Origin of the sequence: Xanthomonas campestris pv. badrii, from assembly GCF_012848175.1 — a bacterium.
Taxonomy (GTDB): Bacteria; Pseudomonadota; Gammaproteobacteria; order Xanthomonadales; family Xanthomonadaceae; genus Xanthomonas; species Xanthomonas campestris_C.
Map to the genome: position 1 here is coordinate 4,635,858 of NZ_CP051651.1, position 57,671 is coordinate 4,693,528.

A 57,671-nucleotide genomic window follows, 5' to 3' on the forward strand; every position below is an offset into this window, starting at 1 on the left:
GCTGCATTGGCCGCCGCCCCGTTGTTGGCGCAGACCGCTGCGCCCGGCAGCGTGATGCCCACGCGCGGCAAGACCGCCGCGTCCGCGTTGCCGACCAATCCAGTCGCCAAGGGCGCGCGCTATCGCCCTGCGAGCCGTCTTGGTTTTGGTGGCGTGGCGATCGGCAATGGGTTCGCGCCCACCAGCGATGCGCAAAGCGAAGCGACCCTGGCCGCAGTGTGGGAGTCCGGCGTGCGTCATTTCGATACGTCGCCGTGGTACGGGCTGGGTCTGTCGGAACGGCGCATGGGGCACCATCTGCACACCCACCGTGCCGAGGACTATGTGCTCTCCACCAAGGTCGGTCGGTTGCTGACCGCCACCAGCAAGCCGCCCAAGACGATGTGGGTACAGCCCTCGCCTTTCGACTACCGCTACGACTACAGTGCCGCCGGCGTGCGGCGTTCGATCGAAGACAGCCTGCAGCGCCTGGGCGTGTCGCAGATCGATATCGTCTACATCCACGACCTGTCCCCGGATAACGAAAAAGACCTGGGCATGCCGTGGGAGCAACGCTTCGCCGAAGCGGCCAAGGGTGCGATGCCGGAGCTGACCAGGATGCGCAAGGAGGGCCTGATCAAGGCCTGGGGCTTTGGCGTCAATCGCCCCGAGCCTGCGTTGCGCGCGATCGAGGAGGCCGACCCGGATATCTTCCTGCTGGCCTGCCAATACTCGCTGCTCGACCACGCGCAGGCCTTGCACGACACCTTTCCGAAGATCGCCAGGCATGGCGCCTCGGTGGTGGTGGGCGCGCCACTGCTGGCCGGCTACCTGGCCGGGCGCGAGCGCTATCTCTACGACGGCACCGTGCCGGAATGGGCGCCGGCCACGCGACAGAAGGCGATGGCGATCTGCGAGCGGCACGGCGTGGATCTGCGCACCGTGGCGCTGCAGTTCGCCGCTGCCCCGAACGTGGTGTCGGCGGTGATCCCGGGTGCCCGCACGCCCGCGCAGGCCAGCGCCAATGCAGCATCGATGCGCGTGGCGATTCCGGCGGCGCTGTGGGAAGAGCTCAAGCGCGAGAAGGTGATCGAGGCGGATGCACCGGTGCCTGCGTCGGGTTGATGGGTGGTGTGCGGTGAGGATGCGGGCGCACACGTAAGCACTTGCACGACAGGACGCGAGACGACTGCGCGCGGCGCGGGGCAGGGGACGCGCAACAGTGCTGGATGACACGAGGCTGCGCCCGTACCCTCATCCGGCGCTACGCGCCACCTTCTCCCGATGGGAGAAGGGAGCAAGGCCTCGCTCCGGTTGGGGCGAAGAGGCACTGCCTGCGCGCCACTGGCGCTGGCAATCGCCGCACCGCGCCGCCGGCAGTCGATCGTGAAGGCGCCCGTGGCTCATGGAACCAACAGCGGCCGTATTCCTGGCAACTGCTGCGCCAGTTCGTCGGCGACGATGGCGGCGAACACGTCCGCGCCTTCGGGCCCCAGGTGGGTGTAGTCGAAGGCGCGCTTGGCCTGCCCCATCGGCTCGGTGCTGGCATTGTCCTGTGCCGCCGGGCGTGCCGCGGTTGCCCTTGCTCCCGTTGCTGCAGGCATCGGGGCGGGTGTCGCCTGCGCCAACGTCGTGCCGATGGTGGTGCCCGATTGCGCCGCGATGACCTGCTGCGGATCTGCCGGGCGCTGCGCCAGGCGCATTGCCAGCACCGGGCCCATGCCCTGCACCAGCGCGCGGCTGCGCGCGTGCAGATCGATCAGCGGCACCTGCAGTTCGCGCGCCACCGCACGCGTGGACGCTGCCCAGGGGCCCAGGTCATCCAGCAACTGGCCGCGTTCGAACTGCCGGCGCGTCAACGGCGTCACCAGCACCGGCACGGCGCCGGCAGCACGCGCCTCGGCAACGTAGCGGCGCAGGTTGGCGGGAAACTCGGTCGCCAGGTCGGTCGAGCGCCCCGGCTTGCCGGGCTGGTCGTTGTGGCCGAACTGGATCAGCACCACTACCTGCTGGTAACCGCCGCTGCGCAACTCCTTGAGTGCAATCTCCCACGAGCCTTCGGCGCGGTAGTTGGAGGTGCTGCGGCCGCCACGTGCCAGGTTCACGCAACTCAGGAACGAGGTCACATGCTGCGCGCAGAAACTCGGCCCCCAACCGCCCTGCACGGCGGTGGTGGAATCGCCCACCAGCACGATCTTGCTGGCGGCGAAGGTGGCTGTTGCGGCGGGTGCGTTGTTGTTTGAGGTATCGGTGGTGGCTGCCGCGGATGCGCGCGGCGTGTCGACCAGTGCGGCCGCGGCGGCATCAGCGAATGGAAGGCCTGCCGCTGCCAGCGCAGTCAGCAGCAGCGATGAAACAACGGAATCACGACGCATGGATCACCTCAAGATCGAATCACTACTGCGGCAAGATCGAATAAACCCGGCTGTGCAGCGCAGTCGGGGCGCGGCCGGTGCTGAACCGTCATGTATCAGGGGCTCTTTAGCGCTTCAGCGCACAACGCCCTCGTGCGAGTGGCGACCATCCGGCACGCCTGTTGGCTTTCCCAAACCAGGACGTGGTCAGAACGTCCCGCGTTGAATGAAGGGGGCCTGTTGGTAGAGCCGTCGTTCGCCGCCGCGCGGGTCGTTGGCCAGCCGGCTCGGCACATCGAACAACAGCGTTTCGCGGCGCTCCAGCGAATACCGCTTCCAGCGCGGCAGGCCGCGTTGATTGGGGTCGCCGTGGCGCGCGAACGCCAGCAAGGCACTACTCATCTGGTCGGCCATCTGCTGCGCCGCGGGGCTATCGCCGGTGCGCGAGCCGGGCTGGGCAATCGTGTCGAACACCAGCGGAATATCCAGCGTGTGGAAGGCGCCGAACTTGCCGCCATCCAGCGGCGATCCCCAATCCAGCTGGTACACCCAGGTCGGTGCGCCCTGGCGTGCGCGCGCTTCGGCCTCTTCGACCGCGCCTCGCCACGAGCGCCCGGCCGTGGTCGCGGCAAAGAATACCTCCGACGGCGAATAGTGCGGATACAGCCGGCGGTATTGGGCAATCACCACCTGCGGCAACAGGTCCACGTACTGTTGGGCTTCCAGCTTGGCCGGCAACTCGTCCCAGCGCAGTGCGAAGTTTTTCGCATCGTTGCCGAAAAACGCGCGCGTTTCATCGTGGGTGTTGCCGATCACCATCGGAATGGCGGCCGACTGCAGCGGTGCGGTGGGCCAGAATGGATGTACCGGCAGGTTGCGCGCATCCAGCACCGGGCCGAAATACAGCGCGCTGTTTTCCACCCGCGAGGGGTCGCGCACTTGCGCAGCAGCAGCCAGCAGCTGCGCCGCCGGCAGCGTGCGCAGGCGCGGCAGATCGGCTGGCGTCATCTTCAGCGCGTCCAGCAGCAGCTGCGCGCGCTGGGTGGCTGCGCGCGGCCCTGCCGCGGTGACCTGCTGCCCGCTCATGGTCCAGGCGCGATGGAACAGCCCACGTGCGGCCGGCATCGCCATCAGCGTGGCGATCTTGGCGCCGCCGCCGGACTGGCCGAACACGGTGACATTGCCGGCATCGCCACCGAATTCGGCGGCGTGCTGGCGCACCCAGTGCAGCGCCTGGATCAGGTCCAGCTGGCCGGCATTGCCCGAATCGGCAAGGCTGGCGTCGCCCAGTTGCGCCAGCGACAGGTAACCGAACAGGTTGAGCCGGTGATTGACGGTGATCACCACCACGTCGCCGCGTTTGCACAGGCGCACGCCGTCGTAGAGCGGGTCGCTGCCGGAGCCGGTGGTGTAGCCGCCACCGTGGATATAGAACAGGATCGGCCGCCTGCCGCCATCGCGCAGGGCCGGGGTCCACACGTTGAGGAACAGGCAGTCTTCGCTGGTCGGTTCGCTGGCCCTGGATTGCGGGGCGGCGGCGCCGAATCCACTGGCATCGCGCACGCCTTGCCAGGGCGCTTCCGGTAGCGGGGCCTGGAAGCGTCGCGCGCCGGTGTCGCTGCCGTACGGGATGCCCTTGAACACGCAGACGCCTGCATCGCGCAGGCCGCGCACGGTGCCGCTGCGCAGGTGTGCCAGCGGTGCGCTGTCGTCGCGTGGCGGCGCTGGTGTTGGCGCCGCGGCGGCTGCGGCAACGCCGGGCAAGGCGGCCACGGCGGTCGCAAGCAGGCCACCGCGCAGCAGCGTGCGGCGGCGCGGGTCGGGCGCGTGGGGTGCGCTCATCGCCCGGCATCCTTCTTCGCCGATGCCGCCGCTGCCGGTGGCGTGGTGAGGTGGGCAATCCAGGCCTGCGCCAGCTGCGGCCAGGCGGCCAGGGTCAGCCCGGCGATGCGGTCGGTGCCGAAGCCATGGCCGCCTTGCGGAAATACATGCAGCTCGCTGGGTACTCCGGCACGCAGCAGTGCGTCGTGCATCAGCAGGCTGTTGCGTACCGGCACCACGCTGTCGTCCTGGGCGTGCAGCAGGAAGGTCGGCGGCGTGCGCGCGTCCACGTGCAGCTGCGGCGAGTAGGCACGCACCTGCGCGTCGCTGGGCGCGCTGCCGAGCAGGCGCTGCCGCGAGCCCGGATGCGCGTTGGCGCTGTCCATGTCGATCACCGGATAGATCAGCAACGCGAAGTCCGGCCGCGCGCTCAGGGCATCGGCGGCATCCTGCGCCGGGTACACCTGCGCGGCATGGCGCGTGGCCAGGCTGGCGGCGACATGGCCACCGGCCGAAAACCCCATCACCCCGACCCGGTGCGCATCGATGCCATAACGCGCCGCATTGGCGCGGATCAGCCGCAGCGCGCGCTGGGCGTCGGCCAGCGGCACGTCGGCGCCGTTCGGATGACCTTCGCCCGGCAGCCGGTAGCGCAGCACGAACAGGGTGAACCCGGCCTGGTCGACGAAGCCCGGCACCAGGGCGCTGCCCTCGTTGTCCAGCACGATGCGCTGGTAGCCGCCGCCCGGAGTGACCAGCAGCGCAGTGCCGTTGGGCTGTTTGGGCCGGTACACCACCAGATAGGGCTGGCTGATGGACTGGATATAGCGGTCGGGGTGGGCGGCATCGCTGCTGCGGTCCACGATGCGCTGCGGCTGCGCCAGTGCGGCGTCTCCCGGTGCCATCCCGGCGGGCCACAGCGCGATCCGGCTGGCCTGCTCGGCGGCGGTGTCGGCGCTGGCCACCTCGGCCGCCCAGGCGGGTGTGCCCAGCAGCACCAGGGCGCCCAGGGTCAGCGCAAGGCGCTGCCGCAACCGGCGCAAAGGCCTGCGGCCACTGCATTGATGGATTGTCTGTCGCATCACCCCTCCCGGGTCGCTTCGCATTGACGGTCACAATGCCGCACTGCACATTGCCAATGACACCGGTTTACCATATACAGCACACCGTGCCGCTGTCGATTGGCAGTGCAACAAAACACCTATCAGGGAGACACCCTTGAGCAACGACGCCGCCACCCCGCCAACGTCCACATCCGCGCTGTCCGACATCGCCCAGCGCTTTGTGGAGGCACGCCGTGCCGGGGCTTCGCTACCCGACTTTCCCGGGCAAATCCCCGCCGATCTGGCGACCGCCTACCAGGTGCAGGACATCGCGATCAGCCAGTGGCACGACCAGGTGGTCGGCTGGAAGGTGGGTTATATCGCCGCCGAGCGCCGCGATGCCTCTGGCGACGAGCGTCTGCTGGGCCCGATCTTCTCTCGGAAGCTCTGGAATGCTACCGGTGGAACAACCGAGTTCCCGATCTATGTCGGTGGCTTCGGCGCGGTGGAAGCCGAATACGTGCTGCGCCTGGAGGCCGACGCCCCCAGTGGCAAGATCCACTACACCCCGGACGAGGCCGCTGCGCTGCCGGCCAGGCTGTTCATTGGCGTTGAGATCGCCAGCAGCCCACTGGCCACGATCAACAAGCTGGGGCCACGAGTGGTGATTTCGGATTTCGGCAACAACAACGGGCTGATCCTGGGGCCGGAGGTCACCGATTGGCTGGGCCGCGACGAAACCGCGCTGACCGCCGAAACGCTGATCGACGACCAGGTGGTGGGCACCGGTGGCGCCACCACGCTGCCGGGCGGATTGCGTGCGGCCTACGCATTTGCACTCAGCCGTTCGGCTCAGCGCGGGCGTCCGCTCAAGCGCGGTGATCTCATTGCCACCGGCAATGCCACCGGTATCCATGACATCGAAGTGGGACAGCATGCCCTGATTCGCTTCGCCGGCATCGGCGACATTTCCTGTACGGCCGTGTCCGCCAGCTAGGCGCGGACCCCGTGACCAGACGCTTGGGAGGGCGCCAATGATCACACGCAGACATTTCCTCGGTGCCGGGCTCGGCGCCGCCGCCGCCGGCCCCTGGCTGGGTGCCGGCGCCACCACGCCGATCCCCGGCGGCCAGCTGCTCACCGCCACCGACGTGCACGTGGGCGACTACCCCACGGTGCAAGCGGTGCGGTGGTTCGGCAAGCAACTCGAAGAGCGCAGCAATGGCCGGCTCAAACTGCGCCAGTACCATTCCGGCCAGCTGGGCCGCGAGTCGGAGGCGATCGACATGGCGCGCTTCGGCGCCATCGACATCACCCGGGTGTATTCGGGTGCGTTGAACAACACCTTTCCGCTGACCCAGGCACTGTGCCTGCCGTACGTGTTCGACTCGGTGCCGCATCTGCGCCGCGTCATCGACGGGCATGTGGGCGACAGCGTGCTGCGCAGCTTCGAGCAGCGCGGCCTGGTCGGCCTGGCGATCTACGATTCGGGCGCGCGTTGCTTCTACAACACCAAGCACCCGCTGCATCGCCCGGAAGATCTCAAGGGCCTGAAACTGCGCGTGGCCTCCTCGGACATCTTCCTCAAGCTGATGCGCATGCTGGGCGCCAATCCCACGCCGATGTCGCTGGGCGAGACGTTCTCGGCGATGGAAACGCACATGATCGACGGTGCGGAAAACAATATGCGCAGCTTCCAGTCCAGCCGCCACTTCGAGGCCGCGCATTACTGGTCGCAGAGCGAGCATTCCTACGCGCCGGACATCCTGGTGATGTCTCGGCAGAGTTTTCAATCGCTGAGCGCGGCCGATCGCGACCTGGTGGTGGAACTGGCGCGCGCGTCGGTGCCGGTGATGCGCAACCTGTGGGATGCCTCCGAGACGGTGGCACGCCAGCAGGTGATCGATTACGGCGTCAAGCTCAACCAGGTCGACATGCCGGCGTTCCGCGCCGCTGCCGCGCCGCTGCTGGCCGACTACCGCAAGCAGCCGGAGATCGAAGCGCTGTACCGCCGCATCCGCGATTTTGCATAGAGGTGTCCCGATGACCGAACCCGAGACTGTTGCCGTCCCGGTCGCGCCGTTGCAGCGCGCGCTGGACCGCGTTTCCGACCTTGCCATTGGCGTGGCCTCGCTGGCGTTGCTGGGCCTGGTGGTCGTGCAGGGCTGGCAGGTATTCACCCGCTACGTGCTCAACGACTCGCCCAGCTGGACCGAGCCGGTGACGCTGTTGCTGCTGAGTACCGCGTTGAGCCTGGGAGCTGCCGCAGGCGTGCACACCAATCGCCACTTCGGCTTCTATCTGCTGGGCGAACACGTGCCGCCGCTGGTACGCCGGATCTTCGAAGTGATTCGCCCGCTGATGATCCTCGCCATCGGTGCGGTGCTGGCGTGGTGGAGCGCGGCGCTGCTGGTCGATGGCCTGGACATCAAGATGGCCGGCGCGCAGATGCCGCAGAGCATCAACTACCTGCCGTTGTCGATCGGCGGTGCGCTGATGGTGCTGTTTGCCTTGTACAAGGTGTGGCGTGTGCTGCGCCCGATCCAGGCCGGAGGAGTGCGCTGATGGGCATCGCCATGTTGTTGGGAACCTTCGTGGTGCTGCTGCTGATCGGCGTGCCGGTGGCCTACGCCCTGGGCGCGGCGGCACTGGCCACGCTGCTGTATCTGGACCTGCCCACGGTGGTGCTGGTGCAGCAGATTTCCGCCGGCAGCGGCTCGGCGTCGCTGATTGCGATTCCGCTGTTCATCTTCGCCGGCGAGTTGATGTTGCGTGGCGGCATTTCCGAACGCTTGATCGCGTTGGCGTCATCCCTGGTGGGTCGCGTGCGCGGTGGCCTGGGTCAGGTCAGCGTGCTGTCGTCGCTGTTCTTCGGCGGCGTGTCCGGCTCGGCGATTGCCGATGTGTCGGCGGTCGGCGGCACCATGATTCCGCAGATGATCAAGCGCGGCTACGACCGCGATTACGCGGTGAACGTGAGCATGACCGCGGCGCTGGTGGCCTTGCTGGTGCCGCCCTCGCATAACCTGATCCTGTTCTCCGCGGCGGCCGGTGGCGGCCTGTCGATTGCCGATCTGTTCGCGGCCGGCATCGTTCCCGCGCTGTTGATGACCGCGGCAATGATGGCCACCGGCTATGCGGTGGCGCGTCATCGCGGCTACGGCACCGAAGCCTTTCCTGGGTGGCGTGCGGTGGCGCTGCGGCTGATCGGTGCGCTGCCCGGCCTGGGGTTGGTGGGGTTGATCTTCATCGGGATTCGCGCCGGCATCTTCACCGCGGTGGAGAGCGCGGCGATCGCCGTGGTGTACGCCTTGATCGTCACCGCACTGCTGTATCGCCAGCTGCGCTGGGCCGAGTTCTTCGCCGCGGTCACGCATGCGGCGCGCACCACCGGCGTGATCCTGTTCGTGATCGCCACGGCGGCCGTGTTCGGCTGGTTGCTGGCGTATCTGCAGGTGCCGGCCGCGGCGGTGAAGTTCCTGCAGGCCATCGCCGACAGCAAGAACACCGTGCTGCTGATGATCGTGGTGATGCTGCTGTTGCTGGGCATGTTCATGGACCTGGCGCCGAAGATCCTGATCTGCACGCCGATCTTCCTGCCGGTGGTCAAGGCCTATGGCATCGACCCGATCCACTTCGGCCTGGTGATGGTGCTGGCCGGCGGTATCGGCCTGATCACCCCGCCGATCGGCTCGGTGCTGTTCATCGGCACCTCGATCGGGCAGATCACCGTTGCCCAGAGCATGCGCACCATCTGGCCGTTCTGGCTGGCGGCGCTGTGCGTGCTGTTGATCGTGGCGTTTTTCCCGGAGCTGTCGTTGTGGCTGCCACACGCACTGCGTGCGTGAGGGCATGACGCACTGAGCGATTGGGTGCCTGGTGGACGGGTGTGATCGATGCGGCAGGCGCTGCCGCATCGATCCCCCACCTGCCGGGCGCGTGCGACGCCTTGCCGACTGTGCAGGACGTTGCTGCTGGCGGGAGGGTTCCGCCTCATCCGGTCAACCGGTGGCATTGCCTGCCGGTGACCGCATCGCCCCGCACCGCGGGGACCAGGAGAAAGCATGCGTATGCGTATCACCTCACCCCGTCTGCGTTGGCTGCTGGCCGGCGGACTGTTGCTGTACACCGGTCTAAGTGCCGCGGCCGACTGGAAGCGCGGCATCGAACATCAGCGCATTGCCGATCAGGGCAATGGCACCTTCCTCAACCCGGTGCTTGCCGGCGACCATCCCGACCCGTCGGTGCTCAAGGACGGCGACGACTACTACCTCACGCTGTCCTCGTTCGACGCCTACCCGGGCCTGCCGATCTGGCATTCGCGCGATCTGGTCAACTGGCAGCCGCTGGGCCACGCCATCACCCGGAACGTCGGCGCGATCTGGGCGCCGGACCTGATCAAGCACGGCAAGCGCTACTACATCTACTTTCCGGCCCGCCGCGGCGACCAGGGCGAGCGCAGCAACTTCGTGGTGTGGGCCGATGACATCACCGGCCCGTGGAGCACGCCGATCGATATCGGTCTTGGCAAGTACATCGACCCCGGCCATGCGGTGGGCGAAGACGGCAAGCGCTACCTGTTCCTGAGTGGCGGCGATTACGTGCAGCTGTCCGACGATGGCCTGAAGGTGGTCGGCACGCCAAAGCACGTCTACGACGGCTGGAAGTACCCGGAAAGCTGGGACGTGGAAGGCTACGCCCAGGAAGGCCCCAAGATCACCCGCCACAACGGCTGGTACTACATGACCACCGCGGTGGGCGGCACCGCCGGCCCGCCGACCGGGCACATGGTGATCACCGCGCGCTCGCGCTCCATCCATGGTCCCTGGCAGAACGCCCCCAACAACCCGATCACCCGCACCAGGAGCGCCGACGAGCCATGGTGGTCGCGCGGCCATGCCACCCTGGTGGAGGGCACCGACCAGCGCTGGTGGATGCTCTACCACGGCTACGAACACGGCTTCTGGACGCTGGGCCGGCAGGCGCTGCTGGACCCGATCGAATGGACACCCGATGGCTGGTTCGTCGCCAAGGGTGGGGACCTGGGCACACCGCTGAAAAAGCCCAGCGGCCAGGCCCTGCAACACGGGCTGGCGTTGTCGGACGACTTCCGTGCCAGCACGCTGGGCCCGCAGTGGGCGTTCTTCAACCCGGCCGCCGACGAGGCCAAGCGCCTGCAGGTGGGGGATGGCGTGCTGCGGCTGCAGGGCAAGGGCAGCGCGCCGCGCGATGCCTCGCCACTGACGGTGATCGCCACCGACCCGGCCTACCAGTTCGAGGTGCAGATGACCGTGGCACCGGGCGGGCAGGGCGGGGCGCTGCTGTTCTATAGCGACAAGCTCTACGCCGGGGTGGGCAGCAATGGCGAAAATTTCGTCATGCACCGCTACGGCGAGGAGCGCCCGGGCAAGCTGGCGCCCAGCCGCCACGGCGGCACGCTGTGGCTGCGGGTCACCAACAACCGCCACATCGTCACCATCCACAGCAGTACCGATGGCAAGGCCTGGACCAAGTACCCGGTGCAGATGGAAGTGTCCGGCTACCACCACAACGTGGCCGGCAAGTTCCTGGCCCTGAAGCCGGCGCTGTATGCCGCAGGTCCCGGCCAGGTGGAGTTCCGCAACTTCCGCTACCGCGCCCTGGACTGACCGTTCTGCATCGTCGGGCATGCCGCCGCGCCGCCTGCTGCGGCCGGCCCGGCCTGGCAGCTGCGGTGCAGTGGCAGGCGTCGCTCAGGTCTGCCGGCCCCAGGGCCGGTAGAATCCAATCAACTTCACTGGTTGACCGCTATGCCCGCCCGCAAGATGCCTGAAGAAGGAATGCCCGGCCTGCCGAAGGGCAAGGTCGCCACGATCAACGACATCGCACGGATGTCGGGCGTGTCGAAAAAGACCGTGTCGCGGATCATCAACAATTCGCCGCTGGTGCGGCAGGACACCCGCGAGAAGGTCGAAGCGCTGATGCGCGAGGTCGGCTATGCGCCGGATCCGCTCGCCCGCGGGCTGGCGTTCCGGCGCTCGTTCCTGATCGGCATGGTCTACGACAACCCCACCGCGCAGTACATCGTGGACATGCAGTACGGCGCGCTGGACGCGCTGCGCGGCTCCAGCTTCGAGCTGGTGGTGCACCCCTGCGACAGCCGCAGCCCCGGCTACATCGAAGGCGTACGCCGCTTCGCCCAGGCGCAGAAGCTGCACGGGGTGATCCTGGTGCCGCGCGCCTCCGAAGACCAGGCGCTGGCCGACATGCTGGCCGAGATCGGCTGCCGCTACACCCGCATCGCCTCGATCGCGCTGGACACCACCTCGCAGACGGTGATCACCCACGACCGCGACGGCGCCGCCGAGGCGGCCGACTACCTGCTCTCGCTCGGCCACCGCGACATCGCCCTGGTTACCGGCCCCAGCGCCTACCGCTCCTCGATCGAGCGCACCTCCGGCTTTGCCGACGCGCTGACCCGGCGCGGCATCGAGCTGCCGCCAGAACGCATCGTGGAAGCCGGCTATACCTTCGAATCGGGTGTGGCCGCGGCCGAAAAGCTGCTGCTGGGCAAGAAGCGCCCCACCGCCATCTTCACCGGTAACGACGAAATGGCCGCCGGTATCTACAAGGTGGCGCTGCGCGCAGGCATCAGCATTCCGCGCCAGCTGTCGGTGATCGGCTACGACGACAGCTCGCTGGCTTCGCGGCTGTGGCCACCGCTGACCTCGGTGCGCCGCCACACCCGTGACACCGGGCGTACTGCCGCAGCGATGCTGATCCAGCCCGACAACGCCCCGCAGCTGCCCACTGCCAGCGTGCGCCCGCACCTGATCGTGCGCGATTCCTGTCAACCGCCGGAAGATTGAGCACTGCGCCGTGCCGCGCCGGAAGATTGAAGACCGCGCGCCGCATCCCACGGTTCCGGCCTTCGGCCCACCTTGCAGGGCGTTGTGCCCAGGGTGAGAACTGTTGGCTCGATCGGCCAACAGCTTGCCCCCATCCGCCCTTCGGGCACCTTCCCCCGCAGGCGGGGGAAGGCAGTCCGCCGGTCGCTGCCGTAAAGCCCCTCTCCCGCCTGCGGGAGAGGGGTTGGGGTGAGGGCACGGCGGTAGACAGCCATCTAAACTCAGTCATGAGCTGACGGAGGAAGCGCACAAGAGCTTCTCCCCGACCACCAATCCGCACACCCAACACCACGCGCAGCCTCGCACCCCCATCCGGCGCCACGCGCCACCTTCTCCCGATGGGAAAGGGATCAAAAGCCCCTCTTCTCCGGTTGGGAAAAGGGATCAAAAGCCCCTCTCCCGCCTGCGGGAGAGGGGTTGGGGTGAGGGCACGGCGGCAGACAGCCATTTCAATCGTAGGCGCTGCCCCCGGCTTCGCCCGCACCCTCATCCGTCCCTGCGGGGCACCTTCTCCCGTCGGGACAAGGGACGCCGTCGTCGCGCCACCGAAGTCACTATCGTGCACTGCGCAATGACACCGGTTAACCAGAGCCGGTAGACTAGCCCGGTGCAAGCCCACGACCCCACCCGCTTGTCACCGGAGAGGCGCATGTCCCTGTACTGCAAAACCCATTACGCCACCCATCCCGACGCCATCAAGGGCGCCAGCAACGACGACCTGCGCGAGCTCTATCTGCTCGACGGCCTGTTCGTGAACGATGCGGTGACCCTCAAATACACCCACTACGAGCGCTTCGTGCTCGGTGGCGCCGCGCCGGTCGGCAAGACGCTGGAGCTGCCCAGGCAGACCGAACCCGCGTCCGCAGCGGGCCACCCGTTCCTGGAACGGCGCGAATTGGGCGTCATCAACGTCGGTGCCGGCAGCGGTACGGTCACCGTGGACGGCACCGCCTACACGCTGGGGCCGAAGGACGGGCTGTATGTGGCAATGGGCAGCACCGATGTCAGTTTCGCCTCGGCCGATGCCGCCAACCCGGCGCAGTTCTACCTGGCCTCCACGCCGGCGCATGCGCGCTTTGAAACCAAACAGCTGTCGATCAAGGATGCGGTGGCACTGGACCGTGGCGCGCTGGAAACCAGCAACGAGCGCACCATCTACCAGTACATCGTGCCGGCCACCTGCCAGTCCTCGCAGCTGCTGCTGGGTCTGACCGTGCTCAAGCCGGGCAGCGTCTGGAACACCATGCCGCCGCACCTGCACGACCGTCGCAGCGAGGTGTATTTCTATTTCGACCTGGGTGCCAACGACCGCGTCTATCACTTCATGGGCGAGCCCGACGCGCAGCGCCACATCGTGATCCAGAACAACGAAGCGGTGGTGTCGCCGCCGTGGTCCATCCACATGGGCGCCGGCACCAGCAACTACGCCTTCATCTGGGCGATGGGCGGCGAAAACCTGGATTACACCGACATGCACGTGCTGGACATCTGCCAGCTCAAGTAAACCCGGTGTTGCACCATCGTTCGCTTCGGTGACGCCCGCGATCCAGGCCGGCACCGGCATCGTCGGCGGGCTCCATCTCAGACGTTGGCGACGCAGCAGTCCAAACGACATCGACGCACTCTGCCGCGCGCTGCGCGGTTCACCCCTCACACCGTGATACACCCAGCAGGAGCGATAAGGTAATGAGCAATCCGTTCAGTCTCGAAGGCAAGGTCGCACTGGTCACCGGTGCCAATACCGGCCTGGGCCAGGGCATCGCACTGGCACTGGCGCAGGCAGGTGCCGACATCGCGGCCGCCGGCATCCAGGCGCCCACCGAGACCGAAGAAAAGGTCAAGGCGCTGGGCCGTCGCTTCATCGCCATCGAAGCCAACCTGATCAGCATCGAGCCGGTGCAGCGCATCGTCGATGAGACCATCGCCGGCCTGGGCGGGCTGGACATCCTGGTCAACAACGCCGGCCTGATCCGCCGCACCGACGCGGTGGATTTCAGCGAGCAGGATTGGGACGACGTGCTCAACGTCAACCTGAAGTCGGCCTTCTTCATGGCGCAGGCGGCTGGCCGCCACTTCATCGCCCAGGGCCGCGGCAAGATCATCAACATCGCCTCGATGCTGTCGTTCCAGGGCGGCATCCGCGTGCCGTCCTACACCGCCAGCAAGTCCGGCATCGCCGGCATCACCCGCCTGCTGGCCAACGAATGGGCCAGCAAGGGCGTGACCACCAATGCCATTGCACCGGGCTATATGGCCACCGACAACACCGCGCAACTGCGTGCGGACGCCGATCGCAACAAGTCCATCCTGGACCGCATCCCGGCCGCGCGCTGGGGCGTGCCGGCCGACCTCGGCGGCACCGCTGTGTTCCTGGCCAGCAGCGCGTCGGACTACGTCAACGGCGCCATCATCCCGGTCGACGGTGGCTGGCTGGCACGCTGAGAAAAACGCGCGGCTGCCTTCTCCCACTGGGAGAAGGTGCGCGAAGGGCGGATGAGGGTCGGTGCGCTCGCGTACCCACAGGCACTCATGCAGCCCACCCTTCAAGCGCACGCATCAACCGCATTTCAAAAATCTTCCCCAACCCAATCGGAGCATTCCCATGAAAATCGCACTCATGAATGAGTTTAGCCAGGCCGCCAAGAACCCGGTGATCCTGCAGCAGCTCAACGACGTCGCTAGCGAGCAGGGCCACAGCGTCTTCAACGTCGGCATGGACGGCGACAACGACCACCGCCTGACCTACATCCACCTGGGCATCGTCGCCAGCCTGCTGTTGAACTCCAAGGCGGTGGACTTCGTGGTTGCCGGCTGTGGCACCGGCCAGGGCGCCATGATGTCGCTCAACGCGCATCCGGGCGTGTTCTGCGGCTACTGCATCGAGCCGACCGACGCCTACCTGTTTGCCCAGGTCAACAATGGCAACGCGCTGTCGCTGGCATTCGCCAAGGGCTACGGCTGGGGCGCTGAAATCAACGTGCGCTACATCTTCGAAAAGGCCTTCAGTGGCGAGCGCGGCATGGGCTACCCGGCCGAGCGTCGCGAATCGCAGGCGGCCAACGCCGGCATCCTGACCCAGGTCAAGCAGGCCACCGCCAAGTCCTACCTGGACGGCCTGCGCGCCATCGACCCGGAGCTGATCAAGCAGGCCATCGGCGGCGAGCGTTTCCAGCAGTGCTTCTTTGATAACGCCCAGGATTCGGAGATCCGCGCCTTCGTCGCCGGTGTACTGGGCAAGCCAGAAGCCGCAGCTGCGTAACGGCTAAAGCCCCTCTTCCCAATGGGAGAGCCAGTGATTGCGATCAAGCCCCTCTCCTATGGGAGAGGGGTTGGGGTGAGGGTACGGCGGAAGACGGTTGCCTCAAACGGATAAAGACGTGAGACGACAGTAAGGCGGTCCAGGATTTTCAGTACACCGCACCCTCATCCGCCCTCCGGGCACCTTCTCCCAAAGGGAGAAGGAACAGCGCTGTGCACTTACCACCTCCCCGGAGCCACCATGCGTCTGCTGCTGCTTGCCTTGCTGCTGCTCTGCACCGGCCTTGCTCAGGCCGCGCCCCAACGCATCTTTATCGCCGGCGATTCCATCGCTGCCGAGTATGGCGCCGAGCGCGCGCCACAGGCCGGCTGGGGGCAGATGCTGCAAGGCTGGTTCGACCCTGCGCAGTGGCAGGTGCACAACCATGCCAAGGGCGGCCGCAGCACCCGTAGTTTCATCGCCGAAGGGCGGCTGGATGCCATTGCCAAGCAACTGAAACGCGGCGACATCCTGCTGATCCAGTTCGGCCACAACGACGCCAAGCGCGAAGATCCCAGCCGCTACACCGATCCGACCACCGACTATGTGCAGTTCCTGCGCCGCTTTATCGCCACCGCGCGCGACACCGGTGCCACCCCGATCCTGATCACTCCGGCCGCACGCCTGCTCTACGACTTCGGCGCGCTGCTCGACACGCACGGCCGCTACACCCTGGCCATGCAGCAACTGGCTGCCGAAGAACACGTGGGCCTGATCGACCTCAATGCCAGCTCCAGCGACTGGATCCGTGCGCTCGGCGAACAGGCCGCCAAGCCGTATTTCCTGTTCGTGCCCGAAAAGAATCTTGCCGATGGCACCCACTTCAGCCACGGCGGCGCCACCGCCGTTGCGTGCCTGGTGGTGCACGGCTGGGTGCAGTTGCAACCAGCGCTCAAACCGCAGTTGCGCCGCGACGCCGATTGCGGTGCCGCGCCCGACACTGCCGCGCAACGCGCCGCACAGGCACATCCTTCGTTAGTCGTGCACGAGCGCGACCTCGCCCGCGAACAACCCGGCCCGCACGGCGGTGCCGGCCCCACCACGGCGTATCCGTTCTTCGCCGATGCCCCCGGGCTGACGTTCGTCATGCGCAAGCGCGTACTGCACAAGGGCGCCGGCATCGGCCTGCACCTGCACGACAAGGACGAGATCTACTACATCGTCAGCGGCCGCGGCCTGTACGCGCTGGATGGCAAGCAATACGAAGTCGCTGCCGGCGATGCGCTGCTCACGCGGCCGGGAAGCACGCATGCGCTGCAGCAGACCGGCGACGAGGACCTGATCGTGCTGCTGGCATACACGGTCAAGCCAGCGGGCTGAGCCGGCACCGGCGTGCGCCCCCTTGCGCGCGGATGGTTGCCTGCTCTGATCAGGCCTTGTCCACCCCGTAGTGCGCCAATCCCAGCCGCGCCAGGTCGCCGAGGCGGCGGTAATACACCTCTTCCCAGCCTTGCACACGCTGGCGGTCGGTCTCGTTCATCGCGTCGAGGATGTCTTCGATGCTGAGCAGGTCCGGGTCTTCTTCCAGCCGTTCGAACACTGCGCCCAGGCCCTCGATGGCCTGCCGCGTCTGCGCAGCGCCCATGGCCGCCAGCGCGCGCAGCGCATCGCTGCGGGTGGTGGCGTCCCAGCGGTCGAAATAGCGGGCGTAGCCGCTCTCGCTCATGTCCGCCTCCAGCCGTGCCAGCGCGATCAGTTCGCGTTCGCCGGGCGACAGCGCATCCAGGCGCCCGCGCAACGTGGCCAGCTTTGCCTGCGCACGCGCAGCGCGCCGACGCCACAGCAGTTCGGGCATGTTGAGCAGGCCGTCGGCCGTGGGCGGTGCGATCGCCGGCCAGTTCACGCCGAAGCTGTCGTCGGTCAGTTGCCATTGCGCGCGCTGGGGCGGCGCGGCCCGCTGCAAAAGGCGATGGGCCTGGATGGGCTCGTCGATGCGCATGCCGTTGGCCAGGGTGAACAGCAGGCGGGTGTCGTCCAGCTCCAAGCGCCGGATCCGCAGATGCGTCAGGTCCATTGAGCGAAGGCGATGTGGGGAACCTCGACCTTAGTGCGCAGGGACGGCGGTGTCGAGCCAGCTGGCAGTGCCCTCACACGTCGCCGTCGCGGCTGAAGCCTTCGCCGCTGCCGCGCTGGAACACCCGGTCGCTGTCCAGCACATCGCCGGCCGGCAGCTGCGCCTGCTGCGCCAACGCGGCGTAGATGGGGGTGAAGTCCGGGCTGGTGGCGTCCATCAACTGCGCGAAGCTGTCGATGACGAAATAGGTCTTCTGGTAGGTGTCGATGCGATAGCGCGTGCGCATGATGCGCTGCAGGTCGAAGCCGATGCGATTGGGCGCGTCCGATTCCAGCGAATACAGCGATTCGCCCTTGGACGATACGATGCCTGCGCCATAGATGCGCAGCCCCTGCGCGGTGTTGATCAGGCCGAACTCCACCGTGTACCAGTACAGGCGCGTCAGGTTCTGCAGCGCGTCCGCACCGATGCCGTGCGCCTTGACCCCGCCGCGGCCGTAGGCCTGCATGAAGTCGGCGAACACCGGGTTCATCAGCAGCGGCACATGCCCGAACAGGTCGTGGAACAGGTCCGGTTCGGCGATGTAGTCGATCTGGTCCGGGCGGCGGATCCACCAGGTCACCGGGAAACGCTGGTTGGCCAGATGATCGAAGAAGTCCAGTTCCGGCAGCAGGCCTTCCACGCCCACCAGGGTCCAGCCGGTGGCCGCCTGCAGCACCGCGTTGAGCGCGTCGAAGCGGGGGATCTGCGTGTCGTCCATGCCCATGGCGTCCTGTGCCTGCAGGAATTCATCGCAGGCGCGACCGACCAGCAATTCGCGCTGGCGCCGGTACAAGCTGCCCCAGGTGGCGTGGTCGTCGGCGCTGTAGCCGTCCCACGGCTGGCTGACCACCGCCGTGGTGTAGACCGGCACATAGCCCTTGTCGGTGAGCTGGTTTTCGACGCGGCGCGGGGCGGTATTCATGCGGGCAGGAAGTCCGTGGCGGCAGGCGTTCACCATAGCCGGATCGCTGCGCAACAGGATTGCGAATCTTGCGCAACCAGGCGATTGACGCGCAAGATTCATGCGTCTTGATCAGTTGCTGCGCAACATATGAATCAGCCCATCGCCCTGGACCGCACCGATCTGCGGTTGCTGGCCCTGCTGCAGACGCAGGGGCGCAGCAGCAACGCCGAACTCGCCGTGCAGGTGAACCTTTCCGCCTCGGCCTGCCTGCGCCGCACCCAGCGGCTGGAGGCGGCCGGCATCATCGCCGGCTATGGCGCACGGCTGGATGCGCGTGCGCTGGGGCTGGGGCTGCAGGCCTTCGTGCGGGTACAGCTGGAACAGCACGGCCAGGCCGACATCGAGTTGTTCGCCGATGGCGTGCGTGGCTGGGATGAAGTGGTGGCGTGCTGGGCGCTGACCGGCGACATGGATTACCTGTTGCAGGTGCAGGTGCGCGATCTGGAGCACTTCTCGCGCTTCCTGCTCGACCGCCTGCTCAACGCCACCGGCGTGTCCGACGTCAATTCCAGCTTCGTGCTGCGCACGGTCAAGGCGCCCGAGGGCCTACCGCTGTCGCATCTGGCGTGAGGGGCGCCGTCAGCAGGGCGCTTGCAAGCGCAGCGTGGCAGCCCCCGGCCCTGCCGCTCCATGTGCGATCAGCGACCAGCGGGCCGCCACGCAGGCGAAGCCATCGGCAGAGCTGCGCGGCCGCTACTGCACGCAGCGGTTGCAGCGGTTGCAGATGCACGCAGAAAAAATGCGCCCGCTGGTGTAGGAGCGGCCCTGGCCGCGAAGCCTTACCGCTAACCCAGGAGGACGGTACGCGGCAGCTGCGCCATCGTGCAGTACGGCCGCCAGCCCCTTCATCGGACCTGCAGCCGCGTTACGGCGCCACGCAGTCCCTGTCCTTGCCGCGCAGCTTGTCCCAGCGTGTGCGCTGTTCCAGGCAACGCTGGTAGGCCTGTTGTTTTGCGGCGGCCGCCTGTTCGGCCGCATTGCGCACCGCGCTACTGCGTGCGGCCTGCAACTGGGCGATCTTGGCGCGGATCTGCGGCATCGCCGCCATCGCGGCGCGCTCGCCTTCCAGGATCGCGGTGCCGCGCTGGTTGAAATCGGCAGAGCCGATATCGCTGACCTTGGGGCGAATCACCACGTCGGCGCGCTTGAGTTCGGCTTCGCCCAGGCGCTGGCCCATGATCGAGATCGACTGATTCACCGTTCCCAGCAGATCGCCCGGGTTCTTGCCGCTGGCCTTGCTGGAAATGTCCACCGCCACCACGAACTCGGCGCCAAGCTGGCGCGCGGCATCCACCGGCACCGGGCTGACCACGCCGCCGTCGACGAAGTGATAGTTGCCGATGGTCACCGGCTCGAACACGCCGGGAATGCTGCTGGACGCGCGCACGGCCTGACCGGCATTGCCGCGCACGAACACGATCCGTTCGCCGTCTTCCAGGCGCGTGGACACGGCCGCGAACGGCTTGCGCAACGTCTCGATCGGCTTGCCGCCGAGTTGCGTATTGACGTAGTCCTGCAGCTTTTGCCCCTGCACCAGGCCGCCGGACAACAGCCGCACATCGCGGATGCTGGTCTGGTCCAGCGCAACGGCCTTTTCCTGCATCTGGAACGCATCCATGCCACTGGCATACAACGCCCCGACCACGCTGCCGGCGCTGGTACCCGACACCACCACCGGCGCCAACCCGTTGGCCTCCAGCATCTTGATCACGCCGATATGCGCAAAGCCCTTGGCCGCGCCGCCGCCGAGCGCGATGCCGATCTTCACCGGCTTGGGTGCGGCGGTGGTCGGCGCCTGTACGACCGGCGCCGGCGCAGCCGCGCGCGGCTCGCCACCGCAGGCCGCGAGCAGGCCGAGCAGGCACAACAGCGTAAGCGAGCGGGGACGGTGGAGCGCAGTCATGGCGGAAACGTGTCGGGAAAGGCGAAGGAGAATACACGCCTCGCGGACACGGCGACGCCATGCATGTCCTTCCCCCGCCTGCGGGGAAAGGTGCCCAAAGGGCGGATGGGGGCAGGATGGCCGACAGTCGACCAGCACAGGTGCACTCTTCCCCAGCCTGCTGCCCTCACCCCAGCCCTCTCCCGCAGGCGGGAGAGGGGGCAGTCTGCGGGGGACGGACAGCGTGCAGGTTCACCCCGACCGTGCAGGTTCAGATCGAGCGTGCAGGTTCAACCCGGGCAGTCGTGCCATTGCGCACGTCCGTACCGCTCAGGGAGCGACGGCGCAGCCCAACCCCCGCTCGCACGGATACCGACTTGCCCCAGACATCGACGCCATCCATATCCTTCCCCCGCCTGCGGGGGAAGGTGCCCAAAGGGCGGATGGGGGCAGGGTGGCCGACAGTCGATCAGCCCAGGTGCACTCTTCCCCAGCCTGCTGCCCTCACCCCAGCCCTCTCCCGCAGGCGGGAGAGGGGGCAGTCTGCGGGGGACGGACAGCGTGCAGGTTCACCCCGACCGTGCAGGCTCAGATCGAGCGTGCAGGTTCAACCCGGGCAGTCGTGCCATTGCGCACTCCTGTACTGCGTAAGGGAACGCCCGCGCAGCCCACCCCCCGCTCGCGCAGATACCGGCTTGCCCCAGACATTGACGTCATCCATATCCTTCCCCCGCCTGCGGGGGAAGGTGCCCGAAGGGCGGATGGGAGCAGGATGGCCAGCACTCGATCAGCACAGCTGCACTTCCGAGCAAGCCGGATCTGGTCGCCGCTTCTGGACGTATACCGAGTGGCGCTTCGTTGCACGGAACGCGGCAACCGCGGCCTGACCCCGCCCAACCCTCAGAACCGGTTATCCCCATCCAGCAGCCGCCCCAGACCGCCCAGCACCGAGCCTTCGCCGCGTTGCTGGCCGCCGGCCTGCGGGGCAGCCTGCAGCATGCGGCCGGCCATGCGCGAGAACGGCAGCGATTGCAGCCAGACCTTGCCGGGGCCGGTGAGGGTGGCCAGGAACACGCCTTCGCCACCGAAGAACATGCTCTTCAGGCCAGCTACGCGGCGCACGTCCATGTCCACGCCGGCGTGATAGGCCACCACGCAGCCGGTATCGACATCGATGCGTTCGCCCGGGCCCAGTTCGCGCTCCATCACGGTGCCGCCGGCGTGCACGAACACCCAGCCGTCGCCTTCGAGCTTCTGCATGATGAAGCCCTCGCCACCGAACAGGCCGGTGAGGATCTTCTTCTGGAAGGCGATGCCCAGCGACACTCCGCGGGCGCCGGCCAGGAAGCTGTCCTTCTGGCAGATCAGCCGCCCGCCGTGTTCGGACAGGCGCAGCGCCAGCACCGTGCCCGGGTAGGGTGCGGCAAATGCCACCTTGGCCTTGCCGCTGCCGGCATGGGTGAACACGGTGGTGAACAGGCTCTCGCCGGTGACCACGCGCTTGCCGGCCGAGAGCAGTTTGCCCATCAAGCCGCCGCCACCGCTCTGGCCGGCATGCGAGCCGTCGCCGAACACGGTGTCCATCTGCACGGCCGAATCCTTGTACATCAGGGCGCCGGCCTCGGCGATCGCGCTTTCGCCCGGATCCAGCTCCACTTCGACGAACTGCATGTCGTTGCCGACGATGCGGTAATCGATCTCGTCGGCAGTGCCGGCCGCGCCGGTCAGCGGCGGCGGGGCGCTGCCGCCGCTGTGCAGCTCGGCCAGTTGCCGGGCCGGGGTCCAGCCATCGAGTCCGTCGCGCCAGGCCAGGGCATCGGGCTGGCGCTGGGCATGCGCGTGCGCACTGGCATCGTCGAGCGGGCCGATGCGGTCGGCCTGTCCGGGAACATGGAAATACCACTGGGCCATCGGGACGACTCCTGCCTGTGTGTGTGCGGAGTCTAAGCGCAACAGCGGCGGGTGCGTCCCGTGTCCAAGGTCATGCGGTGGCACACACGCCGAACGCGCGCGCCCGCGAGGGGGTCACTGCCCAACCGTGGCCCAGTAACGCTCGCCATCGCGCTGAACCCGCACCGGGCCATCGAAGACCGCCGACAGGCTGGCATCGGTCAGCACCGCCTCGCGGCTGCCATCGGCCACCACCTTGCCGGCGCGCAACAGGATCACCCGCGCAATCTCCGGCACGATCTCTTCGATGTGGTGGGTCACCAGCACCAGCGTGATGCCTTGCTGGGCAAGCTGGCGCATGGTGTCGAGCAGGTGCTGGCGTGCGACCAGATCCAGGCCGGTGGAGGGCTCGTCCAGCAACAGCGCCTGCGGGCGGTTGACCAATGCGCGGGCGATCAGCACGCGGCGTGTTTCGCCGGCCGACAACTCGGCGAACGGGCGGTCCAGCAGCGGCAAGGCGCGCGCCAAGGTCAGCGCTTCGCGCGCCCGGGCACGCATGTCGTCGCTGATCTCGCGGTGCGGTGGCACCACGTAGCTGGCAAAGAAGCCGGACAGCACCGCGCTTTCCACATCCAGCCCCGGCATGTCGGCCAGGTTGACGCTCAGATCGCCGGTGACGATGCCCAGCTGCGAGCGCAACCGGTCCACCTGCCAGCGCGTGAGCCCCAGCACCTTCACCGACGCCTGGCCATCGCCGCGCGCCAATGGATACAGCTCGCGGGTGATGAGCTTGATGAAGGACGACTTGCCGCAGCCATTGGGCCCGAGGATGGCGGTGTGCTGCCCCAGCGCGATGCGCAAGGACAAGCTGTGCAGCACGCGAACCTGGCCGCGCATCACACTTGCCTGGTCGAGTTCGATCAACGCGGTGGCGTTTGTATCGGCAGCAGCAGAAGAAGAAACGGCAACAGTCATACGCAACGTCGGGTCGTGGAGAAACGTGTGAACCGCTTTAGGAACGTAGGGCACACCCTACGCAAGCGAAGGGTGAAGTTTGCCGCGATCGCCCCCATCATGTCTGCATCAACCAATGAGATGCCGCCGCTGTGGACTTGCCGATGCTGCCCGACCCGATCATCGACTTGCTGACGTCCGGCGTGGCTGGCCTGGGTGTCTGGGGCATGCTTGCCGTGCTGCTGGTGTTCACCCAGCTCACCATCTTCGCGGTGACCTTGTACCTGCATCGCAGCCAGGCGCACCGCGGTGTGGATTTCCATCCGGTGCTGGCGCACTTCTTCCGCTTCTGGACCTGGCTCACCACTTCGATGATCACCCGCGAATGGGTGGCGATCCATCGCAAGCACCACGCCAAGGTCGAAACCGACGAAGATCCGCACAGCCCGCAGACCAAGGGCATCAGCCAGGTGTTCTGGCGCGGCGTGGAGCTGTATCGGCAGGCACGTGCCGAGCGCGCCGACATCGAGCAATACGGCAAGGGCGCGCCATCGGACTGGATCGAACGGCATCTGTATACGCCGCATGCCAATGCCGGCCCGATCGCGCTGGGCGTGATCAACACGGTGCTGTTCGGGTTGCCCGGCATCGCGCTGTGGGCGATCCAGATGGCATGGATTCCGTTCTGGGCCGCCGGCGTGGTCAACGGGCTGGGCCACTGGTGGGGCTATCGCAATTTCGAATCGGCCGACACCTCCACCAATCTCACGCCGTGGGCGCTGTGGATCGGTGGCGAAGAACTGCACAACAACCACCATGCCTTCCCCAGTTCGGCGCGGTTCTCGATGCGGCGCTGGGAGCTGGATATCGGCTGGATCGCCATTGTCGGCCTGCAGGCGCTGGGCCTTGCCAAGGTATTGCGGGTGGCGCCGTCGCTGGATATCCGCCCCAACATCGCCGTGCCCGATGCGGACACGCTCAAGGCCTTGCTGTCGCATCGCTTCCAGGCCATGACCGACTACCAGCGCAACGTGCTCAAGCCGGCACTGCGCGAAGAGGCCGCTGCCACCGGCGCCAAGCTGCGCGAATTGTTGCCGCGCCGCCTGCGCAAGGGCCTGGTCGACGATGGCCGCTGGCTGAAGCCGGATGCACGCGCGCAGTTGCAGGCCTGGGTGGCGCAGCGCCCGCGCATGCGCACGTTGGTGGAGTATCGCGCGCGTCTGACCGCGGTGCTGGAAGCGCGCAGTCATGACGCCTCCGAGCGGCTCAAGCAATTGCAGCAGTGGTGCCATGAAGCCGAAGCCAGCGGCAATGCCGCGCTGCAGGCCTATGCGGCACGGCTCAAGGGGTATGCGCTGAGTGGTGCGTAAGCGCAGCGACGCGCTGGCGGCCAAGTGGGTCGGCGCGCCGAGCCGATCGAGCGGACGTCTGCCGCTGGCGCTCTGCCTGGCATGCGCCGCTGCAGGCGGTGCGCATGCCCAGGTGCAGGACAGCCAGGAGTATCTCAAGCGCATGGACACCGATGGCGATGGCCGGGTCAGCCGCGACGAGTATCTGGCCTGGATGAGCTACGCCTTCGATCAGCGCGATACCGATCATGACGGCGTGCTGCAGGGCGAAGAATTGCCTGGCCGGCGCGGCAAGCCGATCACCCGCGCCGCGCATCGCGCCACCTTGATCGAACGCTTCGCGCGCCAGGATGCCAACGGCGACGGCTACCTGAGCGCACGCGAGTTGCTGGCGCCGCCGCGCTGATGCGCGCCTTCGCGCTCGGCTGACGTCGTCTTCGGCAAGCTCGAGCGCATGTTCACACTCGATCAGGTCAGCCGCCGCTACGGCCAGTCCCTTGCGCTCGACAACCTCAGCCTGGCGTTCGCCAGCGGCGTCACCACCGCGGTGATCGGGCCCAGCGGCGCCGGCAAGTCCACCGTGTTGCGCCTGCTGGTGGGGCTGGAATGGCCCGACAGCGGCACGGTTGCCTTCGACGGTACGCCACTGCAACGCGCGCAGCTGCAGGCGCAGCGTCAGCGTATCGGCTATGTGATCCAGGAGGGTGGTCTGTTTCCGCATCTGGATGCGCGCAGCAATGTGGTGTTGCTGGCGCAGACGCTGGGCTGGACGCGCGCGCGCATCGAGGCGCGCCTGCAGACGTTGTGCGCGCTGTGCCAGCTGCCGCCGGAGTTGCTGGCGCGCTACCCGGCCCAGCTGTCGGGCGGGCAGCGCCAGCGCGTGGGCCTGATCCGCGCGCTGATGCTCGACCCACCGGCGCTGTTGCTGGACGAACCGCTGGGCGCGCTGGATCCCATCGTGCGCTACGACCTGCAGGAACAGATGCGCGCACTGTTTGCCCAACTCGGCAAGACCGTGGTGCTGGTCACCCACGATGTCGCCGAGGCGGCGTATCTGGCCGACACCCTGGTGCTGATGCGTGCCGGGCGCGTGGTGCAGCAGGGCAGCGCGCGCGCCCTGCTCGAGCACCCGGCCGACCCGTTCGTGCAGCGTTTTCTCACTGCCCAGCGCAGCATCGGCGACGCCGCATGAGCGCGCGTGCGGTGGTCGCGGTGCTGCTGTTGCTGTGCAGCCTGGGCGCACACGCGGAGCAGGTCACCGTAGGCTCGAAGAACTTCACCAAAGCAGTGATCCTGGGCGAAATCGCCACTGCCGCCGGCAAGCGGGACGGGGTGGAGGTGCAGCATCGCGCCCAGCTCGGCGGCACGCGCATCCTGTGGCGCGCGCTGGAAACCGGTCAGATCGATGCCTACGCCGAATACACCGGCACCCTGGCGCAGGAGCTGCTGCAGCTGCCCAAGGCCAGCCACGCCGAGCTGCGCGCCGCACTGGACGCGCGCGGGCTGGCGATGACGCAGTCGCTCGGCTTTCAGAACACTTACGCATTCGGCATGCAGCGCGCACGCGCGCAGGCGTTGGGCATCACCACATTGTCGGAACTGGCGCGCCACCCGGGTTTGAAGATCGGGCTGAGCAACGAATTCATGCAGCGCGCCGACGGCTGGCCGGGCGTGCGCGCCGCCTATGCCCTGCCGCAAGCCGCCACTGGCCTGGATCACGACCTGGCCTATCGCGCACTGCAGAGCGGCGCCATCGAGGTCACCGATCTGTACAGCACCGATGCGGAGATCGCGTATTACCAGCTGCAGGTGCTGCGCGACGACCGCCAGTATTTCCCGGAGTACCAGGCCGTGTTCCTGTACCGCAAGGATCTGGCACAGCGTGCGCCGAAGATGCTGCAGACCTTGCAAGGCCTGCAGGGACGCATCGACGAAGCGGCGATGCAGCAACTCAATGCGCAGGTGAAGCTGGAGCGCAAGAGCGAATCTGCAGTGGCCGCGCAATGGCTGGGCGTGAAGCCTGTCTCGGACACCGCCTCGCGCATCAGCCGGTCATGGCGTTACACCGGCGAGCATCTGGCACTGGTCGGCAGCTCGTTGGGAATGGCATTGCTGATCGCCCTGCCATTGGGCGTGCTGGCGGCACGACGGCCACGGCTGGGCCAGGTGGTGCTGTCGCTGACCGGCGTCCTGCAGACCTTGCCCTCGCTGGCGGTGTTCGTCTTCATGATTCCGCTGTTCGGCATCGGCGCCAAGCCGGCGATTGCGGCGCTGTTCCTGTATAGCCTGCTGCCGATCGTGCGCAACACGCATGCCGGGCTGACCTCGATCCCACGCGAGCTGCGCCAGACCGCCGAAGCGATCGGCCTGCCGGCATGGACGCGGCTGTGGCGCATCGAACTGCCGCTGGCACGCCGCACGATCGTGGCCGGCATCCAGACCGCCGCCGTGATCAACGTGGGCACCGCAACCCTGGGCGCACTGATCGGCGCGGGCGGTTACGGCCAGCCCATCCTCACCGGTATCCGCCTGGACGACATCGGCCTGATCCTGGAAGGGGCGGTGCCTGCCGCGCTGCTCGCATTGTTGGTACAGGCGGTATTCGAAGGCCTGGAGCGCTGGGTGACGCCGCGCGGTCTGCGACTCGGCCGGCAGCACTGAGACGCAGCCTGCTGGCGTGGGATCGCCGTCATCGAGCCTTATCGCAGCTGTATCCGCCCGGCCATCGCCAGCACCGATACGTCCTTCTCCCGCCAGCGCCGATCACGTCCTTTTCTCGCCAGTGTCAGTCACTTCCTTCTCCCGCCTGCGGGAGAAGGTGCCCGAAGGGCGGATGAGGGACATCACGGCCAGGTCCGCTCCAACGCGCCGGGGCGCAGTGGTGACCGCGAACGCGGCGCGTACCTCAACGTTCAACCGGAAGCGCTGCGATCACGCGGTCCAGCGCGTGTTCGGTGACATTCAAATGCGGTGCCATCCTCAAGCGACCGTGCCGGCGCGTGCAGATCACACCGAGCGCGCCGAGCGTCGTTGCCACCGCATCCAGCGCAGCGGCGGGCGGCTGCAGCGCGGTGAGATGCGGTGCATGTCCAGGCGTGCACCAGTCGCCCAGGCCACGTGCTCGCAAGGCGGCGTCCCACCGCGTGGTCAGGCTACCCAGCGCCTGTGCGATGCGCTCCGGCTGCCATGCGCTGACCTGCTGCAGCGCGGCCGTTGCCATCGCAATGCGCAATGGGTCGGCCACCCCACCGGCATCGAACCGACGTGCGCCGTGTCGATAGTGCGGTGCCTGCGCAATCGGGAAGTCCCAGCTGCTGCCGGCATCGCGGCCGATCCAGTGTTCTTCGATCGGCACACCCTGTGCGCACCAGTGCGGCGCCGCCCACAGCCACGCCAGCCCCATCGGCCCCAGCAGCCACTTGTGACCCACACTGACCACGAACTCCGGCTTCCAGCGCGGCAGATCGGTGGGCAACACGCCCAGGCTCTGGCTCAGGTCCAGCACCAGCGCCACGCCGCGTGCCTGCAGCGCGGCGCTGATACGGTCCAGATCCAGTTGCCGCCCATCCAGCCAGTACGCCTGCGGCAGGCTGGCGATGCGCAGCGCCGGGGTCTGGGCGATCGCCTGCAACACGGCATCGGTCAACACCGTGCCGGGGCGGGCGGGAACCGCCACAACCTGTCCACCCACCTCCGCACAGCGGCGCTGCCAGATCAGCAGGTTGGACGGAAATTGCCCCTCCAGAACCAGCACGGCATCACCGCGTTGCAGCGGCAGGTTGCGCGCGGCGGTGGCCAGGCCGTGTGCGGCCGATGGCAGCAAGGCCACCGCGTCGGCGTCGTCATCGAACAGGCCAGCTGCAAGTGCGCGCAGGTGTTCGATCTGCTGCAGCCACGCATCGAAAGACAGTTGCCAGGGCGCGGACAGCGCATCCACGGCCTGGTGCGCCACCTGTTGCACCGCACGCAGCAATGGTCCGCGCGACGCGGCATCCAGATAAACGACTTCGCCGGGCAGCACGAATGCCTGCTGGCGGTGTGCCCAGTCCACAGGGGCGGGGAGCGGGCTGGACCACAAGAACGATGACATGTTCACAGCTTACCGCTGCCTGCCATCGCGCCGACACGGCGCGTTCACGGGCGCTGCCCAAGCATACGGCGATGTCTGCACTCTCACCCCTGCTGGTCGACCACCAGCACCAGCAGCTCAGCCTGTTGGACCGCTACGCGCAGACCCGCGCGCTCAGCGATCGCCTCGCCGCACCCCTGAGCGCCGAAGACGCCATGGTGCAGAGCATGCCCGATGCCAGCCCCAGCAAATGGCATCTGGCGCATACCACCTGGTTCTTCGAACGGTTCGTGCTGCAGGCCGATCCGGCCTACCGCGTGTTCGATCCGGCCTGGGATTTCCTGTTCAACAGCTACTACCAGAGCGTTGGGCCGATGCATGCACGCGCGCGCCGCGGCGTGTTGTCGCGACCGTCGCTGCAGCAGGTGCACGACTACCGCGCGGCCGTGGATACGCACATGCAGCAACGCCTGCGCGAGGGCACGCTGGATGCGCAGGCCTGCACCATCGTGCAGCTGGGCATCCAGCACGAGCAGCAACATCAGGAGTTGCTGCTGACCGACATCAAGCACGCACTGTGGAGCAACCCGTTGCAGCCTGCCTATCGCCAGGCGCCTGCAGCGCCGCTGGCCGTTGGCAGTGCGGTGCGCTGGCATGCGCGCGAGGAGCAGATTGCACAGATCGGCGCGCCCGCTTGGCCGCACAGCGAGCGCTTCGCCTATGACAACGAATCGCCGCGTCACCGGGTCCTGGTCGGTGCGCATGCGCTGGCCAGCCGCGTGGTCAGCAATGCCGAATTCCAGCAGTTCATCGACGGCGGCGGCTACCGCACTGCCGGCGCCTGGCTCAGCGACGGTTGGGCGATGGTGCAGGCGCAGGGCTGGCAGCATCCGCTGTACTGGGATGCGCAGGGGCGCGAGTTCACCCTGGACGGATGGCGCGCGCGCGATCCGCATGCGCCGGTCTGCCATCTGAGCCTGTTCGAGGCCGACGCCTTCGCGCGGTGGGCCGGCGCGCGCCTGCCGACCGAAGCCGAGTGGGAACTGGCTGCCACCGGCGTGCCGGTGCAGGGCAACTTTGTCGACAGCGATGCCTTGCATCCGCGCGGCACGCAGGCCGTGGATACCGGCGTGCAGCAGTTGTTCGGCGATGTCTGGGAGTGGACCGGCAGCGCGTATCTGCCGTATCCGGGCTTCGCGCCGTGGCCAGGGTCGCTGGGCGAATACAACGGCAAATTCATGAACGCGCAGTGGGTGCTCCGCGGCGGCAGTTGTGCCACCCCGGCCAGCCACATGCGCGCCAGTTACCGCAACTTTTTCCCCTCCGACGCGCGCTGGCAGTTTGCCGGTGTGCGCCTTGCCAAGGATCTGCCGTGAACGCTGCCGCCCATGCCATGCAACGCGCCCATGCCGCGCTGACCGACCTGCGTCCACAGCCGGACGACATCACGGCCGACGCGCTGGCCGGGCTGTCGCAGACGCCCAAGACGCTGCCGTCCAAGTATTTCTACGACGCACGCGGCTCGCAGTTGTTCGAGGCCATCACCCGGCAGCCGGAGTATTACCTCACCGGCACCGAGCTGGGCTTGCTGGAAGCCAGCATGGCTTCGATTGCCCAGGCCATCGGTGCCGGTGTGCACGTGGTGGAATACGGCAGCGGCAGTGGCCGCAAGACCGAGCTGCTGCTGCAGGGCCTGCGCGATGTGGTGGCGTATACGCCGCTGGAAATCTCGCGCACCGCGCTGCTGGAAAGCACCGCACGGCTGGCCCAGCAGTTTCCGCAGATCCAGATGCTGCCGGTCTGCACCGACTTCACCAAGCCGCTGCGGCTACCGGAGGCACAGCGCCCGGCGCGTCGCCATCTGGTGTTCTTCCCGGGCTCGACGCTGGGCAATTTCACCGACACCGCAGCCATCGCGCTGATGGATGCGATGCGCCAGACCATGGGCAGCGACGGCTGCGCGCTGATCGGCATCGATCTGGACAAGGACGCCGGCCTGATCGAGGCGGCCTACAACGATGCCGCCGGCGTCACCGCCGAGTTCACCTTGAACCTGCTGGCGCGGCTCAACCGGGAGATCGGCAGCGATTTCGATCTCGACGGCTTCCGACACCATGCGGTATATGCGCGCGAACGCGGCCGCATCGAGACCTTCCTGATCAGCCAGCGCGACCAGCGCGTCCAGGTGGGCGGCCAGGACATCGCCTTTGCCCAAGGCGAAGCGATGCAGGTCGAATACAGCTACAAGTACACCGATGCGCGCTTCGCCGAACTGGCCGTCGCGGCCGGGCTCAAGGTCACCCATGGCTGGAACGATGCCAAGGACTGGTTCGGTCTGCGCCTGCTGCGTCCGCTGTAGGCGAGGGTGGTCAGCGCGCAGCGGCCGGCCGATGCACGAATTGTCGCGGTCATGCGGCAGCTGCTTGCACAGCGGCAGCCGCAGCACTCCATCTGTCCTTCGGAGGTTGCACGCGCACTGAGCGATGACGCGGCGGTGTGGCGTGCCTTGATGCCGCAGGTGCGCGCGGCTGCCGCCGATGCCGCAGGCAAGGGCCTGGTGCGCATCACCCAACAGGGCCGAACCGTGGACCTTGCCACCGCACGCGGACCGATTCGCCTGATGCGTGGGCCGCATTTCGATTGAGGTCGCATTGAGTGGATACGCCAGCTGCCGTGTGTAGCGGTATTGAACCGATCAGTCCGGCTGCAACAGCTTGCGCATGCGGCTGCACGCGTTGGCGATTTCCTCCACCAGGGCATCCAGGATCGGGTGCACGACGTCTTCCCGTGCAAGTGAGGCAAGGAGTTGGTGCGCTCGATCGGGCATGTCGCTCACGGCCCGGCGCATCCATGCGAGGCACTCCGATGCGTCCAGGCGCAATGTGCTGGCGACCTGTACCCAGTCGCTCGGGCGGATGTCCCACCAGCGATAATGGCTGCCCATCTTCATTGCCAGCTTGATCCGACGTCGCTGCAGCTGGGGATACGGCAGAGCACTGGAAAGGTCGTATAGCGGCGCCAGGCGGACCTGCCTGCCCTCACCGAGCAGCAGTGAATAGTTCTTCGCATGCGCATCGGTGCCGCCGATCAGGTAATTGAAGACCAGGGCCTGGAACAAGGTTTCGACGTCTTGCCGCGGTTGCGACGAGTGCGTCCATAAGAGGTGTGAGATCGCCTCCACTCCAGGACCGCCCTGGTTCTGATACTTGATGTGCGGCATCACCCCCAGCGCCTGACAGGTATCTTCCTGGTGGATGCGCAGCAGCACTCCGTCGATAAGGATGCGGTCGTAACGTTCGACGCAAATGGCGGTTTCAGCGCCGACGCGCAGCGCCTGGCAATGTGCAGTCGGCAGTCCGAAGCTGCGTGCCAGGCGCAGGCAGAACAGCTCGTTTTCGACAAATCCATCGTATTCCCCGCTGGGGGGCTTGAGGATATGTGTAGTCGGGATGCGTCCAGCCGGGATGGCCCATTGCCGGCCGTCGTGCAGCAAGGCGATCTTTGCCTGCGCGCCGGCCAGGCTGAACTGACCGACGTCATCGACTTGGCGCGCCGCACCGATGTCCTGGTGCAGCCTGCGCAAGCGTGCTTCCAGTTCGCCATCGGTGAGCGGTTCGATGCCATCGCTGGCGCCGGACAGCACATCCTCGAGCCTGGCTTCGGTGACGAACTGCACCGCACCAGCGCAATCCTCGCCGACATGCGACAACAGGGCCAGCGGATTGCGCGGCGAAACCTGGAACCTGGATGCCCAGCGTTGCAAGGTGGCTTCGTTGTCTGGCAGCAGGCCCCACAGCACTGCACTGACCGCCTCGGTCGGGTGATGTTCCTTGCTGAGGGGAAGGTTCAACGACAGCGGTATCGCACGTTTCGACTGCTGCCAGTCCGGCGCGTAGGTAAATCGTGGATGCCCATGCGGGTCGGACGCGAGGTGCCCGATCACCTGGTTTTCGATCAGCGCGACCAGTCTCACCGATCGCCCTTTTTTTTAGAAGGTGTCGATATGACCTTGGACATTTTCGTTGTCTCGCCAACCGTCGGACGATCAAGCGCGGGGAACCGTTTTTGCGAGGGCTCACGCACTAAATTTCTTTCATTTGCCGCATCGACCATCGAGGAATATCTATGCGTGGCTGCTGCCAATGCTGCCTGCGCCGGAGACTGCTTGAGAGCGTCCACTGCCGAGAACGTTCCGTGCAAGTCGGCGTTTTTCAGCCTATCGAGCGAGGGGAATTGATTCCTGGGGATGTTGTTATTGGACGCATTGAGAACGGTCGCTCCCGATCGTGGATTGGCCCGGTTATGTTCAATGATCGCGTCGAGATTGATCGGTGTCACGGTGCCGCGATCGGGCACGTTCGCCGGTGGAACCTGAGCACCGCCCGGGCTCAGCATCAACTCCAACCCCAGCGCCTGCAGCGCTCGTAGGATCAGCTGCAGCTCCGCGCGCGGCTTGCCTTTCTCGATATCGACGATCCATTGCCGGCTCACGCCGATTTCGTGGGCCAGGCGAGCCTGGTCCCAGCCCAGGCGTTTGCGCCTGGAGCGGATGATGTTGCCGACATCGGTAGGAGTACGGACGGTATCCATGGCTGCAATGTAACCGCTCGATGACATTGGCGCAATGTCGTCGAGCGGTTACATCAACATGCCTCTCGCGCCAGGGTATCTTGCACACATGTCGTCGAGCAGCGACATTGGCAAAATGTAATTGTTCGGCGACATCACGCCGTCTGCACCACATGCAACGCCTTCGGATTGCGCCATTGCGCCAGCAGCGCTGCTTCGCGCGCCTTGGCTTCCTGCAGGTGCGCATGCTTGATGTGGCCATAGCCGCGGATATGTTCGGGAATGCTGGCGATCTGTGCGGCCAGGCCCACGTTGTCGGCATCCAGGCGTTCCAGCAGCAGCGCCACGGTCGCACTGTAGTCGGCAATCAGCTGGCGTTCGCCGCGCCGCTCGGCGGTGTAGCCGAACACGTCGAGCTTGCCGCCACGCAGGACCTTCAACCGCGCCAGCAGCTTGAAGGCGGTGAACATCCACGGCCCGTACTCGCGCTTGATCAGGTTGCCCTGCGCATCCTTCCTGGCCAGCAACGGTGGCGCCAGATGGAAGCGCAGCGTGTAGTCGCCCTCGAACTGCTGCTGCAGCTGGCGCTGGAAATCGCCGCGTGTGTACAGCCGCGCCACTTCGTATTCGTCCTTGTAGGCCATCAGCTTGAAGGCGTAACGGGCGACCGCTTCGGTCAATGCGCTGCTGCCGGGCACGCGCTGTGTCTCGTGGCTGTGCACGCGTTCGACCAGTGCGCGATAGCGCTGCGCGTAGGCCGCATCCTGGTAGTCGGTCAAAAACGCGATGCGCCGCGCGATCGCCTCGTCCAGCGAGGACGCCAGCTGTTCGTCATCGAGCGGGGCGGCCGGTGCATCGACGTCGCGATGCAGCGTACCGCCATCGGTTTGCGCCAACGCGCGCGGCGCACTCTGGCCGCTGAGGTCGTGGTCTTCCCAACTGCCTGGCGCGCGTGCAGCCGGCGTGTCGCCTTGCAGGTGGGCCGATGCAGGTGCACCGGCCAGGCCCGCAGCACGCTGCACCGCCGGCAGATCCACTGCCGCCAGGCGGCCCCAGGCAAAGGCCTGCTGGTTCATTGCCACCGCTGCGCCATTGAGTTCGATCGCCCGCATCAACGCCGCATGCGACAACGGCACCAACCCATGCTGCCAGGCGTAGCCCAGTACGAACAGATTGCTGGCGATGGCATCGCCCAGCAGGGCGGTGGCCAGTTGCGTGGCATCCAGCAGCAACGGATCGCGCCCGCCCAGTGCGGTCCGCACGCCGGCGATGATCTCGGCCGCCGGGAACTGCAGATCCGGCTGGGTGGTGAACGTGCCGGGCATCGCCTCATAGGTGTTGAGCACCACCTGCGTACGGCCATCGCGCACCTTGGAAAGCGCCCAATAGTCGTTGACCACCACCATGTCGCAACCCAGTACCAGGTCCGCTTCGCCGGCAGCGATGCGCACCGCGTGGATGTCGCCGGGCTGGCGTGCAATGCGGATATGCGTGGTCACCGCGCCGCCTTTCTGCGCCAGGCCGGTCTGGTCCAGCACGGTGGCGCCCTTGCCTTCCAGATGCCCGGCCATGCCCAGCAGCGCGCCGATGGTCACCACGCCGGTGCCGCCGACGCCGGTGATCAGGATGTTCCAGGGTTGCTCCAGCGCCGTGCGCTGCGGCGGCGCGGGAAGCGTCTGCAGCAATGCGCTGGCGTCGCGTTGCTTGCCCTTGCGCGGCGCCCCGCCATGCACGGTGACAAAGCTCGGGCAAAAGCCCGAGACGCAGGAATAATCCTTGTTGCAGTTGGACTGGTCGATCTGGCGCTTGCGCCCGAATTCGGTGTCCTTCGGCAACACCGACACGCAAAAGCTCTTCTCGCCGCAATCGCCGCAGCCTTCGCACACCAGCGAATTGATCATGACGCGCTTGGGCGGGTCGATCAGCTTGCCGCGTTTGCGGCGCCGGCGTTTCTCGGTGGCGCAAGTCTGGTCGAAGATCAGGATCGACACGCCCTTGACCGTGCGCAGGTGCTGCTGCACGGCATCCAGTTCACCACGATCGTGAAACGCGACCTCAGGCGGAAACAGATCACGCCGCCGCGTCCATTTGCCGATGTCATCGCTGACCACCGCAATCTCATGGATGCCTTCGGCGCGCAACTGATGCGCGATGTCGGGCACGCTGAGCGTGCCGTCCACCGGCTGCCCGCCCGTCATCGCCACCGCATCGTTGTAGAGGATCTTGTAGGTGATGTTGACGCCGGTGGCCACCGATTGGCGGATCGCCAGCGAGCCGCTGTGGAAGTAGGTGCCATCGCCCAGGTTCTGGAACACGTGCGGGGTGTCGGTGAACGGTGCCTGCCCGGACCACGTGACGCCTTCGCCACCCATGTGGGTGAAGGTATCGGTGGCGCGATTCATCCAGGTCACCATGTAGTGACACCCGATGCCGCCCAGTGCACGCGAGCCTTCCGGCACGGCGGTGGAGGTGTTGTGCGGGCAGCCGGAGCAGTAATGCGGCACGCGCGGGAACTGCGCGCGCGGCAAGGCCATTTCCGCTTCCTTGGCCTCCATCCAGCGCAACCGCTGTTCGATCGAATCGGCGAATGTGCTTGATGGCAGATCGAACCGCTGGATGCGTTTGCCGATCACCGCCGCGATGGTGGCCGGGGTCAGCTCGCCGGTGGAGGGCAGGATCCACGCGCCGTGCTCGTCGTACTTGCCGACGATGCTCGGCCGCGCGCCGGCGCTGGCCGGCCAGTTGTAGAACAGCTCCTTCATCTGCCGCTCGATGAAGGCCTTCTTTTCCTCCACCACCACGATGTCTTCCAGCCCGCGTGCAAATGCGCTGATGCCCACCGGTTCCAGCGGCCAGGTCATGCCGACCTTGTAGACGCGGATGCCGATCTGCGCGCAGGCGCGCGCATCCAGGCCCAGGTATTCCAGCGCCTGCAGCACGTCCAGGTAGCTCTTGCCGGTGGTGACGATGCCCAGCCGCGCCTGTGGGCAATCCAGCACCACCTTGTCGATGCCGTTGGCGCGGGCGAACGCCTGCGCGGCGGCCACTGCATAGCGATGCAGGCGCATCTCCTGGTCCACCGGCGGGTCGGGCCAGCGGATGCTCAGGCCCCCCGGCGGCAGCGCGAAGTCCTCCGGCAGCACGATGCTGCGCGCGAACGGGTCCACCTCGACCGAGGCGGACGATTCCACCGTCTCGGCAATGGTCTTGAAGCCGATCCAGCGGCCGGTGTACCGGCTCATCGCCCAGCCGAGCAGGCCCATGTCCAGGATGTCCTGCACCCCGGCCGGGTTGAGGATGGGCATCATCGCGCTGACGAATTCGTCTTCCGAGCCGTGCGGCAGGGTCGAACTGCGGCAGGCGTGGTCGTCGGCGGCCAGCGCGAGCACGCCGCCGTAGGGGGAGGTGCCGGCGGCATTGCCGTGCTTGAACACGTCGCCGCTGCGGTCCACGCCCGGGCCCTTGCCGTACCACATGCCGTACACGCCCTGCACCTTGGCGCCGGGGAACAGGTTGGTCTGCTGGGTCCCCCAGACCATGGTGGCGGCCAGGTCCTCGTTGAGGCCTGGGGTGAAGGTCACCCTGGCCGCGTCCAGATGCTTGCGCGCGCGCCATAGTTCCAGGTCCAGCCCACCCAGCGGGCTGCCGCGATAACCGCTGACGAAACCGGCCGTGTCCAGGCCGGCGGCCTGGTCGCGTAGCCGCTGCATCAGCGGCAGCCGCACCAGCGCCTGCACGCCCGACAGGTAGATGCGGCCGTCGGCGCGCGTGTATTTGTGCTCCAGCGTGTAGTCCGCATCCACCCGGCCGAGCTCCGGCGTGTTGGCAGAGTCTGGAGAGGAGAGTGCAGCAGTACTGGTCATGGCGTGCCCGGAAAGGGTGGCTGGGACCCGGTGCGTGTCATTTGAAACCATCTGACCCGCGCGCTGGATTCCAAAACGGCAGCGCGAAGTGTAACAGTCAGCCTTCACGCGCCCGTTCGCATCCGGATGCGCAGCCGCCGTGCTGCGGGTAGGATGGGAACGGGACGGGTCGTTTGCTGTCAGGGGAAACCATAGTGAAAAGGAAATACGCATGGGCCGCACTGGCCCTGCTTGGAGGCGTGTGGTCGTTGGCGCAGGCGCAACACCTGCCCAAGCCCAAGGAGTTCTATTTCGACGAAGACCGTGCCACGACCAAACCGGTGGTGGCCGTGCAAGGGCAGGGCGATGCCGTCGTCGACCGGCTGGCCGCGATGGTGCAGCGTGACGCACGCGCCGCCGAGCCCCGCGCGCAGTTGGCCGCGCTGGCCTACGCCGGCGGACGCACGCAGCTGGGCGACGAGTTGTACCAGGGCGCGCTGGCCCTGGTCTCCAACGGCAGCCAGCAATTTCGCGCCATCACCTGGAACTATGGCTGGGACCTGTTGCGTGCCGACAAGCCGGACCAGGCGTTGCAGCAGTGGGCCAACCTGGCCAACGGCCGCCCGGCCACGCCGGAATGGCTGCCGACCGCGGCCGCCCTGGCGCTGTGGCGGGCCGGACGCAAGCAGGAGGCGACCGAGTGGTATGCCGCCGCCGTGCGCACCTGGCCGGAGCGCTGGAGCAGCACCGCCAACTACGCCAGCCTGCTGCCGGACTGGCGCGAGGCCGAGCGTGCCAGCCTGGCCGAAGTCCAGGCGGCCTGGCAGGCCAACCCGCCAGCGTTTCCGTAAGCCAAGGCACATCCGCGCGACGTCCGGCCGCATGCGCCTGCATGCGGTCGATGCAGTGTGGTCACCGGCTGTGTGCGTTGGCTGCGACGTCCTGCCTGGTGCCCGCCGCTGCGTGTGGCGGGCAGTCAGGGACCGGTCACTGCTTGGTCAGCGCACCCCAACCGCCGCGCGGCGACATGTCGTCCATGTTCCAGTCCGCCTCATCGAACACCCGTCTGGTTTCCGCGCGAATCGGGTAGCCGCTGGAATCGGCTTCCGAATCCACGATCAGACCCCGGTTCTCGGCGACATCGGACAGGATCTTGTAGTCGATCGGATCGCGGTCCCACGGCCGTGCGCCCACCGTGGCATAGACCAGCCCCTCCACCTGGGTGGCCGGAAGCGGTGTGACGTCCGGCGGTAGATAGGGCTGCCGCATGGTGATCAGCCTTGCCGACGCGGTGTAGCGGCCAATCAACGGCAATGCAGTGCCGTGCTGATCCTGGGCGATGTTGTCGCGTAGATGCAGTTGGACATCGCCGACCCCGCCCAGGGTGAACAGCGGCAGGCCCGGCGCGGTGTCGAAACCGGCGCGGTAGACGTTGCCGATCACGCTGACAGTGCCACGTTGGTAGGCACGGCCGCTCCACTCGTGGGCGATCAGGTTGTAATGGATCGCGCGGCTGCCAGGGTTGTGGATCAGGTTGTTGACCATGGCCACGCGCGCCCCGCCCTTGATCAGCGGGTTGCGTTCCTGGTTTGAATCCAACAGGTTGCCGTAGAGCAGGATGCCATCGGCGTTGTCGTGGATCAGCACGCCCTTGGAATGCTCGCCCTTTTCGTGCACGGAATTGCGCAGTCCTTCGGCGAGGATGTTGTAGCTGAAGGTGACGCGGTTGGAGGTGCCCTGCCGCCATTGCTCCGGCCGGTCACCGGTGAAGCGGCGGCCCGATGCGGACAGATTCTCGTCGGTGGCCCAGGTGAGCGAGCAGTGATCGATGATGACGTCGTGGCCGCGCACGGTGAGCCCATCCACGCCGCCGCTGCGTGGCGGCTTGTCGTTTCCGCCTGGGCGCACCGCAATGTGCTGCACGATCGCGTCGTGGGTCGCGATCGTGATCGCGCCACGCACGAAGGTGATGCCGGGCGCCGGCGCGGTCTGCCCGGCGATGGTGAGGTTCGGGTTGCCGATCCGCAGCGATTCGCCCTGCAGGTCGATCACCCCGCCCACTTCGAACACCACGATTCTCGGCCCGGTCGCCGACACGGCTTCGGCGAAGGAGCCAGGGCCGTCGGCTGCGAGAGTGGTGACACGGATGAGCCGTCCACCCCGTCCTCCAACGGTCTCTGCGGCCCAACCCTTGACCGCGTGCGCGGGCATGACGGCCAAGCCGGTCGCGGGCGCGGCAGCCAGCACCGGAACCGAGACGACAAGCGCGGCAGCGAGCGCCGGCGCGATGAGCAGGCGAACCGGCCGCCGCAACAGGTGGATCATCAGACCTCCGTAAACTTGATCGAGAGGGGAACGGCCGCCGTTCATGCGCGGCCGGCGGCGCTTGCCGGTGCCGCGCAACGCTGCAAGCGCCTGGCGAAATCCTCGAGGATCTGGCGGCGCCAGATGCTGACCGTGCGCGCGCCATGATGCTGGCCCTCGGCCAGGTGCGGTGCCGGATCATCGGTCCACCAGTTCGGCCACCGGGCCGATGGCGTCGCGGCGACGTCCGCCAGCGGTGCCACCGAAGTGAAGCGTGCGGTCCGGCCGTCGAGTTCGGACAGATCGCTGCGTAGATCGCACTGGTAGACCTTCGCCTCGCGCGGCGAGCATCGGAAGCGCATGGCCTGCCCGTCCCAGTAGCCCGGGATCTGCTGGTTGTCGATCGTCATGATGGCCTGCGGCCGCGGCTGACGCGTACTCACCGGCAGGACCCACTCCATCACCCCGAATAACTCGATACGGTCCTCCGGTGTGGTCAGGCGCCTGTGCCGCACATACGGGCGGTCCCAGGCCCGGACGAAGGCGCCGCCCCAGCCCGGACCGGCCGGATCCGATGGCTCGCCGTGAAGGAGCCAGCCGACCGACGGCGAATCCCCCATCTTGATGGTGCCCTGCAGATGGGTCGCAAAGTACTGGCCGAGCGCGCCATGCCCGGCCACATGCTGCTGCACGAAGCCTGTGTTGCCCCATTCACCGGCTTGCTCCCCTCCAACGAACCATCCGCGGTACGTGGCATTGGCCTCGATGATCCACAGGTCGGGATGGTGTTGGACGATGTACTGGTAGGCATCGACCGACCACTTCTTGTTGGGGCCACCGATAAAGTAGACGCGGAGTTTGGGCAGGATGTCCGGCGCGTCGTGCAGCGCCTGTGCCAGATCGTCGATGCCGCCCCAGACCAGGACATGCAACGGCCGCGCGTCAGGCGCACGGGCCCGCTCGACCAGCCAGCGCGAGCCTTCGGTCGATTCGCCCACCGCCTGGTAGCCCAGCCCATCGTAGGCTCCCTGCTTGGTGATCGCCCGCAATCGCTCGGGCGTTGGATAGCGCCGGGAATGGGTGCGCAAGTTCGGAAAGTCCTTGGCATATTCATCGATGACGCCAAGGATGTCCTGTTTGCGTCCGTCGCCGAACGGTGAGGAGATCAGGCCTTCCAGATCCAGCGCATCGGAGGCCAGGAGCAAGTGCACCATCGACTGGAAATCGTCCGGATCGGTGCCCCCGATGTCGGTGGAGACCACGACGCGGTGCAGGCCGGCCTGCGATGCGGTGCCGGACGGCAGCCGCCGTGCAGCGCTTGCGTACAGCGGTCCCAGCGCCAGAGCCAGCGCGCCAATGCACACCTGGCGACGCCTGTGCGAATGCTCGGTCATTGTGGGGTCCTCATGCCTGATGGTGTCTGCCCGATGGCTCCAAGCGGCAACGCGCTCCTGCGGCTCACGGCACGACGTCGATGATCACGCGCCGGTAGCGGGTCAGCCGCGGCGTGCCGTGGTCGGTGACGGCCAGGATCACGTGCATGCTGCCGTAGCGGGCCGGCATCAGGCGGTTGCCTTTCACCGTCAGCCAGGCCCTGGCCTGGTCTGCGTCGTGGATCTGGTGACGCTCGCCGCTGTCGGAGCTCATCATCCCGCGGGTGCCGGCTTCCTGGTAGACGAACCACGCGTAGGACAGCGCGTCCCCGTCCGGATCGCTGGACGCGGTGGCGCCCAGGTCCACCCGCTCGCCGGCCCTGGCGGTGATGTGGGCCGGATGGTCCAGCTTCGGCACCGGCGGATGATTGGCCTGGGCATAAGGCTTGATGGTCCAGTCCATGCGTGCGGCGAAATCGTTCTGCATGGCCTCGCGCCAGCGCCACACCGTTGCGTGGTTGCTGGTGTGCCATGCGCCGTCATGGCCCAGTACCTCATCCTGGACATTGGTCCAGATCGGCCGGGTTTCCGGCGCATAGAACCACTTCTCGGTGCGTGGCTGGTACAGCTCGTAACGTCCGCCCCAACCTCCCCATTCCGGATGGTCCGGATCGCTCAGGCCGTTGTCGACCAGGTTGAGGAAGGCGGGAGTATCGCCCTCCATCTGGAACTCCCAGGCCGGATACGCCGCCCCCAGCGGGCCCTTGGAGCGGATGTGGCGGCGCAGCCATTCGTTGGACACCCACGCGGGGTCCGGCCCGCTGAAGCGCCCGTGGAAGGTATCGCCGCTGATACCGATCCAGGTGGAATCATGGAAGCTCACCCCGGGGCTGACGATGTAATGCAGCTCCGGGAACTGGTTGCGGATCCAGGGGCCGGTGTCGTCCTGGTCGGAAATGGCGTAGACACGCAGCTTGGCGACGAAGGCAGCGAGCTCGCGCTTGGAGCGTGTCTGTCGCACCGTCCACAACGCCTGCGCCAGCACCCCAGGCCCCCCCCAGACCGAGACCCACAGAGGTCGTGGATCGAGCCGGTCGACCTCGCGGATCAGCGCCTGCGAGCCCGCGGAGGCGTGCGCCTTGCCCAATTGTTCGATCGCATCGCGGGCCGGGCCGGACCAGATGCGCTGCTCGAGATGCGCCTGGCTGGGGTATCCGGGCTCGTGCAGCTCCAGGTTGTCGCGGACCTTGCCGTAGGCCTGCACGATCTGGTGGAGATATTCCGGATAGACGCCGCGGCTGTTGCCTGTCGCGACCATCCCTTCGATGTCGATCTGATTGGAGTAGGTCATCAACCGGACCAGCGACATCCTGTCGTCGGGATCGTTACCGATATCGGTCAATACGAAGATGCGCGGCTTGTGCGCGCGCGCGTCGGGCACCGGTTCGCTCCGGCGCGCTGCAGGCGCAGGTGTCGTCATGGCATCGGTGGCCGGCCAGGCCAGGCCAAACAGCAACCCGCAGCGAAGGACAATCGAGAGCATGGAGACAGTCACGCGATGGAATGAAAGGTTGATACCGGTGTCAATATATAAAGTGCGCACTGTCCAGCAAATCCCTTGAATTCTCCGGGGAACCTGCCAGGTCGACGGTTTTGCGATATGACACCGATGGTCATTGACGGTATCACCCACGCCTCATCGCTGCATCTTGCGGCGCAGCAGTGGTGATCCGGATCGGGGCCCGCGCATTGCACGATGCGCCTGGCGGGCTTCGACCGCGCCGGGTGGGATGTCCCGACAGGGGTGCGGACCCATCGAGCTGGCGACATGGTCGGCACCCCCGGTACCCGGACCATGCAGGGCGATCGTGCGAGGCGTTCTCGTCCTGGGCCGCGCGCAGATGAGCCGCCCACACCCCGCGCCGGTTCGGTAGGCCGCGCACGCCGTGCGATCCTATGCCTGGCGTTCCAACGGACACGATGACCCCATGGCGGTGGATGCATTTGCGTTGATCCTGGCGATGCTGGGGCTTGGCCTGGTGTTCGCGCGGCTCAAGGTGTTGCCGGACAACAGCGCCGATGTGCTCAACCGCATCGTGTTGTACATCTGCCTGCCGGCGTCGGTACTGACCTATGTGCCGCGGCTGCATCTGGATGCCTCGCTGGGCGGGGTGATCGCCACGCCCTGGCTGTTGACCGCACTGATCGTGCCGCTGCTGTGGGGCTGCAGCCGCCTGCTGCGCATCGGCCGCGCCGAGTACGCCGCCTTGCTGATGTGCGTGGTGTTCACCAACTCCAGCTTCATCGGGTTTCCGATGGTGCGCGCCATGCTCGGCGACCGGGCATTGCCCTATGCGGTGGTCTACGACCAGTTCGGTACCTTCGTGCTGCTGTCCACCGTTGGCCTGTACGTGCTGGCCCGGTACAGCGGCGACGCCCCGCCCACTGCCAGGACCATTCTTGCCCGGGTGCTGAAATTCCCGCCGCTGTGGGCACTGCTGTTCGCGCTGACCCTGATGCCCGAGCAGCCGCCGGCCTGGATCGGCTCGGGCCTGAAGAGCCTGGCCGACGCCATGCTGCCGCTGGTGATGCTGGCGGTGGGCTTTTCGCTGCAACTGCGCCTGCCGGCCGACGAGCTCAAGCCGCTGGCGCTGGGCCTGGTCTTCAAGCTGGCGGTGATGCCGATCCTGGCGCTGCCGCTGTCCTGGGCGCTGGGCCTGCACGGGCTGATGCTGCAGACCAATGTGCTCGAATCGGCCATGCCCACCATGATCACCGCCGCCGCGCTGGCCATCTCGCACCGGCTGGCGCCGCGTCTGGCCGCCGCGATGGTCGGCTACAGCATCCTGCTGTCGCTGCTGACCTTGCCTGCCTGGTCCTGGCTGCTGGCGCGGCTGGTGGCGTGAGCGGAGCGTGCGCTCACGGCCACGGACCGCGCGCAGTGCTGCGGCTGCCCGCCTGACGCGCGGACGTCGCGCTGTCGCCACGCCTCGTCGGATGCTGCATTGCAATGACTGCACCGCGCCGGCCATGCGCGGCCACACCACGCACGGCGGTTGGTCCAACGCAGGGCCTGTGTGCGCGACGCTCGCCACAGCGGCATCGGTCTGCCCGGCGCATGTGCTGCGGCTTCGCGCGCGCACGCTCGATCGTGGCGTTTAACGCGTTTCGACTACTTCCTCACCTTGTCGCGGTGTACGCTGCCGGCCAGCTCCCGGAAGCGAGGCGTGCATGAAGACAGTCCTGGTGGCCGCCTCCAAAGGCGGCGTCGGCAAGACCACGATCGCCACCAATCTGGCCGCACATGCGGCGTTGCAGGGCCAGCGCACCGTACTGGCCGATGCCGATCCACAGGGCTCGTCCACGCGTTGGGCGCAGCGCCGGGCCAGTCTGGACAGCGCGGTATTGCCGATCGATGCCAGCAAACGCCGCAACTGGCAGGCCGCGCTGCCCGAGGGCACCGATACGCTGATCATCGATGCGCCGGCCGGTGCCATGGCGGACGACCTGGGCGGTTTCCTGGACCATGTCGATGCCATCGTGGTGCCGGTGCTGTCCTCGGCGCTGGATATCGAAGCGGTGGTGGGCTTTCTCAACACGCTGGCCAAGGTGCCGCGCGTGCACCAGCGCAAGTTGCCGGTGGGCCTGGTGCTCAACCGCGCCCGCCCATGGACCCAGACCTCGCAACAGGCCGCCGACATGATCGGCAGCTGGCCGTATCCGCTGGTGGCCCAATTGCGCGACACCCAGGCCTACGTGGTCATGGCCGGGTTGGGGCGCAGCTTGTTCGACTACCGCTCGGCGCAGGTGCGCGACCATCAACAGGACTGGGAGCCGCTGTTGAAGTGGCTCAAGAAGTCCTAGAACCGGAAAGTTCCCATGCGCGAATTGATCTTGTTGCGACACGCCCATGCCGAGCCGGCCGATACCGGCCAGGCCGATTTCGATCGTCCGCTGTCGCCGCACGGCATCGCCGAGGCCGAGGCGGCCGGGCGCTGGCTGCGCGAACAGCGGCTGGTGCCGGACCGGGTGCTGTGCTCGCCGGCCCGGCGCGCGCGCGAAACCCTGGAGGCGGTGCTCGAACTCACCGGCTATATCGAACAACGCCTGGACGAACGCATCTACGAAGCCACCCCCGGCACGCTGGCCAGCCTGGTGGACGAGCACCGCGAGGCCGAGCGTCTGTTGCTGGTCGGCCACAACCCCGGCCTGGAGCGGCTGGCGGCGTTGATGCACAGCGGCCAGACCGGCGATTACCGCGGTATGCCGACGGCCTCCATCGCACTGCTGGCGCTGCCGCTGGAGGCCACCATCGAGCCGGGCATCGCCCGCCTGACCGCCTTCTGGTGGCCTTGATCCGTGTCATCGTCGCTGCGCTGGTTGGCCTGGCTCGCGCTCTGGGTCACGCTCCCCTGCCTGGCGCAGCAGAAGGTGTATTCCATCGACCCGGCGCAATCGCGCTTCGGATTCGAGATCAGAACCCGCTTCGGCATGAAGATCGAGGGGTTCTTCCCACGCTTTCGCGGTGAGCTGGTCGAGCTGCCGGACAAGCGCCTGCAGGTGCGCTTCCGCCTGGACGCCACCCAGGTGGAGATTCCCGGCAAGGACCGCTACACCAGCTGGATGCGCGGCCAGGACTTCTTCGACGTGGCGCGCTACCCGGTGGTGGAATTCGAGTCGCTGCCTTACACCGAAGAGGTGGTCAAACAGGGCGGCGAAATCACCGGCAACCTGACCATTCGCGGAATCACCCACATCGAGACCCTGCATGTGGCGCCAGCTGAATGCGCACGCCCGGGCTATGATTGCGACGTGATCAGCCGAGGGACGGTCCTGCGTGGACGTTACGGAATGAATGCGTGGCAGATGGCCCTGGGCGACAGGGTGACGTTCATTCTGCGTGGGCGGCTGCAGGAGGCGCGGCGCCCGTGAAGTCCCTGTCCAGGGCGCTGGTGCTGGCAACGCTGTTGCTCGGCACGGGATGCGCCGGCCTGTCGCAAACCGAGCGCAACCGCGCGGCCGGTGTCGCCGCCGCCGCACGCAGCACCGTGGTGGAGTGCACCCAGGCCAATCACTGCGCCCAGCCTTCGCCGTTGCGCGCGCTGGGCGGGCAGGCCATCACTGCCTCCACGCCGGCGGTGCCGCGGCACTACGCCACCATCGTCGACCATGGCGAAGAATCGCTGGTGGCGCGGCTCAACCTGATCCGCAGTGCCACCCGCAGCATCGACCTGCAGACCTACATCTTCGACAAGGACGACAGCGCCCGCATGGTGCTGGATGCCTTGACCGACGCTGCCAGGCGCGGGGTCAAGGTGCGCATCCTGATCGACCAGCTCTCGGCGATCGCCGACCTGCAGATCCTCGGCGCGCTCGCCAGCAGCCATGAAAACCTGCAGCTGCGCATCTACAACCCCACCTTCGGCAAGGTCAAACTCAATTACTTCGACTACGCCGGCAGCGTGCTGTGCTGTTTCCGGCGCTTCAACCAGCGCATGCACAACAAGCTGCTGGTGGTGGACGACGTGCTGGGCGTGGTGGGCGGGCGCAATTACCAGGACGACTATTACGACTGGGACAGCGAGTACAACTTCCGCGACCGCGACGTCATCCTGGCCGGGCCGGAGGTGCGCGCCATGGCCGCCAACTTCGATGCGTTCTGGCGCGCGCGGCGCAGCGTGCCGGCCGAACGCCTGAACGATGTGGGCCGGCTGCTGCTGGAGCAGGGCGCGCCGCAGATGCCGCCGGTGCAGTTCCGGCGCCCGGACCGGGTGGCGCGGGTGGACCAGGAGGCGCGCGATCCGCAATTCGTGCGCGATGCCTTCGTCACTCCGGCCATGCCGGTGCAGCGTGTGCTGTACGTGGCCGACCTGCCGCAGAAGCATCGCCGGGAGCACGCCTCCAGGGCCGTCTCCACCGCGCCGGAGCTCGATGGCCTGATCGCCGGTGCGCAGCAGGAAGTGCTGTTGCAGACACCGTATCTGGTGTTGTCCGACCAGGCCCAGGCGATCTTCCGCAGCTTGCGCAAACGTCCGCAGCCGCCGCGCATCGTGGTGTCCACCAATAGCCTGGCCGCCACCGACAACCCCATCGTGTATGCGCTGTCGTACAAGTTCAAACGCCGCAACATGCGCGAGCTGGGCTTCAACGTCTACGAGTTCAAGCCATTTCCGCTGGATGCGCCGGTGGACTACGCCAACCTGGTGCCGGACCCGCTCAACCCTGCTTCCGAGACCAACGAAGACAGCCGCGGCAATCGCCTGATCGGTGGCAGCGCCGCCGGCAATGCGATGCGTGGCAGCAGTGGCAGTGGCAGTGGCGAAGGCGACGCAGCGCGGGCACCGGCGAGCACGCTGCGCGGCAGCAGCGGTGGCGGCCGTGCGCGCGGTGGCAGCGAGGTCGATCGTCGCGTGCTGCGTACCGAAACCCGGCCCTCGTTCCTGGGCACGCGCGCGGTCAACAAGCCGCTGCCGGTGACCCGTGCCGGCGCACGCATGGGCCTGCATGCCAAGTCGCTGGTGGTGGACCGCCGCATCGGGGTGATCGGCACGCACAACTTCGACCCGCGCAGCGAGAACTACAACACCGAAGCGGCGGTGGTGATCGACGATGCGCGCTTTGCGCAGGCGCTGGCCGCCAGCATCGAGCGCGATATCAGCCCGGAAAACGCCTGGACCGTGGCCCCGCGCGAAAAACCGCCGGTGCTCAGCGGCCTGAACTACAGCGTGGGCAAGGTCTCCGAGGCCCTGCCGGTGCTGGATTTCTGGCCCTGGCGCTATGCCACCAACTACGAATTCCAACCCGGCCCGGGCTGCCCGTTCCCGCTCAAGCGGCAGGACCCGCAATTTCGCCAGTGCTATGTGGCGGTCGGCGATTTCCCCGAGGTCAACGTGGGGCCGAAGTGGCTGCTGGTGCGCATGCTCACCGCCTTCGGCGCCGGTCTGGTGCCGATTCTCTGAGCCTGCGCGGCACGGTACCGCAATGTGATGCCGGCGCCGCATGCAGCGCCGCCGCCGGGCGGTGGCCCTGAGACCCTCGTGTGTCGGGCCGATTCCGCCAGCGTCCGACAAGCAACGACCTTCCCGGCCTGTTACCGTCACCGCGTGAACCAACCCGCCGCTGTCGTTGCATCAGGCCCGGATGCCGCAGATGCTGTTGCGATTCCCGATTCCCGATTCCCGATTCCCGATTCCCGATTCCCGATTCCCGATTCCCGATCCCCGATCCCCGATCCCCAATCCCCAATCCCCAATCCCCAATCCCCAATCCCCAATCCCCAATCCCCAATCCCCAATCCCCAATCCCCAATCCATGACCTTCCGCGCCCCCGTCGACCTGACCGCCCTCAACACTTCCAGCCGCAATACCCTGATCGAGCATCTGGGCATCGTGTTCACCGAGGCCGGCGACGATTGGCTGCGCGCCACCATGCCGGTCGACACCCGCACCAGGCAGCCGTATGGCCTGCTGCATGGCGGCGCGTCGGTGGTGCTGGCCGAAACCCTGGGCAGTAGCGCCGGCAATCTGTGCGTGGATATGACCAGCCAGATGTGCGTGGGGCTGGAGATCAATGCCAACCACCTGCGCGCGGCCACCGATGGCGTGGTCATCGGCACCGCGCGCGCGGTGCACGTGGGGCGCAGCACCCAGGTTTGGGATATCGTCATCGAAAATCCGGCCGGCAAGCGCGTCTGCGTCTCGCGGCTGACCCTGGCGGTGGTGGCACGCACCCGTGGCTGAGCAGGCCCGGCAACGGCATGGGTGGAACAGCGCCACCCGTTGCCGGCACTGCGCCGCCGCCAGGCTGCTGTCACAATAGCTGTGCCTTCTTCCCCTGTTACCGGTCCCGTTGGTCGAATGAGCGAGTCATCCCTGGACGCCACGCGCGACGCTCGCGGCGCGTTGCGTTGGTTCCGGTACCTGTATCGGGTGCCGTTGCTGCTGCTGCATCTGTGCCTCTGCCTGCCGATCACCATGCTGTGCGTGGTGACGCCGCCGCTGGCGCGCATCCGTACCGGGCGCCAGGACACCCTGGACGAGCTGATGATCCGCTGGTGGCAGGGCAACCTGATGCGCATCTTCGGCTTCCGCCTGCGCCGGATGGGCACGCCGCTGTCGGGGCCGACGCTGTTCGTGGCCAATCACGTCAGCTGGGTGGATATCTCCATGCTGCACAGCCAGCGCGTGATGGGCTTCGTGGCCAAACGCGAGATCGCCGGCTGGCCGCTGGTGGGCTGGCTGGCGACCAAGGGCCAGACCATCTTCCACCAGCGCGGCAGCACCGAATCGCTGGGCGGCGTGCTGCAGGAAATGCTGCAGCGCCTGCGCAGCGGCAAGCCGGTGGGCGTGTTTCCGGAAGGGCGCACCCGCGGCGGCACCGAAGTGGGCCCGTTCCATGCGCGCATCTTCCAGGCCGCGGTGGAAGCCGGCGTGCCGGTACAGCCGGTGGCGCTGCGCTATGGCGTGCGCGGCAATGCGCAGGCGGTGGTGGCCTTCGGCGAGCGCGAGAGTTTCTTCGCCAATATCGTGCGCCTGCTGGGCGAGCCGTCGCGGTTGGCGGAAGTGCATTTCCTGGAGCCGATCGGGGCGTTCGACATCGAGGGCCGTCGCCGCCTGGCCGAGACCTCGCGGCAACGCATCATCGCCGCGATGGAGTCCTGAGCCGGCAATGCACGCGCGCATCGCTCCCATGGCCACCACGCCACTGTCCGGCCCGGCGCGCGCATGAACGCCTCCGACTACCAGCCGCCGCGCTGGCTGCGTAATCCGCACGTGCAATCGGTGCTCGGCAGCAGCGCCTTGCGCCGGCTGCGCAGCCGGCAGCTGCTGGCCGCCAGTGGCGCGGTCACCAGCGAACATATTCTCGACGGCGGCGACGGCGTGCGCCTGCAGGGCTGGATGAGCGTGCCGCCCGGCGATGCGCCGGTACGCGGCACCGTGTTGCTGTTGCACGGCTGGGAAGGCAGCGCCGACTCCAACTACATGCGCTTGACCGCCGCGCGTCTGCTCGGCCTGGGCTACCAGGTGTTCCGGCTGAATTTCCGCGACCACGGCGGCACCCACCATCTCAACGTGGACCTGTTCCACTCCGACCGCATCGACGAAGTGGTCAATGCTGCCTGCGATCTGTGGCAGCGCTTTCCCTCGTCGCAGCTGCTGGCGGCCGGGTATTCGCTGGGTGGCAATTTCGCGCTGCGGCTGGCCTTGCGTGCGCCGGCTGCCGGTCTGCCGCTGGCACGGGTGGCGGCCGTGTGCCCGTTGCTGGATCCGGCGGCGACGATGACCCAGCTGGAAAAAGGCCCGCAATTCTACGACTGGTATTTCCGTCGTAAATGGCGCGAATCGCTGTTGCGCAAGCGCCAGCTGTTCCCGGACCAGCACGGCTACGACGACGCCACCCTGGCGCTGGACATGCGCGAGCTGATGGCCTGGCTGGCGGTGCAACACACCGGGCATGGCTCGCTGGAGGCCTATTTCGACAGTTACTCGATCGCCGGCGAGCGCCTGGCCGGGCTGCAGGTGCCCTCGGACATCCTGATGGCCGAAGACGACCCGGTGATTCCGTTCGAAGACTTCGCCGCCTGGCGCCTGCCGGCGCATGCGCAGCTGGAGATCGCGCGCTGGGGCGGCCATTGCGGCTTCCTGGAAAACGCCCGTGGCGACGGCTTTGCCGAACGCTGGGTGGCCGAGCGGCTGGCCGCCGCCCGGTAAGTCGGCGCCGCGGCGCGCATCGTTACAATAGCGGTTTGTCCGGGACACACCGCCGCCATGCAAGACGCCATTCTTCAAGCCCTGCGCCGCAATGCGGCCGACGATGCGGTGGCGCTGGCCCGCGAATGGGCCACCAGCACGCCGGACGATGCGCAGCCGCACCGCTGGCTCGGGCTGGCCCTGCAGCAGCAAGGTCAGCCGGCGCTGGCGCTGGCCAGTATCGACACCGCGCTGACGCTGACCCCGGAAGACGCCGATCTACACCTGCTGCGTGCCGGCCTGCTGCTGGCCGCGCGCGACCTGGCCGCCGCCGATGTCGCGCTGTCGCGCAGCACCGCGCTGGACCCCAACCAGTTCAACGCCTACGTGATGCAGGCGCATCTGGCGGTGGCGCGCGGCGATCTGGACGAAGCCGAGCGGCTGAGCCGCACCGCTGCGCGGCTGGAGCCGGAGCACCCGCAGTTGCTGGCGGTCGATGGTGTGGTGGAAATGCGTCGCGGCCAGAGCGACCGCGCGCTGTCGCTGCTCACCCGCGCCGCCGAGCAGTTGCCCGACGATGCACGGGTGATGTTCGCACTGGGCTTTGCCTACCTGCAGAAGGAACACTTCGCTTTTGCCGAGCGCGCGTTCGAGCGCGTGGTGGAGCTCAATCCGCCCGGCACCGCGTTGCGCGCCTTCATCGCACAGCTGGCCCAGCGCCAGGGGCGCCTGGACGATGCGCTGACCGCGATGCAGGGCGTGCTGGCCCAGCCCGGCGGCGACATCCCGGCCATGCGCCGGCTTGCCGGCGAGATGGAATTGCAGGCCGGGCGCCCGGACCAGGCCGTTGCGCACCTGCGCCTGGCGCTGGCGCACTGGCCGGCCGACCGCCGCACCCTGCATGCGCTACTCACCGCCTGGGAGCGGCTGGGCGCGGTGGACGATGCGCGCGACAGCCTGGACGCGGCGCTGGCCACCTCGGCCAATGCGCATGACCTGTGGCTGGCCCGCCTGGCGGTGGAGCCGGTCGGCGGGCCGCAGGCGCAGGCGGTGATCGAGCGCTGGCTGCTGGCCATGCCCGAGCACCTGCCGGCGCTGGAAGCGCTGATGCGCGTGCACGACATGCAGGGCCATGCCGAGGAAGCGGAAATGGTGGCGCGCCAGATCGTGGCGGTGGAGCCGGGCCGCATCAGCGGCGAGCAGCGCATCGTCGAAGCCCTGCTCGAGCGCGACCCGCCGGCGGCGATCGCCTGCGTGCAATCGCTGATCGACTCCCTGCCGGCGCCGCAGCAGACCGTATTGCGGCCATGGCTGGGCAATGTGCAGGACCGCGCCGGCCAGCCCGATGCTGCCGTGGGCACCTGGATGCAATTCCACCGCGAACAGGCCCAGCACCGGCTGCCGTTGCCGCCACAGGCCGCCAGGCAGCCGATGCAGTGGCCGGCGCTGGGGACCATTCCCGACACCGTCACCGCGCGCCCGTTGTTCGTCTGGGGCGCGCCCGGCTCGCATGTCGAACGCCTGATCGCGGTGATGGACGCCGCCACCCCGCTGGTACGCGGCGACCGCTATGGCACGACCCCGCCGTCGGACGCGCTACAGAGCTACCGCACCATCGAGCAGCTGGCCTCCGGCGAGCTTGCGCCGATGGCGCTGGTGGAAGGCTGGAAGGCGCAGCTGCCGCGCCGCGGCATCGACGACGGCAACGTCATCGACTGGCTGCTGTGGTGGGACAACACCCTGCTCACCGCGCTGCGCCCGCATCTGCCCGAGGGGCGCCTGGCGATCGCGCTGCGCGACCCGCGCGACATGCTGCTGGACTGGCTCTCGGCCGGTGCACCGGCACCGCTGGCGCTGCAATCGCCGCAGCAAGCCACCGACTGGCTGCTGGCCGCGCTGGAGCAACTGGCGGTGCTGCACGAACGCGATCTGTACCCGCACCGGATCATCCGGCTGGACGGTATCGAAAGCGACCCGCAGGGCATTTCCGACGCGCTGGAGCAGGCCTTCGGGCTGCGCTTCCCGCTGGTGGAGCCCCGCGGCCCGGCCCGCCTGGCCGCAGGGCGCTGGCGCGATTACCGCAGTGTGCTTGGCGCCCAGTTCGACCTGCTCACCCTGATCGCAGTGCGCTTCGGTTACCCGCAGGGCTGACGCACGGCCCGCCGCTTGCCGTTCCGCAAGCGCGGTGCTGCTGTAGGAGCGGCCCCGGCTTGGCCACGACGAGGCGTTACCCATTCTGGTGAAGCCCGTCGCGGCCAGGTCCGCTCTTACGGAGGTCCAACCATCCCGCTGGCGCGGCACGCGTGGACGCCGGGTGCCGGGGATCTGCCCCCGGAGTTAGTGCGGGCGGTTGGCTGGCACATCCCACTAGGGCTGCATTGCTTGCTGTGGCGTCGGTACAAGGGTTGGGCGCCGATTACGTCAGCTGGCCCCTGGCCCAAGCTGCGGACGCCTGTCGTAGGAGCGGACCCGGCCGCGACGAGGCGTTGCCCATACCGGTGAAGCCCGTCGCGGCCAGGTCCGCTCCTACGGAAGTCCAGCCATCCCGGTGGCGCGGCACGCGTGGACGCCGGTGGGTGATAACGATGCCGGCGATCCATGCCTGGCTGACGCTTCTGGCAACGCTTGCGCGTCACTGCGCCGGCCGCGCCACACACGGTTCCACGGCGGCGGCTTCCGCTGTCGCGCCGATCCAGGCACGCTGGGCACCCTCGATCCACGGAGACCTGAGCATGCGTCTGACCAGTACCAGCATCGAAAACGGCAAGCCGATTGCAACGGAATTTGCCGCCGGCATGCCGCAAGGCTTTGCCCCCAACCGTAACCCGCAGCTTGCCTGGAGCGAGGTGCCGGCCGGCACGCAGTCGTTCGCGCTGCTGTGCCTGGACCCGGATGTGCCCACGGTACCGGAGACGGTGGGGCGCGAGGACGTGCAGATTCCGGTCGAGCAGCCACGCACCGATTTTGTGCATTGGGCGATGGCCGATATCCCCGCCAACGTGCATGCGATTGCCGCAGGCAGCTGCAGCGACGGATTCGTGCCCAAGGGCAAGCCGCAGCCGGCCGGTCCGGCGGGCGCCCGCCAGGGCCTGAACTCCTACACCCAATGGTTTGCCGGCAACCCCGACATGGCCGGCGACTATCTGGGCTACGACGGCCCGTACCCGCCGTTCAACGACCTGCGCATGCACCGCTATTTCTTCCGCGTATTCGCGCTGGATGTGGCGCAGCTGCCGCTGCCGACCCCGTTCACCGCCGCCGACCTGCTGTCGGCGATGCAGGGCCACGTATTGGCCGAGGCCGCATTGCACGGCACCTACACGCTGAATCCGTCGCTGCGCCAAGGCAGCTGACAACACGCCTGCGCGTCCGCCAGGCGGGCGCAGCCGGTGCTCGGTGCGAGGTGTACCGCACGTACACCCGGTTCCGCCGCGCCGTGTGCACCCACCTGACGACCGGCAGCTACGTGATTCTGTTCGCCGCTCTGAGCGGTAGTGCGGCCGCGCAACGACTACGCGGCCGCTTTCGCTATGTGATCGTCGATTGCGAGCCCCGGACTCATCGCTGGACGCGTCCTCGTGGTCTGCTGCGTAGTCGCGTCCGATGCGCCTGTGAGTGAACGACACAAGCGCTTGCCGCCGGACGCGCCCCGCGATCTGCTCTTGCGATTCCCGATTCCCGATTCCCGATTCCCGATTCCCGATTCCCGATTCCCGATTCCCGATTCCCAACCTACCCACTCGCCTCGATCATCTGATCCAGCACATACGTCGGCGCGCCCGCAGAGCCCGAGGCCGCGGGATAGCGGGTGACGCGCAGCACGGTGCGGATGCCGGCCTCGTGCTCGAAGCCTTCGATGCTGCCGTCGAGCGGTGTCCACGGTGCGGTCGCCGGCTGTCCCTGCGGGGTCTGCTCGCGCACCTGCAGGCACGCGCGCGCCGGGTCGGCAGGGCAGGGCACGGTGTCGGCCGCCACCTCGAGCAATAGCGTCTGCCCGGGGCCGCCGTGGAGGGTGTCGGCCGTGGGCGCGCCGCCGAACAGCAGGTGGGTGCCATCGCTGCGGGTCAGGCGCAGCTGCGGCGTGGCCTGGGTGGTGGTGTCCAGCGCCACGGCGAAGCGGCCCGACAAGAGCGCGCTGGCGGCGTGCTCCTGCGCCATTTTCCGCGGTTGCGCACACAGCCGCTTGCTGGAGACCACCCGGCCGATCTGCAGCTGCGCGGCTGCCACGCTGTAGTTGGCACCCAGCGCGTTGCAGGTCTGGCTGACCTGGATGCGTTGATCGCCAAAATCCAGTTGCAGCGGCGCGCTGCCGGTCACGAACAGGCTGGCCAGGGCGGTGCCGTGGGCATCGCTGGCCTGCAGCAGTTGCCAGTGGCGGGCCTGCAGGGCTGCGCGCAACGGGGCGGCCTCGGCAGCCGCTGCGTCCACGGCCGCGGCGGTGGCATCCGGTCCGGCATGCGCGGCGTCGGCAACGTCAGGCGGCGTGCCCGGGCCGCAGGCCGTCACGCCCGCCGCCAGCAGGGCCGGGGCGAAGAACACCGCACGCATGGGTGGCTCCTGGTGGTCGACGCCTCAGTGATACCGCCAGCTCGCGGCCAGGGCAATGACCGGCGTCACTGCTCGCGCATGCGCCCTGTCCGGCGCACGCGGCGACGGGCAGGGGCATGCCAGCGGTATTGCCTCAGGCCACGGCCGGCAGCCACAGCAGCAAGGCCGCGCCGAGCAGGATGCGGTACACCGCAAATACCGTGAAGCGGTGCTTCTTGATGTAGCCCAGCAGCCACTTCACCACGACAAAGCCGGTGATGGTGGCCGCCACGAAGGCCACTGCCACATCGGTCCAGTTCTCGCTGCCGAAGCCGCCGTCCTTGTACATCTCCAGCAGCGCGTAGCCGCTGGCCGCGAACATGGTCGGGATGCCCACCATGAACACGAAATCCGCCGCCGCCGAGCGCTTGCTCAGGCCCAGCAGCATCGCCAGGAAGATCGCCGACGCCGAACGCGAGGTGCCCGGAAACACACCGGCCACCACCTGTGCCAGGCCCACGGCAATGGCCACCTTCCAGGTCACCACGTCGCGCTCGGGCAGCTTGCCGGCGAAATGCTCGGCCACCAGCATCCATACACCGCCGATCAGCAGTGCCCAGGCCACCGGCTGGAGGGTTTCCGGCAGCTGCCAGCCGGCCTTGCGCACGATCAGCCCGACCACTGCGGTGACCATGAAAGCCAGGCCGATCTTGAGCACGTAGTCGCGGTTGGCGCGCTCGCCCAGGCCGGTGGCCAGGGTCCACAGCTTCTGCCGCAGCGCCAGGCAGATCGCCAGGATGGCACCGGCCTGGATCACGATATTGAAGAAATCCGAGCGGCGTCCGAGCCATTGTTCGGCGATCAGCAGGTGGCCGGTGCTGGAGATCGGCAGGAATTCGGTGAGGCCTTCGAGAATGCCCAGCAACAGGGCGGAAATGAGGTCGGACATCGGGCGGGAAAGGAGTGCAGGGGAGGCGAAAGGATAGTGCATTGCGGCATGCACCATATCGGTGCACGATGCAGTTGGTTTGCACCACGGTGGTGTTTTCGCAGTGCCAGCGATCTCGACCGAGGTCAGCAAAATCAACGACTTGTGAAGCGCCGCAGCTTGGCATGGTCCCTGCTGTACTACCGCCCACGAGCCACTTCACTCCAATCCGAGGTTTCTTCCGATGTCCGTGGAAAATGTTGAAAAGCTGATCAAGGACAACAAGGTCGAGTTCGTCGACCTGCGCTTCGTCGATATGCGTGGCGTGCAGCAGCACGTGACCTTTCCGGCCAACATCATCGAGCCGGCGCTGTTCGAAGAAGGCAAGATGTTCGATGGCAGCTCGATCGCGGGTTGGAAGGGCATCAACGAGTCGGACATGGTGCTGCTTCCGGACGCCGGTACCGCCTACCTGGATCCGTTCTTCGCCGATCCGACCGTGGTGCTGACCTGCGACATCCTCGACCCGGCCACCATGCAGAGCTATGCGCGCGACCCGCGCGGGATTGCAAAACGCGCCGAGGCCTATCTGAAGTCCTCCGGCATCGCCGACCAGGCCTTCTTCGGTCCCGAGCCGGAATTCTTCATCTTCGATTCGGTGCGCTTTGCCAACGACATGGGCCACACCTTCTTCCAAGTGGGTTCTGAAGAAGCGGCCTGGAACACCGGCGCCAAGTACGACGGCGGCAACAGCGGCTACCGTCCGGGCGTGAAGGGCGGCTACTTCCCGGTCCCGCCGACCGACACCCTGCACGACCTGCGTGCGGAAATGATCAAGACCCTGGAGCAGGTCGGCATCGAGACCGAGGTGCACCACCACGAGGTGGCCACCGCCGGCCAGTGCGAGATCGGCACCAAGTTCTCCTCGCTGGTGCAGAAGGCCGACGAGCTGCTGACGATGAAGTACATCATCAAGAACGTCGCCTACCGCAACGGCAAGACCGCCACCTTCATGCCCAAGCCGATCGTCGGCGACAACGGCAGCGGCATGCACGTGCACCAGTCGCTGGCCAAGGGGGGCGCCAACCTGTTCTCCGGCGACGGCTACGGCGGCCTGTCGCAGCTGGCGCTGTGGTACATCGGCGGCATCTTCAAGCACGCCCGTGCCATCAACGCGTTCGCCAACTCCGGCACCAACAGCTACAAGCGCCTGGTGCCGGGCTTCGAAGCACCGGTGATGCTGGCCTATTCGGCACGTAACCGCTCGGCCTCGTGCCGCATTCCGTGGGTGTCCAACCCGAAGGCGCGCCGTATCGAAATGCGCTTCCCCGATCCGTTGCAGTCCGGCTACCTGACCTTCACTGCGCTGATGATGGCCGGCCTGGACGGCATCAAGAACCAGATCGACCCGGGTGCACCGAGCGACAAGGACCTGTACGACCTGCCGCCGGAAGAAGAGAAGCTGATCCCGCAGGTGTGCTCCAGCCTGGATCAGGCCCTGGAAGCGCTGGACAAGGACCGCGAGTTCCTCAAGGCCGGCGGCGTGATGAGCGACGACTTCATCGACGGCTACATCGCGCTGAAGATGCAGGAAGTGACCAAGTTCCGTGCGGCAACGCATCCGTTGGAATACCAGCTGTACTACGGCAACTGAGTTCCACCGCGGTGATGGCGGAGGCCCCCCCTCCCACCTCCGCCATCGCCGCACATGTTTGACGCTCCACGGCACCGGCCGTGGAGTGAGGGGAACGAGAGAGCACACAGTTCGCGGCGCGCGGGCCTGACCTCTCCCACGCGGCAGATGCATCGCATCGGCCGAGGTCTGCGCGATCTGCGAACGATTGGATGCCGGGGTTGGCATCCAGGTGACTGACACCGCCGGGCGGCGCAAT

General features: G+C 67.3%; 48 protein-coding genes, 1 other RNA gene and 1 pseudogene (1 of these 50 only partly in view). 32 read left to right on the top strand and 18 right to left on the bottom strand.

From position 1 onward, the window contains the following. Window positions 1-1,104, top strand: the 3' portion of a protein-coding gene (locus HG421_RS19610) for an aldo/keto reductase (RefSeq protein WP_169707806.1). Its footprint begins 45 nt before the window's first position; only the last 1,104 of its 1,149 coding nucleotides appear in the window; the start codon falls outside the window, past its left edge; its stop codon occupies window positions 1,102-1,104. 278 nt (window positions 1,105-1,382) lie between these two features. Here HG421_RS19610 and HG421_RS19615 read toward each other — a convergent pair whose 3' ends face one another. From HG421_RS19615 to HG421_RS19625, 3 genes are all read right to left on the bottom strand, one after another. Next, entirely contained in the window at window positions 1,383-2,354 is a 972-nt protein-coding gene (locus HG421_RS19615) for a rhamnogalacturonan acetylesterase (protein WP_211161753.1), read from the bottom strand. Window positions 2,355-2,540: 186 nt separating this feature from the next. Next, window positions 2,541-4,175, bottom strand: a complete 1,635-nt coding sequence (locus tag HG421_RS19620; protein WP_169707807.1) for a carboxylesterase/lipase family protein — start codon at window positions 4,173-4,175, stop codon at window positions 2,541-2,543. Next, window positions 4,172-5,236 carry an alpha/beta hydrolase gene (locus HG421_RS19625; RefSeq protein WP_169707808.1) on the bottom strand — a complete coding sequence of 355 codons (1,065 nt, stop codon included), beginning with the start codon at window positions 5,234-5,236 and terminating at the stop codon, window positions 4,172-4,174. The genes HG421_RS19620 and HG421_RS19625 overlap by 4 nt, the downstream gene beginning before the upstream one ends. A gap of 136 nt (window positions 5,237-5,372) precedes the next feature. Here HG421_RS19625 and HG421_RS19630 point away from each other — a divergent pair, with 136 nt between their 5' ends. The 10 genes from HG421_RS19630 (at window position 5,373) to HG421_RS19675 (ending at window position 16,702) form a co-directional block, all read left to right on the top strand. Next, entirely contained in the window at window positions 5,373-6,194 is an 822-nt protein-coding gene (locus HG421_RS19630; RefSeq protein WP_169707809.1) for a 2-keto-4-pentenoate hydratase, read from the top strand. A 37-nt stretch (window positions 6,195-6,231) separates the two neighbouring features. Beyond that, window positions 6,232-7,230 carry a TRAP transporter substrate-binding protein gene (locus HG421_RS19635; RefSeq protein WP_169707810.1) on the top strand — a complete coding sequence of 333 codons (999 nt, stop codon included), beginning with the start codon at window positions 6,232-6,234 and terminating at the stop codon, window positions 7,228-7,230. A gap of 10 nt (window positions 7,231-7,240) precedes the next feature. Next, the gene (locus HG421_RS19640; RefSeq protein WP_169707811.1) at window positions 7,241-7,762 is read left to right on the top strand and encodes a TRAP transporter small permease; all 522 of its coding nucleotides are present in this window, start codon (window positions 7,241-7,243) and stop codon (window positions 7,760-7,762) included. After that, window positions 7,762-9,045: a TRAP transporter large permease gene (locus HG421_RS19645; protein ID WP_169707812.1), complete on the top strand. Its 1,284-nt coding sequence runs from the start codon at window positions 7,762-7,764 to the stop codon at window positions 9,043-9,045. The genes HG421_RS19640 and HG421_RS19645 overlap by 1 nt, the downstream gene beginning before the upstream one ends. Window positions 9,046-9,261: 216 nt before the next feature. Further along, window positions 9,262-10,845 (top strand): family 43 glycosylhydrolase, encoded by a 1,584-nt coding sequence (locus HG421_RS19650; RefSeq protein WP_169707813.1) that lies wholly within the window; start codon window positions 9,262-9,264, stop codon window positions 10,843-10,845. Window positions 10,846-10,986: 141 nt separating this feature from the next. Next, the gene (locus HG421_RS19655) at window positions 10,987-12,045 is read left to right on the top strand and encodes a LacI family DNA-binding transcriptional regulator (protein WP_064507993.1); all 1,059 of its coding nucleotides are present in this window, start codon (window positions 10,987-10,989) and stop codon (window positions 12,043-12,045) included. A gap of 688 nt (window positions 12,046-12,733) precedes the next feature. Continuing rightward, window positions 12,734-13,588 (top strand): 5-dehydro-4-deoxy-D-glucuronate isomerase, encoded by an 855-nt coding sequence (gene kduI / locus HG421_RS19660; protein WP_169707814.1) that lies wholly within the window; start codon window positions 12,734-12,736, stop codon window positions 13,586-13,588. 182 nt (window positions 13,589-13,770) lie between these two features. Continuing rightward, window positions 13,771-14,526 carry a 2-dehydro-3-deoxy-D-gluconate 5-dehydrogenase KduD gene (kduD, locus tag HG421_RS19665; RefSeq protein ID WP_169707815.1) on the top strand — a complete coding sequence of 252 codons (756 nt, stop codon included), beginning with the start codon at window positions 13,771-13,773 and terminating at the stop codon, window positions 14,524-14,526. A 160-nt stretch (window positions 14,527-14,686) separates the two neighbouring features. Continuing rightward, entirely contained in the window at window positions 14,687-15,343 is a 657-nt protein-coding gene (locus tag HG421_RS19670) for an RpiB/LacA/LacB family sugar-phosphate isomerase (RefSeq protein ID WP_169707816.1), read from the top strand. A 240-nt stretch (window positions 15,344-15,583) separates the two neighbouring features. After that, window positions 15,584-16,702 (top strand): GDSL-type esterase/lipase family protein, encoded by a 1,119-nt coding sequence (locus HG421_RS19675; protein ID WP_169707817.1) that lies wholly within the window; start codon window positions 15,584-15,586, stop codon window positions 16,700-16,702. Between the two features lie 49 nt (window positions 16,703-16,751). Here HG421_RS19675 and HG421_RS19680 read toward each other — a convergent pair whose 3' ends face one another. Next, entirely contained in the window at window positions 16,752-17,396 is a 645-nt protein-coding gene (locus HG421_RS19680; RefSeq protein WP_169707818.1) for a DMP19 family protein, read from the bottom strand. Window positions 17,397-17,469: 73 nt separating this feature from the next. Then, window positions 17,470-18,360, bottom strand: a complete 891-nt coding sequence (gene phhA / locus HG421_RS19685; RefSeq protein WP_169707819.1) for a phenylalanine 4-monooxygenase — start codon at window positions 18,358-18,360, stop codon at window positions 17,470-17,472. A 129-nt stretch (window positions 18,361-18,489) separates the two neighbouring features. Between phhA and HG421_RS19690 the strand changes: the two genes are divergently transcribed. After that, window positions 18,490-18,972 carry an Lrp/AsnC family transcriptional regulator gene (locus tag HG421_RS19690; RefSeq protein ID WP_169707820.1) on the top strand — a complete coding sequence of 161 codons (483 nt, stop codon included), beginning with the start codon at window positions 18,490-18,492 and terminating at the stop codon, window positions 18,970-18,972. Window positions 18,973-19,267: 295 nt separating this feature from the next. Here HG421_RS19690 and HG421_RS19695 read toward each other — a convergent pair whose 3' ends face one another. The 3 genes from HG421_RS19695 to HG421_RS19705 all read right to left on the bottom strand — a co-directional run bounded on the left by HG421_RS19695 (window position 19,268) and on the right by HG421_RS19705 (window position 23,149). Then, entirely contained in the window at window positions 19,268-20,305 is a 1,038-nt protein-coding gene (locus HG421_RS19695) for a patatin-like phospholipase family protein (RefSeq protein WP_169707821.1), read from the bottom strand. 879 nt (window positions 20,306-21,184) lie between these two features. Further along, entirely contained in the window at window positions 21,185-22,195 is a 1,011-nt protein-coding gene (locus HG421_RS19700; RefSeq protein ID WP_169707822.1) for a TIGR00266 family protein, read from the bottom strand. A 114-nt stretch (window positions 22,196-22,309) separates the two neighbouring features. Then, complete coding sequence (locus HG421_RS19705; RefSeq protein WP_169707823.1) at window positions 22,310-23,149, bottom strand: ABC transporter ATP-binding protein; 840 nt, start codon at window positions 23,147-23,149, stop codon at window positions 22,310-22,312. 143 nt (window positions 23,150-23,292) lie between these two features. Between HG421_RS19705 and HG421_RS19710 the strand changes: the two genes are divergently transcribed. The 4 genes from HG421_RS19710 to HG421_RS19725 are packed head-to-tail and all read left to right on the top strand — an operon-like array spanning window position 23,293 to window position 27,138. Next, a complete protein-coding gene (locus HG421_RS19710) occupies window positions 23,293-24,498 on the top strand; it encodes a DesA family fatty acid desaturase (protein WP_169707824.1) in 1,206 nt (401 codons plus the stop codon). Window positions 24,499-24,556: 58 nt separating this feature from the next. Then, on the top strand, window positions 24,557-24,883 hold the full coding sequence (locus HG421_RS19715; RefSeq protein ID WP_248279522.1) for an EF-hand domain-containing protein: 327 nt from the start codon (window positions 24,557-24,559) through the stop codon (window positions 24,881-24,883). A 48-nt stretch (window positions 24,884-24,931) separates the two neighbouring features. Beyond that, complete coding sequence (locus HG421_RS19720) at window positions 24,932-25,669, top strand: ATP-binding cassette domain-containing protein (protein ID WP_169707825.1); 738 nt, start codon at window positions 24,932-24,934, stop codon at window positions 25,667-25,669. Then, window positions 25,666-27,138: a glycine betaine ABC transporter substrate-binding protein gene (locus HG421_RS19725; RefSeq protein ID WP_169707826.1), complete on the top strand. Its 1,473-nt coding sequence runs from the start codon at window positions 25,666-25,668 to the stop codon at window positions 27,136-27,138. Before HG421_RS19720 ends, HG421_RS19725 begins: the two co-directional genes overlap by 4 nt. A 244-nt stretch (window positions 27,139-27,382) precedes the next feature. On the opposite strand, the gene HG421_RS19730 is transcribed toward HG421_RS19725, so the two are convergent. Next, window positions 27,383-28,567, bottom strand: a complete 1,185-nt coding sequence (locus HG421_RS19730) for an aminotransferase class V-fold PLP-dependent enzyme (RefSeq protein WP_169707827.1) — start codon at window positions 28,565-28,567, stop codon at window positions 27,383-27,385. 71 nt (window positions 28,568-28,638) lie between these two features. Here HG421_RS19730 and egtB point away from each other — a divergent pair, with 71 nt between their 5' ends. Genes egtB through HG421_RS19745 form a run of 3 tightly spaced genes read left to right on the top strand, consistent with a single transcriptional unit; the run spans window position 28,639 to window position 31,190 of the window. Beyond that, the gene (egtB, locus tag HG421_RS19735) at window positions 28,639-29,922 is read left to right on the top strand and encodes an ergothioneine biosynthesis protein EgtB (protein WP_169707828.1); all 1,284 of its coding nucleotides are present in this window, start codon (window positions 28,639-28,641) and stop codon (window positions 29,920-29,922) included. Further along, window positions 29,919-30,905: an L-histidine N(alpha)-methyltransferase gene (egtD, locus tag HG421_RS19740; RefSeq protein WP_169707829.1), complete on the top strand. Its 987-nt coding sequence runs from the start codon at window positions 29,919-29,921 to the stop codon at window positions 30,903-30,905. Before egtB ends, egtD begins: the two co-directional genes overlap by 4 nt. A 6-nt stretch (window positions 30,906-30,911) precedes the next feature. After that, window positions 30,912-31,190 (top strand): DUF3253 domain-containing protein, encoded by a 279-nt coding sequence (locus tag HG421_RS19745; protein WP_282434626.1) that lies wholly within the window; start codon window positions 30,912-30,914, stop codon window positions 31,188-31,190. A gap of 51 nt (window positions 31,191-31,241) precedes the next feature. On the opposite strand, the gene HG421_RS19750 is transcribed toward HG421_RS19745, so the two are convergent. From HG421_RS19750 to HG421_RS19760, 4 genes and pseudogenes are all read right to left on the bottom strand, one after another. Continuing rightward, window positions 31,242-32,222 (bottom strand): HipA domain-containing protein, encoded by a 981-nt coding sequence (locus tag HG421_RS19750; RefSeq protein ID WP_248279523.1) that lies wholly within the window; start codon window positions 32,220-32,222, stop codon window positions 31,242-31,244. Beyond that, a pseudogene (locus tag HG421_RS21390) lies at window positions 32,223-32,519 on the bottom strand (HipA N-terminal domain-containing protein); the annotation flags it as partial. Continuing rightward, window positions 32,516-33,136 (bottom strand): helix-turn-helix transcriptional regulator, encoded by a 621-nt coding sequence (locus HG421_RS19755; RefSeq protein WP_169707832.1) that lies wholly within the window; start codon window positions 33,134-33,136, stop codon window positions 32,516-32,518. The pseudogene HG421_RS21390 and the gene HG421_RS19755, both read right to left, overlap by 4 nt. Window positions 33,137-33,270: 134 nt before the next feature. Next, a complete protein-coding gene (locus tag HG421_RS19760; RefSeq protein ID WP_169707833.1) occupies window positions 33,271-36,978 on the bottom strand; it encodes an indolepyruvate ferredoxin oxidoreductase family protein in 3,708 nt (1,235 codons plus the stop codon). A 194-nt stretch (window positions 36,979-37,172) separates the two neighbouring features. Here HG421_RS19760 and HG421_RS19765 point away from each other — a divergent pair, with 194 nt between their 5' ends. Then, window positions 37,173-37,808, top strand: a complete 636-nt coding sequence (locus HG421_RS19765) for a tetratricopeptide repeat protein (protein ID WP_169707834.1) — start codon at window positions 37,173-37,175, stop codon at window positions 37,806-37,808. 136 nt (window positions 37,809-37,944) lie between these two features. Here HG421_RS19765 and HG421_RS19770 read toward each other — a convergent pair whose 3' ends face one another. From HG421_RS19770 to HG421_RS19780, 3 genes are all read right to left on the bottom strand, one after another. Further along, window positions 37,945-39,282: a pectate lyase family protein gene (locus tag HG421_RS19770; RefSeq protein ID WP_169707835.1), complete on the bottom strand. Its 1,338-nt coding sequence runs from the start codon at window positions 39,280-39,282 to the stop codon at window positions 37,945-37,947. Window positions 39,283-39,323: 41 nt separating this feature from the next. Continuing rightward, on the bottom strand, window positions 39,324-40,655 hold the full coding sequence (locus tag HG421_RS19775) for a DUF1593 domain-containing protein (protein ID WP_169707836.1): 1,332 nt from the start codon (window positions 40,653-40,655) through the stop codon (window positions 39,324-39,326). 64 nt (window positions 40,656-40,719) lie between these two features. Next, the gene (locus HG421_RS19780; protein WP_211161754.1) at window positions 40,720-42,327 is read right to left on the bottom strand and encodes a nucleoside hydrolase-like domain-containing protein; all 1,608 of its coding nucleotides are present in this window, start codon (window positions 42,325-42,327) and stop codon (window positions 40,720-40,722) included. Between the two features lie 295 nt (window positions 42,328-42,622). Between HG421_RS19780 and HG421_RS19785 the strand changes: the two genes are divergently transcribed. The 11 genes from HG421_RS19785 (at window position 42,623) to HG421_RS19835 (ending at window position 53,805) form a co-directional block, all read left to right on the top strand. Further along, entirely contained in the window at window positions 42,623-43,540 is a 918-nt protein-coding gene (locus HG421_RS19785) for an AEC family transporter (protein ID WP_169707837.1), read from the top strand. Window positions 43,541-43,865: 325 nt separating this feature from the next. Beyond that, window positions 43,866-44,498 carry a ParA family protein gene (locus HG421_RS19790; RefSeq protein ID WP_169707838.1) on the top strand — a complete coding sequence of 211 codons (633 nt, stop codon included), beginning with the start codon at window positions 43,866-43,868 and terminating at the stop codon, window positions 44,496-44,498. Window positions 44,499-44,513: 15 nt separating this feature from the next. After that, window positions 44,514-44,990: a SixA phosphatase family protein gene (locus HG421_RS19795; RefSeq protein WP_042820960.1), complete on the top strand. Its 477-nt coding sequence runs from the start codon at window positions 44,514-44,516 to the stop codon at window positions 44,988-44,990. 3 nt (window positions 44,991-44,993) lie between these two features. Then, window positions 44,994-45,566 carry a YceI family protein gene (locus HG421_RS19800; RefSeq protein WP_169707839.1) on the top strand — a complete coding sequence of 191 codons (573 nt, stop codon included), beginning with the start codon at window positions 44,994-44,996 and terminating at the stop codon, window positions 45,564-45,566. After that, window positions 45,563-47,593 (top strand): phospholipase D family protein, encoded by a 2,031-nt coding sequence (locus HG421_RS19805; RefSeq protein WP_169707840.1) that lies wholly within the window; start codon window positions 45,563-45,565, stop codon window positions 47,591-47,593. The genes HG421_RS19800 and HG421_RS19805 overlap by 4 nt, the downstream gene beginning before the upstream one ends. A 352-nt stretch (window positions 47,594-47,945) precedes the next feature. After that, the gene (locus HG421_RS19810; RefSeq protein WP_169707841.1) at window positions 47,946-48,374 is read left to right on the top strand and encodes a hotdog fold thioesterase; all 429 of its coding nucleotides are present in this window, start codon (window positions 47,946-47,948) and stop codon (window positions 48,372-48,374) included. A 21-nt stretch (window positions 48,375-48,395) separates the two neighbouring features. After that, window positions 48,396-49,295 carry a lysophospholipid acyltransferase family protein gene (locus HG421_RS19815; protein ID WP_211161755.1) on the top strand — a complete coding sequence of 300 codons (900 nt, stop codon included), beginning with the start codon at window positions 48,396-48,398 and terminating at the stop codon, window positions 49,293-49,295. 63 nt (window positions 49,296-49,358) lie between these two features. Next, on the top strand, window positions 49,359-50,345 hold the full coding sequence (locus HG421_RS19820) for a YheT family hydrolase (RefSeq protein ID WP_169707843.1): 987 nt from the start codon (window positions 49,359-49,361) through the stop codon (window positions 50,343-50,345). Window positions 50,346-50,402: 57 nt separating this feature from the next. Next, complete coding sequence (locus HG421_RS19825; RefSeq protein WP_169707844.1) at window positions 50,403-52,475, top strand: tetratricopeptide repeat protein; 2,073 nt, start codon at window positions 50,403-50,405, stop codon at window positions 52,473-52,475. A 581-nt stretch (window positions 52,476-53,056) separates the two neighbouring features. Continuing rightward, the gene (locus tag HG421_RS19830) at window positions 53,057-53,677 is read left to right on the top strand and encodes a YbhB/YbcL family Raf kinase inhibitor-like protein (RefSeq protein WP_169707845.1); all 621 of its coding nucleotides are present in this window, start codon (window positions 53,057-53,059) and stop codon (window positions 53,675-53,677) included. Window positions 53,678-53,727: 50 nt separating this feature from the next. Continuing rightward, a non-coding RNA gene (locus HG421_RS19835) (sX9 sRNA) lies at window positions 53,728-53,805 on the top strand. Between the two features lie 251 nt (window positions 53,806-54,056). Here the strand turns inward: HG421_RS19835 and HG421_RS19840 are convergent. Both HG421_RS19840 and HG421_RS19845 read right to left on the bottom strand, forming a co-directional pair. Then, entirely contained in the window at window positions 54,057-54,872 is an 816-nt protein-coding gene (locus HG421_RS19840; protein ID WP_169707846.1) for an META domain-containing protein, read from the bottom strand. 133 nt (window positions 54,873-55,005) lie between these two features. Continuing rightward, window positions 55,006-55,800 carry an undecaprenyl-diphosphate phosphatase gene (locus HG421_RS19845; RefSeq protein ID WP_169707847.1) on the bottom strand — a complete coding sequence of 265 codons (795 nt, stop codon included), beginning with the start codon at window positions 55,798-55,800 and terminating at the stop codon, window positions 55,006-55,008. 223 nt (window positions 55,801-56,023) lie between these two features. Here HG421_RS19845 and glnA point away from each other — a divergent pair, with 223 nt between their 5' ends. Next, window positions 56,024-57,433: a type I glutamate--ammonia ligase gene (gene glnA / locus HG421_RS19850; protein WP_169707848.1), complete on the top strand. Its 1,410-nt coding sequence runs from the start codon at window positions 56,024-56,026 to the stop codon at window positions 57,431-57,433. The last annotated feature ends 238 nt before the right edge of the window (window positions 57,434-57,671 follow it).

Bases quoted from the DNA above. Each gene is read 5' to 3' on its own strand.
- HG421_RS19615 (WP_211161753.1), bottom strand. From the start codon at position 2,354: ATGCGTCGTGATTCCGTTGTTTCATCGCTGCTGCTGACTGCGCTGGCA.
- HG421_RS19620 (WP_169707807.1), bottom strand. From the start codon at position 4,175: ATGAGCGCACCCCACGCGCCCGACCCGCGCCGCCGCACGCTGCTGCGC.
- HG421_RS19625 (WP_169707808.1), bottom strand. From the start codon at position 5,236: ATGCGACAGACAATCCATCAATGCAGTGGCCGCAGGCCTTTGCGCCGG.
- HG421_RS19635 (WP_169707810.1), top strand. From the start codon at position 6,232: ATGATCACACGCAGACATTTCCTCGGTGCCGGGCTCGGCGCCGCCGCC.
- HG421_RS19640 (WP_169707811.1), top strand. From the start codon at position 7,241: ATGACCGAACCCGAGACTGTTGCCGTCCCGGTCGCGCCGTTGCAGCGC.
- HG421_RS19645 (WP_169707812.1), top strand. From the start codon at position 7,762: ATGGGCATCGCCATGTTGTTGGGAACCTTCGTGGTGCTGCTGCTGATC.
- HG421_RS19650 (WP_169707813.1), top strand. From the start codon at position 9,262: ATGCGTATGCGTATCACCTCACCCCGTCTGCGTTGGCTGCTGGCCGGC.
- HG421_RS19655 (WP_064507993.1), top strand. From the start codon at position 10,987: ATGCCCGCCCGCAAGATGCCTGAAGAAGGAATGCCCGGCCTGCCGAAG.
- kduI (WP_169707814.1), top strand. From the start codon at position 12,734: ATGTCCCTGTACTGCAAAACCCATTACGCCACCCATCCCGACGCCATC.
- kduD (WP_169707815.1), top strand. From the start codon at position 13,771: ATGAGCAATCCGTTCAGTCTCGAAGGCAAGGTCGCACTGGTCACCGGT.
- HG421_RS19670 (WP_169707816.1), top strand. From the start codon at position 14,687: ATGAAAATCGCACTCATGAATGAGTTTAGCCAGGCCGCCAAGAACCCG.
- HG421_RS19675 (WP_169707817.1), top strand. From the start codon at position 15,584: ATGCGTCTGCTGCTGCTTGCCTTGCTGCTGCTCTGCACCGGCCTTGCT.
- HG421_RS19680 (WP_169707818.1), bottom strand. From the start codon at position 17,396: ATGGACCTGACGCATCTGCGGATCCGGCGCTTGGAGCTGGACGACACC.
- phhA (WP_169707819.1), bottom strand. From the start codon at position 18,360: ATGAATACCGCCCCGCGCCGCGTCGAAAACCAGCTCACCGACAAGGGC.
- HG421_RS19690 (WP_169707820.1), top strand. From the start codon at position 18,490: ATGAATCAGCCCATCGCCCTGGACCGCACCGATCTGCGGTTGCTGGCC.
- HG421_RS19695 (WP_169707821.1), bottom strand. From the start codon at position 20,305: ATGACTGCGCTCCACCGTCCCCGCTCGCTTACGCTGTTGTGCCTGCTC.
- HG421_RS19700 (WP_169707822.1), bottom strand. From the start codon at position 22,195: ATGGCCCAGTGGTATTTCCATGTTCCCGGACAGGCCGACCGCATCGGC.
- HG421_RS19705 (WP_169707823.1), bottom strand. From the start codon at position 23,149: ATGACTGTTGCCGTTTCTTCTTCTGCTGCTGCCGATACAAACGCCACC.
- HG421_RS19710 (WP_169707824.1), top strand. From the start codon at position 23,293: ATGCTGCCCGACCCGATCATCGACTTGCTGACGTCCGGCGTGGCTGGC.
- HG421_RS19720 (WP_169707825.1), top strand. From the start codon at position 24,932: ATGTTCACACTCGATCAGGTCAGCCGCCGCTACGGCCAGTCCCTTGCG.
- HG421_RS19725 (WP_169707826.1), top strand. From the start codon at position 25,666: ATGAGCGCGCGTGCGGTGGTCGCGGTGCTGCTGTTGCTGTGCAGCCTG.
- HG421_RS19730 (WP_169707827.1), bottom strand. From the start codon at position 28,567: ATGTCATCGTTCTTGTGGTCCAGCCCGCTCCCCGCCCCTGTGGACTGG.
- egtB (WP_169707828.1), top strand. From the start codon at position 28,639: ATGTCTGCACTCTCACCCCTGCTGGTCGACCACCAGCACCAGCAGCTC.
- HG421_RS19755 (WP_169707832.1), bottom strand. From the start codon at position 33,136: ATGGATACCGTCCGTACTCCTACCGATGTCGGCAACATCATCCGCTCC.
- HG421_RS19760 (WP_169707833.1), bottom strand. From the start codon at position 36,978: ATGACCAGTACTGCTGCACTCTCCTCTCCAGACTCTGCCAACACGCCG.
- HG421_RS19770 (WP_169707835.1), bottom strand. From the start codon at position 39,282: ATGATCCACCTGTTGCGGCGGCCGGTTCGCCTGCTCATCGCGCCGGCG.
- HG421_RS19775 (WP_169707836.1), bottom strand. From the start codon at position 40,655: ATGACCGAGCATTCGCACAGGCGTCGCCAGGTGTGCATTGGCGCGCTG.
- HG421_RS19785 (WP_169707837.1), top strand. From the start codon at position 42,623: ATGGCGGTGGATGCATTTGCGTTGATCCTGGCGATGCTGGGGCTTGGC.
- HG421_RS19790 (WP_169707838.1), top strand. From the start codon at position 43,866: ATGAAGACAGTCCTGGTGGCCGCCTCCAAAGGCGGCGTCGGCAAGACC.
- HG421_RS19795 (WP_042820960.1), top strand. From the start codon at position 44,514: ATGCGCGAATTGATCTTGTTGCGACACGCCCATGCCGAGCCGGCCGAT.
- HG421_RS19810 (WP_169707841.1), top strand. From the start codon at position 47,946: ATGACCTTCCGCGCCCCCGTCGACCTGACCGCCCTCAACACTTCCAGC.
- HG421_RS19820 (WP_169707843.1), top strand. From the start codon at position 49,359: ATGAACGCCTCCGACTACCAGCCGCCGCGCTGGCTGCGTAATCCGCAC.
- HG421_RS19825 (WP_169707844.1), top strand. From the start codon at position 50,403: ATGCAAGACGCCATTCTTCAAGCCCTGCGCCGCAATGCGGCCGACGAT.
- HG421_RS19830 (WP_169707845.1), top strand. From the start codon at position 53,057: ATGCGTCTGACCAGTACCAGCATCGAAAACGGCAAGCCGATTGCAACG.
- HG421_RS19840 (WP_169707846.1), bottom strand. From the start codon at position 54,872: ATGCGTGCGGTGTTCTTCGCCCCGGCCCTGCTGGCGGCGGGCGTGACG.
- HG421_RS19845 (WP_169707847.1), bottom strand. From the start codon at position 55,800: ATGTCCGACCTCATTTCCGCCCTGTTGCTGGGCATTCTCGAAGGCCTC.
- glnA (WP_169707848.1), top strand. From the start codon at position 56,024: ATGTCCGTGGAAAATGTTGAAAAGCTGATCAAGGACAACAAGGTCGAG.